The sequence below is a fragment of the Aestuariivivens sediminicola genome (genome assembly GCF_022662015.1).
GTDB lineage: Bacteria > Bacteroidota > Bacteroidia > Flavobacteriales > Flavobacteriaceae > Aestuariivivens > Aestuariivivens sediminicola.
Genome location: NZ_JAKMCM010000010.1, coordinates 1 through 49,284, shown reverse-complemented (window position 1 = coordinate 49,284; position 49,284 = coordinate 1). Strand labels below are relative to the sequence as shown.

The window sequence follows — 49,284 nt, the reverse complement described above, 5'->3', positions numbered from 1 at the left end:
GCATTGATACCACAGTTATCTGAGGTTGCTGGATTTACAAGAGCTACAGTAGCGAAGCACTCTCCGGGATCAACGTTAACAGCGACATCGGCAGCACAAGTTATTGTTGGGTCAATATTGTCAGTTAAAGTTACGCTTGCAGTGCAGGTGGAACTATCACTAGAATCTGTAACTGTTACTGTAATCGGTGAACCGATATCAGAACAATCAAAGCTACTAATATCGAGTGTATAATTTGGCCCTACGTTCAGTGGATCAATATCAGCAGGAGTAATGGATGCATTTCCTGTATTATCTAAAAAAACAGTAATGTTTTGACAACTGGGAGCTGCTAAAAGATTATTATTAGAAAATGTATAAATAGTGCTATTGTGAGGTTCAATCAACTGCGCATAATCCGAAAGAATACCATAATAAGGGGTATTGTTCTTTTCGGTAGACGCTATCTCTCTATTTATAAAGATGGAATTGGCCCAAAGCGAACTGCATAAAAGGAGGGCACTATACGTATATAGTAATTTACATAAGTAGCTTTTGTTCATAAACTGTTAATATTTTAGGGCGTTGCACAAACAAAATGTGTTCGCTTAAATAAAAATTTTTATAAACGAACATATTTATGGCTTAACGTGCTATTAACCAATTTTATGAGGGAAGCGGTAAAATTATTGTGATGCGTTGTAGGGGACAAAAAAAATCGTTGAAATACACTTATCCTCTACAGTTGGACGTAAATTTTACCCATGGATTAACTAACAGTTTTTTAATGGATAACAGGTCGTTTGAACCCCTACAAAAAAGTACGAATACAAAAAATACTGTTATACGGACACGAATATAGGATAATTAATTTAAAAAACATCTATGAAATGCAAATAAATTCGATAAAATGTAAATAAAAATATTGGTTCATCTGACTTAAGTAGTTGATAATAAATTAAATAAACTAAAATTTTAGGTATCAATACAGGTAAATCGATAACGTGTCAATTTAGAGGTCGATTTCGGGACTTTTATCGTTAGGATTCATGCTTTAATTTTCCATTAAGAAGCCCGTTTAGGGTCTTACAACGGCATTTAAAAAAAAAGGATTACTTCACTCAGCTATTCCGAGTGTTCCTCTATTTGGGCGTGAAGCAGCTGTTAAAATAGTTATGCCTGTGAATCCAAAATTTCATGCGGAAGAAATCAGAATTTCATGCCTATGAATTGGTAAAAACATAAGGATAAAATTGGATTTTATAAGCATCTTTCTTAAGCCTTATAAATACTGGGTGTTTCAGAGGATTATTAGAATTTTTTTCTTTCCTTATGTGCACTTCTCTCATCGGTCATAAGAAGTAACTTAATCTCTTTTTTTGATCATTCCTTTGTGATCGAGATGTATAGAATCTGCGTTTGGGGGCTGTGACAATAGAAAAGGTCCAAATGCTGACGCATTCTCCCTTTTTTATGCACTTATACCCGAAGCAAGCTTCAGTATCGGGCATAAAAAAAGTTCAGCACTTCGTACTGAACCTTTTCTGCTGTAGCGAGATCGAGATTTATAGTATCTGCGTTTAGGGGCCGTGACAATAGAAAAGGTTCAAATGCTGGCGCATTCTCCCTTTTTTATACCCTTATACCCGAAGCAAGCTTCAGTATCGGGCATAAAAAAAGTTCAGCACTTCGTACTGAACCTTTTCTGCTGTAGCGAGATCGAGATGTATAGAATCTGCGTTTGGGGGCTGTGACAATAGAAAAGGTCCAAATGCTGACGCATTCTCCCTTTTTTATGCACTTATACCCGAAGCAAGCTTCAGTATCGGGCATAAAAAAAGTTCAGCACTTCGTACTGAACCTTTTCTGCTGTAGCGAGATCGAGATTTGAACTCGAGACCTCCGGGTTATGAATCCGACGCTCTAACCACCTGAGCTACCTCGCCATTTTGAACTTAAAGCGCTAACCACCTGACCTGCCCGACTGACACCGTTCAGGCGGGGCTACCTCGCCTTTTTCAAGGCTGCAAAGATAAAAACAAAATCATTGCGCACAAACAGAACTTAAATAAAATATTATCACTTTTTTTTGTAAATCTCATGAATTAATGTATATATTGAGCAACATAAATTTAACAGCAACCTATGGACGATAAAATTAAGTTTGAACTCGAGTTTCCTATTCATGCATCTCCACAATTACTATTTCAATATATTTCCACCCCTTCTGGACTCTCCGAATGGTTTTCGGATAATGTCAATTCCCGAGGTGAAATATTCACCTTTATCTGGGACGGTAGTGAGGAAAAGGCGAAGTTGCTGAGTAAGAAAAGCGGGGAGCGGATCAAGTTCAGATGGGTGGTCGATGAAGAGGAGGATCTGAATTATTATTTCGAGATCCGTATTCAGGTGGATGAGATTACCAAAGACGTATCCCTGATGGTGACAGATTTTGCAGAGGAAGACGAAGTTGAGGAGGCTAAAATGCTATGGGACAACCAGATTTCTGATTTAAAACAGGTCCTGGGTTCGGTTTAGTTAGATCGTATTTTAATCTTATATTTGTCCCGATTTTTTCGGGATTTTTTTATGATCAATTTTAACGGAACTATTTTAGAAAACCAAACCGTTCTTTCCATGGAGAACAGAGGCTATGCCTATGGGGATGCGCTTTTTGAAACTGTAAAATCGGTACGGGGCAACCTGCTGTTCTGGGAAGACCACTATTTTCGATTAATGGCATCCATGCGTATTATGCGTATGGAAATCCCCATGAATTTCACCATGGAGTATCTTGAAAATCAGGTATTAAAAACCTTGGAGACCAATGCCTTATCAGATCAGACCGCCAGAGTGAAATTAACGGTGCATCGTGCAGAAGGGGGCCTGTATTTACCTGAAAATCACGATGTGGGCTTCGTGATTTCGGTAAAGCCTTTGGCAACTGACGCTTATCGGATGGATACCGATCCCTATGTGATCGATTTATTTAAAGATTATTATCTGTCACCGAGTTTGCTCTCCACTTTAAAGACCAATAACAAGGCCCTTAACGTTATTGGTAGTATATATGCGAGGGAAAACGGGTTGGCCAATTGTCTGCTGTTAAACACCAATAAAAATGTGGTGGAAGCCCTGAACGGTAACCTGTTCCTGGTAAAGGATCAGATCATAAAAACACCACCGCTTACTGAAGGCTGCCTGAATGGGATCATGCGTAAACAACTTCTGAGATTGTTAAAAAACCACCCTGCCTATGAGGTACGGGAAGCAACCATATCGGCATTCGAACTGCAAAAAGCGGATGAAATTTTTATAACCAATGTCATTGCGGGCATTCAACCCGTCACTAAATACCGCAAGAAACAATTTAGTATGGAAGTGTCGAAAGACATAACCCGGCATTTAAACGAGAGTCTCGGGCTGACTTAATTGTAATTCGGGTTTTCAGGCGCATTGGACCAGATGATATATTCACCGCCTAACTCCAACATTTTCTCTTTCCAAAAATGCTGATAGTCCTTTTCAATAATGGCCTTTTTGTAGATATTTTCAGAAACCACCCAGGAATTCAATTTTAACTCCTGCTCCAGTTGGTTGGCATCCCATCCGGAATACCCCAGGAAGAAGCGAATGTCCTTTTCTATTAAGGTTTCATTGGTAATGAGTTCAACCACCTTGTTGAAATCACCGCCCCAATAAATTCCAAAGGATATTTCTATACTGTTCGGAATAAGTTCGGGGACCTTATGGATAAAATAAAGATTATCCTGTTCCACCGGACCGCCGTTGTATACTCTGAAATAGGCCTCAACTTCAGGAAGGAGGTCGTTAATGGTGTATTCGAGCGGCTTGTTCAATATAAAACCAATAGACCCATCATGATTGTGATCGGCGAGCAAAACAATCGAGCGGTTAAATGATAAATCACCAATTATGGCAGGTTCGGCAATTAACAAATCGCCCTTTTTTGGTTTAATTGTGACCATATTTTTGTGAAATTTGTAACTAAATCTAATATTTATTTATTAAAAATGCAACTCTGACAAAAAGTCGAACAAAAAAAGCCTTCAAACAGATGAAGGCTTTTATTTAAATTTTTATGATGCAAGTTTAGTTAACTGCGCTTGATAAATCTGAACCAGCTTTAAACTTTACAACATTTTTGGCTTTAATTCTTATAGTCTCACCGGTTTGAGGGTTTCTGCCTTCTCTTGCTGATCTTTTAGAAACCGACCAAGAACCGAATCCAACTAGAGAAACACGGTTACCTTTTTGTAAAGCACCTTCAATTTCTATTAGAGCGCATTCTAAAGCTTTTTTTGCAGCAGCTTTCGTGATTCCTGCATGTTCTGCCATTGCATCGATTAAATCTGTTTTGTTCATAATATAAAATTTAAATAATTAAAATTGGTTAAACATCTTTTGTTAAATCCTCTACAAATTTATACGGATTATGCAACCACGCAAGTAATAGCAAGGGAAATGCATGGTTTTGTTGATAACTTCACGTATTTGTTAATAAAGGAGATGTATTTCGTCGAAGTTTTAATAATGGCAGTAATAATAAGGGTTTAGCGCATTTTGGCATTGGCATAAAAGGTATAACCATTTAATAGCGATTTGGTGTCCATTAATTTCTTTCCGGGAAGCTTAATTTTTTCAATTTTTATATAGCCATGGGGCACGGCTACCTTAAGTTCTTTTTTAGTGGCGACAATATGACCTGAAGCATAGCTATGGTCCTGATAGACCTTTTTACTTTCATAGATCTTAATATCCAATTCATCCTCCCCGTTACATAAGGTACACCAGGCACCCGGATACGGACTCAATCCGCGAATCTTATTATAGATGTCTTCTAAGGGAGCCTTCCAATCTAACTTACAGTTATCCCTGTTGAGTTTAAAAGCGGTTCTTAAGTTTTCCGTTTCTACCTGAGGGGTAGTTGTGACACTATCCGTTTCTATTTGCTTTACCGTTTTAATGACCAGATCACTGCCAATGGTCATGAGTTTGTCATGTAGGCTTCCGGCATTTTCATCGGGGTCTATGGCCACAGATTCCTGCAAGATCATTTCACCTGTGTCTATTTTTTCATCAATAAAGAATGTCGACACTCCCGTTTGGGTTTCCCCATTCATAATGGCCCAGTTTATAGGAGCGGCACCCCGATAATTCGGCAGCAGTGATGCATGCAAATTAAAGGTCCCGTATTCTGGCATTTGCCAAACTGCTTTTGGCAGCATTCTGAACGCCACTACGATCTGAAGATTTGCTTCCAGGGCCTTCAATGCACTTAAAAAGTCCTCATCCTTTAAATTTGTAGGTTGCAGCACCTTTAGGTTATTCAGTTTAGCATAGTGTTTTACCGCACTTTCACGGAGCTTTTGTCCACGACCCGCAGGTTTGTCCGGGGCGGTAATAACCCCCACAATAGTATAGTTGTTTTCGATTAAGGCCTTTAATGCCGGTACCGCGAAATCGGGAGTACCCATAAAAATGATTCGTAATTTCCTCATAGATGACTCAACTTATATGTATTCGTTTCTGTAATGGCGATGATGTCATGCTCCAGTAATGTATTCAACATCGACAGGGTTTCCTCTGCCGAGGAATCAATATGTGACATGATGTCTCGCGATGATTGATCGCCGTGTTCCAGTAGGGCAATGATCTTGTTCTTAAGAAGCCCCTGGGGCGTTGCTTCTTTTGGTTTCTTGTTTTTTAAACACACGTCACAAATACCACACGGTCTGGAATCGGATTCTCCAAAATAGGACAAAAGTTGCACGCTTCGGCAGACCTTGTCATTACCGATATAATCCAGTACCGCTTTTACCTGCTCTTGTCTAAGGGTGCGTTGCTGCTCTATGATGGAAGCAATGCGATTAATGGTTTTATCATCTTCACGAGGTTCGATAAACGTAATTTCGGCATCTGTCTTACGCATATCCAGATCGATGATACCGTCTTTATGCAGCTGTTTCAGCATCGCTATGATCTCGGTTTCGGTGGTCGAGGCCTTATCGGCAATCTTTAGCGTGTTCACCGGTGTCAGGTATTCAAAAATACCACCATAGATCCGCAGAATGGATTTCACAATCACTTCAAAATGGGAATGGCTGTCCAGATAATTAAAAAGGATATGTTGTGCAACCACAAATTGCAAGCTTACCTGAGTCCTGAAATGTCTCGACAGATTAATGATGCTGTTCCTGTCTAAGACCATCAGGGTGTTATAGCAAAGCAGCGCATTGAAATCGTAGGCTTTACAGAAGGCATTAAAATTAAAATTAAAGCTGCTGTAGGCGCCCTCACCATAGGATATTTGAAAATAATTACTGAGCTTTCGGTACACCATTTTTACAAACTGCACTGTGGGCAGACTGCTTAAAAACTGACTTTTTACAACATTTTCGTCACTGTCGTTCTTCAAAAGAATGGCATAGGCTTTATCATCATTGCGCCCGGCACGGCCGGCTTCCTGAAAATAGCTTTCAATACTATCGGGTAAATTCAAATGAATGACCGTTTTTACATTGGGCTTATCGATACCCATACCAAAGGCATTGGTCGCCACCATGACCTGTTTTTGTTCCTCTAACCAACGTGTCATGTTGTTGTTCTTTTCCTCTGCGGTAAGTCCACCGTGGTAAAAGGTGGCGCTAATTTTTTTTGATTCCAGAAACCCGCTGACCTCACTGCATAACCTTCTGTTTCGGACATAAATTATGGCCGGGGCCTTGTGTTTTTGTAAGATGGTTTCAAGCCTGTAATATTTGTCATTCTCATGCAGTACGATATAGGCCAGATGCGCCCTGAAAAAGGATTCTCGAAATACCTTGGGAGCTATGAAATCCAATGCACTAATAATGTCATCAACAACCTTTGGCCGGGCGGAGGCTGTAAGCGCGATGACATTTACGGACGGTTTTAGTTGTCTGAGTTGGACAATGTTCCTGTAGGCTGGTCTGAAATCATTTCCCCACTGTGAAATGCAATGGGCCTCATCGACTGCTATTAAAGAGACATTCATAAGTTTTATGCGTTCCTGTACCAATTCCTGCTGCAGTCGCTCCGGCGACACATACAAAAACTTATAATTCCCATAAATGGCATTGTCCAGAAGCGTATCCAGTTCCTGAAACGACAGACCACTGGTTAGCGCCATGGCTTTTATGCCTTTCTCATTTAGTGTTTTTACCTGGTCTTTCATTAAGGCAATCAAGGGAGAGACAACAATGCATATGCCGTCTTTCAGCAATGCAGGAATTTGGTAGCATATCGATTTACCGCCACCGGTAGGGAGCAGGGCAAAGGTGTCCTCCCCATCCAGAACCGATTGGATAATGGCTTCCTGCTGCGGTTTAAATGCCGTATAATTCCAGTAACGCTCTAATATGTTTATGGGGTGTTCCATAATTACATATGCACAATATTCAAAATAAAATCGGTTCTGTTTTCAACGGTTTCAAATGGGACATCTATTAACATGTAATTGTACTTCGTATAGGTATTCACCAGGTGGTCATGAATTTGAATGGCCTCATCGAAACTTTCATAGCGCTCATTGTCGCTGGTGTAAATAGCTTCCCAGGGTTTCAGAATAAACACCATATCATAGATCGAGTTTTTGCAGGCCTCGTTAAAGGCCTTCGGATAACGATTACCAATGAAATCCATGTAAGCCACAATATCCGGAATACCCCTGTCAAAAAATACCGTGTCGACAGCTAAGGTCTCCGCCTGTTGAAACTGTTCTTGCCGTCCTTTCAGCAATAGTTCGCTGAACAATAGGGGGTCACTTAGAAATAACTGGTCAATGCCCTGGTTTTTGGCCTCGAGAGTGACCTGTCGGGAAATCTCCTCAAGGCAGGTATGGCCTTTTTTTTTCAACTGATTTATGATACTGGATTTCCCTGTTCCCGGACCACCGGTTATGATTATTTTTTTTGATTTCAAATTGGACGCATTTTGGATGTAAAATTCGTAATTTAACTGTTATAAAAAAAATGGACTGACAGGGTCTTGAGTGCAGATCGAATTAAATTGGTGTTTGGCGGACAGATGGTCTTAAAACACCAGATTCATGTTGCAGAATATGATCTGGCCCAAACCAGCATGATTTGATTTATGATTTGGCTAATGGAAATCATGCTCTTCTTAAAAAAACATGTATTTTTGCAGCTCAAAAAAATAGTCTATGAACAGCAATTCGAATTCTGAGGCCTTCTATATGAAATTAAGGGCACAACTCTATGAGACCAACACTTGGCCGGCAGAGTATTTGTATAAATTTATCGTGAAATCTGAGGTCAGGAAGATCGCAGAGATAGAGGGTATTTTCAATAATATGGGCGCTGTGATCAACACCATAGAATCTAAAAATGGAAAGTATACCAGTGTGTCCATTAATGTGCTTTTAAGGGATCCTGATGCCGTTATCGAGAAATACAAAGAAGTCACAGAAAAAGTGGAAGGTGTTATAAGCCTTTAGAATTTTTTTGTATTTTGCGCATACATTACAACTACGTCCTAATATTAATTCTACACTGATAAATTTTGATAGACAATTTAGAATATAACACCGAGCGTGAACATTTAATCATTCCCGAATATGGTCGTCACATCCAAAAAATGATTAATTACGCAAAGACCAGGGAAAGTAAGGAGGAACGCGAAAAATTGTCCAAGGCCATTATAGCGGTTATGGGAAACCTGCAACCGCATTTGCGAGATGTACCTGATTTTCAGCATAAACTTTGGGATCAGCTTTTTATTATGTCTAACTTCGAACTGGATGTGGAATCACCTTTCCCAAAGCCTTCCAGGGAACTTTTTGAGGAGCGCCCTGAACCTTTAAAATACCCTCAAAACCATCCCAAATATCGATTTTATGGCAATAACATAAAAATAATGATCGACGTAGCCAACACCTGGGAGGAGGGCGAACTTAAGGAGGCCTTGATCTATACCATTGCGAATCACATGAAGAAGTGTTTTTTGAATTGGAATAAAGACACGGTTGAGGACGACGTCATTTATGATCACCTTTACGAGCTTTCAGGAGGAAAAATAAACCTGAAGAATTCGGATGAAGACCTGTCTGATGCTTCCAGCTTAATGCGATCCAAGAGCAAGTATTCAGGCAAAAAAGGACATAAGAAGGGATCAGGCCGTCAAAGAAAACGTTACTAAACATTTATGGGAGTATTTAAGATTGAAGGAGGGCACCGGCTCAAAGGGAGCATTCAGCCTCAGGGTGCGAAGAATGAAGCCTTACAGATTTTGTGTGCCGTGTTGCTCACCCCTGAAAAAGTAACCATAAATAACATTCCCGATATTGTTGATGTCAATAAATTGATTAGCCTGTTGCGGAAGCTGGGGGTTAAGGTAAAGAAGCTGTCAAAAGGCAGCTACAGCTTTCAGGCCGATGCCGTGGATCTGGATTATTTGGAGTCCGATGCCTTTAAAGTTGACGGCAGGGGTCTGAGAGGATCCATTATGATCGTTGGACCTTTATTGGCGCGGTTTGGCAGAGGCTATATTCCAAAGCCGGGAGGCGATAAAATAGGCCGCAGACGTTTGGATACCCACTTTGAAGGCCTGATAAAACTGGGCGCTAAATTCGGTTATAGCCGAGAGGATCAGTTCTATGGGGTTGAGGCTAAAAAATTAAAGGGGACCTATATGCTCCTGGAGGAGGCATCGGTCACCGGAACAGCCAATATTGTCATGGCTGCGGTATTGGCCGAAGGGCAAACGACAATCTACAATGCAGCCTGTGAACCCTACCTGCAACAGTTGTGCAGAATGCTGAACCGTATGGGAGCTAAAATTAGTGGGGTAGGATCCAACCTCTTAACCATAGAAGGGGTGAAGGCATTAGGCGGTACTGAGCACACCATGTTACCGGACATGATTGAAATTGGCAGTTGGATCGGTTTAGCCGCAATGACCCGAAGTGAGCTGACAATCACAAATGTGAGCTGGGACGATCTGGGGATCATGCCGAGCATTTTTCGAAAATTGGGTATCACGGTTGAAAGAGAGGGGGATAATATTCATATTCCCGCCCATACCGATGGTTATGAAATACAGAGTTTTATTGACGGGTCCATATTGACTATTGCCGATGCACCATGGCCGGGATTTACACCGGATTTGTTGAGCATCGTTTTGGTCGTTGCTACCCAGGCCAGGGGCAGTGTACTGGTGCATCAGAAAATGTTTGAAAGCCGGTTGTTCTTCGTGGATAAGTTGATCGATATGGGTGCCAAGATCATTTTATGCGATCCACACCGTGCCACCGTTATTGGTCACGATTTTAAATCGACACTGAAAGCCACCACCATGACCTCTCCGGATATTCGGGCTGGGGTATCACTGCTTATCGCCGCATTATCAGCCAAGGGGACGTCTACCATTCAAAATATTGAGCAGATCGACCGCGGTTATGAGCGTATCGATGAACGTTTGCGCGCTATAGGGGCGCATATTGAACGAATCGATTAATAGGGGTCGGATACCTCTTTTACATTCCTAATAACATTCAAATGAATCGATTAAAGGCCTTCATAGAAAACAACGTCCAGGGCTGGAAGGTCCTGTCACTGTTTGTACTGACCAATGTGGTCTATGGCCTTATGCTGGCCGTAACCATTCCAGAAACCATGGCCTTTGCCAATGGGATGAAGCTGTTGGACATGATGCCACTTGGGTACGATTTGGAATATGTTATCGAACTGTTTAGTGCGCTTGGCGTGCAGGGACGATCTACCTATTTGACCTGCCAGATCCCGGTGGATATGGTGTATCCTTTTCTCTTCGGATGCAGTTACAGCCTTCTTTTTGGATACCTGCTTAAAAAATTAAATCGACTGGATTCCTTACTTTTCTATGCCTGCGCATTGCCCATACTGGCCGGTACAGCTGATTATCTGGAGAACATTGGAATTATTGTGCTGTTGAATACCTATCCTGATGTAATGCCAATTGAAGTTCAGCTGACCATGCTGTGCTCCCTGACCAAAAGTCTTACAACGAGCCTGTATTTTATCCTATTGATTATGGTTTTAATCTGGCTCGGCCTGAACCTCCTTTTAAAGTCCAAGAAGACCTGATATGGGGTATAACTGTGGTTGTATCGCTTAATCCAATGCCGACTTATAGACCTCTAAACAGCGTTGCCTGGCAAATTTGTGTTCCACAATGGGTTCGGGATAGTTGCGCTCTTGAAAATCGGGACACCAGTGTTTAATGTATGCCCGGTCTTTGTCAAATTTTTCGATCTGAGTCGTAGGATTAAATATCCGGAAGTAAGGTGCCGCATCGACACCGCATCCGGCCACCCATTGCCAGTTACCCACGTTACTGGCCATCTCATAGTCGTGTAATTTCTCAGCAAAATACGCTTCTCCCCAACGCCAATCGATAAGGAGATGCTTGCATAAAAAGCTGCCAACCAACATGCGCACCCTGTTGTGCATGAAACCGGTTTCATTTAATTGTCGCATACCGGCATCGACAAGCGGATATCCGGTCTTTCCTTCACACCAGGCTTTAAATTCTGTTTCATTATTGCGCCATTGTATGCGATCGTACTTGGGTTTGAAGGATTGACTTGCCGTAAATGGAAAATGCCAAAGGATCTGCATAAAAAACTCGCGCCAGATCAATTCTTGCCAAAAGGTTTCATTCTCTTCAGCGATGGCCTTCGTCATGATTTTACGAATACTAACCGTCCCAAAACGCAGGTGCGGTCCAAGTCTGGAGGTCGCCTCCTTTGATGGAAAATTGCGATAGGCCTCGTAATTCTGAATAAGAGCCGCTGATGTGTTATAAGGTGCTATGACTTGCCGGGATCGGGTAAAGCCGATATCCGATAAGCCCAAATTGGGATAGTCGAACCGTTTAATAATTTGATCTAAATTGAGAGGATAGGTCTTTAAGGTATAGGTCTTGAATTTTTCCTTCCACGACTTCATGTATGGTGTGTAAACCACATAGGGATTTCCATCGGCCTTGACGACCTCATCTTTTTCAAAAATCACCTGATCTTTGAAGGATGTAAAGGCGATGTCCTTCTGTGTCAAAAATGTTTTTATTTCATCGTCGCGCAGTTTCGCATAGGGCTCGTAATCATGATTTGTAAATACCGTATGGATCTGATGGTGCTGTGCCAATTGTTTAAAAATCTCCAAAGGCTTGCCATGATATAGGGCGATACTGCCTCCCACGGTATCCTGAAGTTCAGCCTGCATGCGTTGCAGACTTTCGTGAATAAAAGTGACGCGTGCATCGTTCCTGGGTAGTTTGTCCAATATCTCGGTATCGAAAATAAATAGGGGCAGCACAGGATAGTCACTTTCCAAGGCATGATGCAAACCGGTATTGTCCTCTAACCTGAGATCCCGACGAAACCAGAATATGTTTATGGGGGATTTCATTTAGTACCTGCCAAATAGTTCTTCCAGCTTCTCCGTCCTGTAATTAAAAATTTCTTCAAGCTTGGGTTTGACCAAAATGGGATGGGCAAGCTGCCCTAAGACACCCAAAGGTAGTTTATAGTCCACGATATCTTCCATCTCGACGCCGCCTTCTATGGGTTTAATGAAATGTTTATGATGCCATAGACTGTAAGGACCGAACCGCTGTTCATCGATAAAGTACTGTTTGGGGACCACATGTGTTATCTCGGTGACCCACTTCGTTTTTATACCGAGGACAGGTGTCACAATATATTGAATGATTTGTCCGGCGTACATGGGCCGGTCCGCGCCGGACAGGATATGAAATCCCATGTAGTCCGGGGTTATGGTTTTCAGATTCCTGGGATCGGAAAGGAAATCCCAGGCCGTATCCATACTTATCGGTAAATTTTGTTTTTTATGTAATCTGTAAATCTTCATTTTTAGTTATTAAAAAAGATATAACCGTTCAGTGATGTTGCTACACATAACCAGATGAGGTACGGTAATATCAATATGGTTTTCGCCTTCAAAACTTCCTTATACGAAAACGTGAACAGGGCGACTACAATGGTGAGCAAAATAATGACCAATAATCCGATGCCTATAAAGTGCTGATTGAAGAATATATAATTCCAGATCACATTTAAAACAAATTGCACTGTAAACAATAACAGGACTTTATTACCTGGTTTCAAGTTATACAGATAGGCCATGTAAATTGAAAAACAGATCATTATGGATGTCCAAGCTACACCAAAAGCCCATCCCGGAGGTGTCCAGGGCGCTTGATTCAAGCTACGATACCATTCTGTTTGTGGCCCATTGTCCATGAGCCAGCCTCCAATGGCTAATGCGCCAAAATTGATGACTAAAAATACTGCTATGTATTTAAGCAGCTTCACTGTTCATTCGATTTAATATTCTAGCAATTTCTTGAGCCTCAGCGTATTTCTCATCACTGGCAGCCCTGTTTATCGATGATAATTGATGCCATTGCTGCATTAATTTTTTAAATTTTTCCTCTAATCGTTCTTTTTCTGATTTTCTTTTAAATAATCCAAACATAGCATTTTATTTTAAGTGTTTTGTAATTTTTGAACTTAAGGGCCCGGTGGCGGAAAAATAATAGTCAAGCCATTCGCCTTTTGGTGAGACCAGATATTTTTGAAAATTCCATTTAACGGACGAATCCTTAACACCGTTGTTCACCTTTTGGGTCAACCAGGTATAGAGTGGGTGCTGTTTGCTGCCCTTAACATGGATTTTTTCGGTAATCTTAAAACTCACACCATAATTCAGTTCACAGAATGATGAAATGTCCTGAGCATTACCGGGTTCCTGCCCGCCAAATTGATTGCATGGTACCCCAATGATCTGTAAGGTGTCTTTGTACGCATCCTGAAGGCTCTGTAAATCTTTGTATTGTGGTGTAAATCCGCATTTCGATGCCACATTTACAAAAAGAATGTACTTGCCTTTGTAATCGTTCAAGTTGATGGGTTGTCCTGACAGGTCGTTTATTTCAATGTCATAAATAGAATCAATTTCCGTTAATTTTTGTTGATCCTTTCCTGTTCCGAACTGAGCTATAGTTTTTAATAGGTTCATGATACTATCTAAATTTTAAATGATACAATACCGCAATCCATCTCGAATATCTGTCCTGAAATGGAAGATGCATTTTCCGATAATAGAAACTCCGCCATGGAAGCCACTTCTTCAGGAGAGAGGAATTTCTTCAGCGGATGTCTTTCCGTGATATTAGCCACCATTTTCTCGTTCCTGAGTAATTTCGATGCCAACTCGGTATCCGTTACAGTCGGTGCAATGGCGTTAATACGAAGGGTAGGCGCCAACTCAGCACCCAGCGATTTAACCAGGCCTTCAACCCCGGATTTGGCAACCGCGATACTGGCATGGAAAGGCATTCCCAATTTCGCAGCTACCGTACTGAAAAGAACAATAGCGGGATGCTTACCGTTTTTCAATACAGGGAGGAAATGTTGTATTACCTTTACGGCACCAAGAACGTTAATTTCAAAATCGTTCTTAAAGTCGTCTATTAGCAACCTCGAAATGGGCTTTAAATTGATACTTCCCGGACAATACACCAGCCCGTCAGCATGATCAATTTCAGGAAGTTTATCTGTAGTCACATCACATGAGAAGTGCCTCAGGTTCGGATGTGCTATTTCTGGAGTGGTTCTGCTTATGTTAACGACATTGCAATACTCTAAAAGCTTTGCAACTATGGCCTTGCCAATGCCCTTACTACCACCAATAACAATAACTGTCTTCATAGTGTTTAGGGCATTAAAATAAGTTATGGCCTGCCCTTTAGCCGCTTTTCAATTTTTTGTTTTATAACCGTTAAGCGTTTCATTAAATCCATAAGTTCAGGATCTTTATCTTTCTTATAGATTTCATTTATGCTCAAAATTAATTGCTTTACTTCTCTAGAGGATTCGATACGCTCACTTGTTGTTTTAAAGGTGTGTTTGCGCTGCTCGAACTCTAAAGCTTTGCCAATAATCTCCATAATTTTTTATACTATTGTTTTGTGTGAAGTGCCCAAAAATTTTTGGACGGTTTGCAATATAGTAAATTGTGGCAGATTATCGGTTTTTATTTAGATTTATTGAATAAAACACAATTAGTTATCCAATAAAGCTCATTTTTTTTTATAATTTTTTCTAATTAAAGTTTTCCCTTTAAACGCTTTTCCACCTTTCTTTTGATGGCCGTTAAGCGTTTCATTATATCCATAATCCTTTGATCTTTTTCTCTCTTGTAGATCTGATTTAAATCCAGGATCAGACTTTTGGCCTCTCTTGAAATCAAAACACGGTCGCTTCTTGAGAGGGATCTCATTTTTCTTTGTTCAAATTCTAATGCGCGTTCAATTAAGTCCATAACATTAATTATTTATATAATTTTGCAATTCTGTAATTTTTTCTGATGTATTAAACCTTCCGCCATAATAGGCAGTAACCGTCGATGAGGTATCATCTTTTATACCTCTTGAGGACACACACAAATGCTTCGCGTCGATAATAACCGCAACATCCTCTGTGTCTAAAATGGATTTTAACTCTTTGGCAATTTGATTTGTTAAGCGTTCCTGGACCTGTGGTCGCTTGGCGTAATAATTAACTATTCTATTAAGCTTAGAGAGCCCTATTACTTTTCCAGATGATATGTAGGCGACATGCGCTTTACCTATAATAGGTACAAAATGGTGTTCGCAGTTGGAATAGAAGGTAATATTCTTTTCGACCAACATCTGATTGTATTTGTACTTATTATCAAACAAGGCCACTTTTGGTTTGTTTGCAGGGTTTAGTCCTGAAAAAATCTCATCAATATACATTTTGGCCACACGTTCAGGCGTGCCTTTTAATGAATCGTCAGTTAAATCCAGACCCATAACATCCATTATTTCCTCAAAAAGAATGGCAATACGCCTTTTCTTTTCTACATCAGTCAGTTTAAAGGCATCATCTTTCATTGGAGTTTCCAAGCCCGTATAGAGGTGATCATCGCCAATATCTTCTATGGTATACCCATTTAATTTATGGCCGTTTCTTTTTGTTTTTTCTTTTTCTAATTGCATATGTTCTTTTTTATGTGCTGTTTTAATTCGTAATCAAACAAAGCACGTTAACGTTTTGAAATCCTGTTGTGGGTTATTTGCTTTTGTCTGCTGCATTTAAACCGTCCTGTTTTAAAACCTCTCAATTGTTCATGTTTCGTCTTTCTTCCCTGGACGCGCTCACGCCATCTCCTGAAGCTTTTCGGTTTCAATTGGGTTCTCATAAACGCAATGACCTCTTGCTCCCTTATCCCGAATTGAAATCTGATGGCCTCAAATGTGGTCCTGTCTTCCCAGGCCATTTCAATGATGCGATCCTTTTCCAATGCCGTAAAATTCATGCGAACTGAAAATTATATTGTTCGTCGGATTTTATCTTCTCGTCTAACATTTTTTGAAAGAATGGTTTATTCTCTTTGAAGGTCTTTGTATTTTTAAAGTGAATGAACTTGCCCTGGGCATGAATACTGATGCCATTGGTTTTGTACATGACCAATTGATAATAGGGTATGGCCCAGGTAAAGTTTTGAAGCCCTTTGTTTATAAAAATTAAAATGCCGTTTTTACGTAACTCAATATTGGCATAATTAATATCTGCTATTTTATTCAGGTACGATTTCATATTTGGACTTACTTCTCCAATGATCATACGTTTTGAACCTATTCCTTTCAGTCTGATCGCTTCGAAAAGCGTGAAAGAGCGCCCGACCAAATCCTCTATTAACGATTTGTGTTCTTTGTCTGAATGTGTTGTATTAAGAATCATATCTAACGGCTTATGGTCAAATATACAAAATGTTTAACAAAAAACATATAAAGTTAAACAAAAATAATTATGAAGTCATTACAAAAACTAATAGTCCTCCTGATTAGCAATGATATGCTGTGCTTTTTCCTTTATCGCATTCAATTCTGAAGCATCCTTTTTGTCTAGCAAGCTATACATCATCTTCATTCGCAAGTTATTTTCCAGTTGGTCTCGTTTTTCATCCAGAAAATTCCAATAAAGGCTGTTGAATGGGCAGGCTTCAGGACCTGTGACGGATTTCTTGTCATAATAGCAATCCTGACAGTAATTGCTCATTTTATGAATGTAGTTGGCGGAGGAGATGTAGGGTTTGGTTGCGATCAGCCCCCCGTCGGCATATTGGCTCATACCTCTGGTGTTAGGGAGTTGGACCCATTCAATCGCATCCATATACATGCCGAGATACCATGCATCCACCTCGTCCGGATGGGTCATGGTCAGGAGGGCATAATTCCCGGTGATCATTAAGCGCTGGATATGATGGGCATAGGCATTTTGTAATGAATTCGTTATGGCATTCTTTAGACAATTCATTTTGGTATTCCCGGTCCAGAAAAAGTTGGCCAGATGGTTGGTGCTTTTCAGCGCGTTCTTCTTTTTGTAGTCAATGCCAAGCATCCAATACATGCCACGCATGTATTCGCGCCAGCCGAGTAGCTGTCGAATAAAACCTTCTACCTGTGATATATGAATCTCTTCTTCGTGTGCCCTGTAATAGTCCAAAACACGGTTTACAACATGCTTTGGAGAAATCAGTTTGATATTGAGGGCAAAAGATAATCTGGAATGAAATAGGTAAACCTCGTGGGTATGCATGGCATCTTGAAAGTCACCGAAATGAATTAACAGGTGCTCACAGAAGTACTGTAACTGTGCTTCGGCCTGATGCAGTGAAATTGGATAGTCCAGGGTGCTGTTTTCAATGAATCCTACGGTTTTGATGTTGTCCTTTTCAATGGCTGTTAACACGGTTGATACGTCATTGTCGAATTGCTTGAATGGCGGGATATCAATATGTTCCTTCCAGGGTTTTCTATTGCTTTTATCGTAATTCCATTTGCCTCCTTCCGGATGCTTTCCAACCATGAGGATGTCATGTTTTTTTCGCATATATCGATAAAAGGTCTCCATTAAAAATTGGTTCTTTCCCTTGAAAAAGGACTGAAGTTCAAATCGCGATGTGTAAAAGTGTTCTGAACTGCACATTTTTGAGGGGATTTCAATGCTTTTACAGAATTCATGCAACTGTACATCCAATCGGTGTTCGTCGGGTTCCATATATTCAAACCGTTCAATCTGATGATCTGATATGAGTGTGGAGAGGTTTTCCTCTAAATTTTGTGTGTTGTTGGGAGCATCAATTTCAAAATATGCTACGCGATGTTTTTTAGTTTTCAGATCCTTGGCAAACTGACGCATGGCGGCAAAAAACCCAACCACTTTTAAAATGTGATGTTCGGTGTAGTCCGTTTCCTGACGCATTTCAAAAAGACAATAGATGACATGGTGTTGTGGTGTCTTGAACCAGGAATGGTTGATATTAAGCTGATCGCCGAGTATGAGTCTTAGGGTTTTCATTTAGAAAAGGGTTGGTTGAAGCCATAAATTTTGAAATTTTCCCGAGGGATCATATCGATTGGCCTGCCATTCTACATCGAATTTTCTGTCCCTTGGATCATTACCAACACCGGAAACGTACATCCAATTACCGTAATTACTGTGCACATCATAATCTATTAACAGCGATTCAAAATAGGATGCTCCAATTCTCCAGTCCAACCGCATGTCTTTAGAGAAGTAAGATGCCACATTTTGACGCCCGCGGTTACTCATCCATCCCGTTTGTTGAAGTTCCAGCATATTGGCATTTACAAAAGAAGACCCGGTTTTACCGTTAATCCAATTATTGATTTCGCGAACATCCCGTTCCCATTCATATTCCCTATTGCGAATGCCTCTAAGATGAAATATGCTGTTGCCGTATTTCAGTGAGACGTACTTAAAATAGTCTCTCCAAATCAGTTCAAAGATCAACCAATAGGTCGATTGGTTCTTTTCGTGTTCTTCTTCGAATCGTTTTACATTCCAATACACGGTTCTTACCGAAAGGCTCCCATTGGCCAACCATGGCGATAGTTTGGAACTATAATTTGTTCCTATCAGACCATTTCTGGTTTTTTTGTAAACACCGAGTTTTTTTGTTTCGAAGATATAATAATTTAATCTCTGGAATGCCGAACGCTCACCGCCAGTAAAAGGAAATGCAGATAGCGGATGCTGTTCAAAATCCTGAAATCCTAAATCGGCTAAGGTGGGTATTCGAGTTGTATTGGGAACAACCTTCGAAGACCTATACTGCGGTTCTGCCGTTAATGGTCTGACACGAGCGTATTTTTCAACATGCTTTCTAAAATCTGTAAAAACCATGGGAATTTCGGAGATCTTCATCTCGATCGTTTCGGGATGATAGAGAAATTGAGTGTAGGACTCATAAAACCGGATCGTAATGGAGACCCTGGATTTGACTTGATTCAGAACATGACCTTCTTCAGGCGTCCATTCCTTTTGCAAATAGACTTTAGAGATATCCCATTCTTCAAGTAATTTTGGGATGCTATTTTCCGGCTTATCAAGAAAAATGAATAATTCTATCCCCATCGCTTTTAAGCTGGTCTTCAGATCGCTTACCGAATCAATAAGGAATTTGGCCCTGAATTTTTCTGTCTTCTTGAATCCGAAGGTTCCGTTCTCAAAGTGTCGCGGATCGAAGCAATAGCAAGCAATAAGGATTTCATGATTGGAGGTGGCTAGATGAAGCACATCGTTATCTGAAACTCTCAAATCATTTCTGAACCAAACTAAGCCGATATTTTGCTTTTTCTGCATCGCTTACTGCAATATTTTACGTGTTCCCAGTTGCGTTCCCATTTTTTCCTCCAGGCGAATGGTCGATGACAAACCGGACATGTTTTATGAGGCAAAACCTGTTTATTGTGACTCAACTTTGACAAGATTTTTAATCATACCGGAAAAGATAATGCCATGAAACGGCAATACGCTGTACCAATAAAGTCTTCCCCAAAGACCTCGAGGACGGAACGTGGCCGTTTGCTTTAGGATATTGTCTTCAATTTTAAACTCGAGCCAGGCTTCACCTGGTAATCGCATTTCGGCATACATGAGAAGTTTCTGCTGTTTTTTGTCTGCAAAAATAACACGCCAAAAATCCAGTGCATCTCCGGCATTTAATTCATGTTGATTGGTTCGCCCTCTTCGCAGTCCGATACCGCCAAAAAGTTTGTCGATATAACCGCGAATGCGCCATAAAAAATTACCGTAATACCAACCATTTTCTCCTCCGATTTCCCATATTTTATCAAGTGTCTTTTGTTTGTCTATGACAGGGCGCTCCCTGTAATCCCTAAAACATCCAAACTTGGGTACATTGACGTATTTATGCAACTGTTTCCTCAAACGACCACTGCTGATCATGGAATCCTTCCAACTGGAAATGATACCGTTTTGCTCCGTCTTTTCAAATGCTAACTGAACCGCCTGTTTATAGGAAATGGGTTGAATATCTAAAATGTCATTAATGTTACTGGGCTGTCCAATAATTTGCACCCCCATACTGTCTACCAACGAAGACGCCAGCTTGTATGACGTTGAGGTTACAAAATATAACCAGTAGGACGATAATTTTGGCGTCATTACGGGTACTGTAAGGATGTGGCGTTTTAATCCGCGTACCTCAGCAAATTGCAGCAACATTTCCTTGTAGGTTAGAATTTCAGGCCCAAAAACATCAAAGCTCTTGTTGTAGAAGAATTCATTTCCTGCAACTTTAAAAAGATAATTCAAAACGTCTCTTACCGCTAAAGGTTGTGTTTTGGTATTGAGCCATTTCGGGGCAATCATCACAGGCAGTTTCTCGACAAGATCCCGAATGATCTCGAATGACGAACTTCCGGATCCGACAATAATTCCAGCCTTGAGAATGGTGAGGGCATACAGGTCTGAAGCGAGCTGTTCTTCCACATTTTTTCTAGATCGTAAGTGCTTAGAAAGTTTTTCTTCATTCGTAATGCCGCTTAAATAAATGACTTGCTTCGTTTGAGTGGTTTCAATATATGTTCTAAAATTATGGGCACATTGTTCTTCCAAGGATTCAAAATTTTTAGAAGAATTTGACATGGAATGAATCAGGTAATAGGCCACATCAATTTTTACGGGGAGATTTTCTAAGGTTTCAGGCTTTAAAAAATCGCCCTCAAAAACAAATACATTATCGTCTTCCGCGTAGCTCTTATCTGCTCGAAGTTTGTCTCTTACAACACATACCACCTTATGCCCTTCATTAAGAAGAAAGGGAATAAGCCGTTTCCCTATATAGCCGGTGGCTCCCGTTACAAGAATTGTCATGCCGGTGAAGTTAATGATTTTGGTCTTTGGTAACCAAATCTTACTTTATTCTTTGGGATAACGTAACCATCCAAGCCATTAATTGCTGCTACCTTTGCTTTCGATAAATTAATAAAACCATCGTCCTCAACGAGAGTATCATTGACATAAAGGCCAATGATTTTACCAACAACCAAGATGGTATTATTGGCTTTAATTGGATATTCCTCGACATATTTCATCGCGATCTGGATAGGGGCCTTTTCTACAAATGGTGCCTCAAAACCGTTTTTATATTCAGGTCTCAAGGTGGTCACATCGAACTCAGACACAGATGCTTCATACTTTGCTGAAGTATGATGTGCTTCTTTGATGATCGTCTCGTGGATGTGATTAAGCGTGTAATACCCTGTCGATCTAATGTTTTCATAGGTGTTTCGTATTACCGTTGTCGGTCTGAGAAAAAAACCGAGCAAGGCAGGTTGTGAACCCAAATGGGTTACCGAACTGAAAACTGCGACATTTTCAATACCTTCATGTGAAATCGACCCTATTAAGTTGGCGCTTTTATATCCAGAGCAACTATTGATGAGGTTGATTCGGAATATGTGATCCAGCTTTTGTATGTCGTTTTCGTCAAAATACATCAGGTAAGTTTCAGGTAATTATCAATTCGAATATGCCGGGCTTTTAAGTCGAACATTAAATTATACAACCCGAAGAAGGTACGATTAATATATATGAAATGCTTGGACCCTCGGTTACCATTCATTTTCTTCAGGTCCGTACTTTTGGAGTAGCGTTCACCCAGCTCAGCTATTTTTCCAAAAAATTCGGGATCAGAAAAATCGAAAACATCATTGTGAAACGGCTGTGTAAATAAACTGAGCATATCGTGAAACATTTGAGTAAAAAACGCTTTCTCTTCGTTGCTGTCCTCTTCTTTTAATATTTCGAGTGCATATAACCGGTCTTGAAAAAACTTTCGATTATTGAGATTTTCTTTTTTGGCGAGCTCGAAATAGGGGGTGTAGAATTCTTGTGGGATCTGTTTCATACAGCCAAAATCGAGAACAATCAATTCCCCTTTTTCAGAAACCATAAAATTTCCAGGATGTGGATCGGCATGTACTTTTTTCAAATGATGAATCTGATACATGTAAAAATCCCACAGTGCCTGCCCCAATTTATTTGCTTTTTCCTGATCGGAATTACGCACTGAGAATTCAGAGAGGTGAATGCCATCCATATAATCCATAGTGATGATGCGATCCGAGGATAATTCCTCATAATAATTCGGGAAGCTGATGTTTGAAATGTGAGCGCAAGCCTTGGAAATCTCTCTACTTTGTTCGATTTCGAGAATATAGTTGGTCTCTTCCAATAATTTATTTTCAACTTCCTTGAAGTATTTATCTGAATCTTTGCCCTTTATATTGAACATACTGATCGCCACAGGTTTCACCATGGCCAAATCTGAAGCGATACTTTCTGCAACTCCCGGATATTGGATTTTCACAGCAAGTTTTTTCCCATTCTTAGTTGCCATATGCACCTGACCGATGCTGGCAGCATTTACGGAAGTTGCGTTGAAAGTATCGAACAGATCGTTTGGGTGTTTCCCAAAATAGGTTTTAAACGTTTTTATCACCAGAGGAGGGGACAAGGGTGGTACGGAAAACTGCGCAAGAGAGAACTTTTCAACATAAGCCTGTGGCAGAATGCTCTTTTCCATGCTGAGCATCTGAGCCACCTTAAGAGCACTGCCCTTAAGTTGTTTCAGCCCGTCGTAAATATCGGAAGCATTATTTTTATTTAAACGTTCTTTTGCTTCCAGTTCGGTATTCACTAATCGATCACCGTAATATTTCAAGTAATTAACACCAACTTTGGCCCCTGTTGAAACCAGTTTTGTTGCTCTTTGAATCTTAGAAGTAGGTATGTTATCTATGGTCTTCATTCCCACTAGCCCATTTGTAATTTTTCCTTGAACAAAAACTTCCCTAAGTCCAAAACACTTTGAATTGGAGCTATGTTTAACACATCAAAGGTTGTATTCACAGATTTTTCGATAAAAATGTCCGTTTTTTCGAAAGAAGGACTTGTATCATCCAACCAGAATTTCATAGTCAGTACCAATTGGATCCAAGCCGACTCTTTAAGTGCCCTGTCCTGAATCTTTTCCAACTTTTCTTGCTTTAAGTCCAAGGTCTCGATCCCCAGTTGACTGATATAGTCACTGAAGTGACGTTTAAGATCTGAAAAGACTTTAAGTCCTTTAAAGTTGGTTTTATAACGGTCAAGCACCCATTTGACGTAACTTCTATTGGCCGTTAGATTTTCAAAAAAGGTGTAGTAAAAGCTCAGTAGCTTATTTCTGGCATCGAAGTTTTGATAATCTTCACTCTTTTCAAGTACCTTGAGCGTATTGGTGAAGAACGTGGTGAATATGTTCTTTTCAATCGATTCAAAAGACCCGAAATAATCATAGAATTTAGCCTCTTCAAAATTGTACATTTTAGCGAATGCAAAAACCGATTTAGGATGTTCACCATGCTCAAGCACAAAATCCATATACCAGCTTCTTAGGTCATTTTTAGATATAGTTTTTTTCCTTGCCATAACACTTGTAATTTTGGGTAAAGATACAAAATGTTTAACAAAATATTAAAATAATTAAACAATAATACTTATGGAAGGATCACTTTTTCTTATGCATCTTAGCAGCAGTTGTTGTCCTTGACTAGTGTGCAACTGGAAACGGCGAGCAGTTTACCCGTGATTGGAGCACAAATATAGAGCCTGAGCTCTTAAACGTTATCTGTAAATAGGGCAGGAATCAAAGTGCGTAGCGAATGCATTGAAGCTTTGGTTATCGGACCGACGAACCTTGCTTTCAACAGAATGACCGCACTGAAAGCGATGGCCACCATGGTTCCAATTCCTTTGCTTTCCGCAGATCCATTAATGCTGACGATTATTTAGTAGAGGTTCCAATTGATTCTGAATAAAATGTTTTCTCGATATTCAATTTTCCCGAAGATACAACACCTTATTTTAAGGTTTTGTTAACAATAAACACCTTTATAATTATTACATTTAGTCAATTTTAAAACTAATTTTAATCAGAAACACAATGAAAAAAATCATCTTTCTCTTTATGGCCTGTGCTACCTTATTTGCTGTTAATGCCCAGGTTGAAACCCCGGCACCCAGTCCATTTTCTAAATTAGAACAAAAAGTCGGTCTAACAGATGTTACCTTAGAATACTCCAGACCAGGAGTTAAAGGAAGAACCGTGTTTGGCGATCTGGTTCCTTTTGGAAAAATTTGGCGTACAGGGGCGAATGCACGTACTAAAATAACCTTTAGCACCGATGCCACTATTGATGGTCAGACGCTGGAGGCAGGATCATATTCGATTTTCACGATTCCAAATGCAGAATCATGGGAAGTCATATTCTACAATGATGGGAAGGAGTTTGGTACGCCAACTGAATTGGATCCTCAATACGTGGCTGCCAGAACAACGGTTAAAACCTATCCTATACCATTTAGTGTTGAAACCTTTACCCTTGATATCAATAATATCATGAACAGTAGTGCCACTGTTGACTTCATTTGGGAAAAAACATATGTGGGCGTACCCTTTACGGTACCAACGGATGCTGCAGTTACAGCGAGTATCAAAAATGTAATGAGTGGTCCGGGACCGAATGATTATTTCCAGGCGGCCGTCTATTATTTACAAGAAGGAAAGGACATTCAGCAGGCGAAAACCTGGATCGATAAAGCAGTGGAAATGAGTAAAGATAATCCGCGTTTTTGGGTCTTAAGACAACAGTCTTTAATTCACGCGAAAGCCGGAAGTAAAGCCTCGGCCATTGCGGCTGCCAAGGCCTCCTTGAAGTATGCCGAGGAAGCAGGCAATGATGACTATATAAAAATGAACAAGGAATCCCTAAAGGAATGGGGTGCGATTTAAATAACATGGTATCGCCTTGACGCATTAAAAGCGCAACTTAAAAAAGTTGCGCTTTTTCATTTTATCGTCATCTGGTAAAAAAAAGTGCGTAATGTTATTTTTTAATAGTGAAGATCAATCTTATTTCTCACCTGGTCCAGGAGTTTGATAAGGTTTCTGCTAAATTCAAAAGTCATGATATGACTTTCATTTTTACCCTGTCTGAGGAGTTGGTTAAAATGAATGATTTCATAATTATAGCCCAGTGTATCGCCCTTAAAATCTTTTATTAGTTCTTGCCCATTGGCAAAAATCGAAACCGTTGTAGGCATGAAAAACATGCGATTGATTTTTATGATCCCTTTTTCACAATGAAAAACTGCTTCTGTTGGCAGATCTTCTTTCACGGAACTTTTTAGAAGAGCTTTCACATTATTTTTATAATGAAATACCATAGCGCAGGACGCATCAACACCGTTGTCAAAAAATGTAGCTTGGGCGTCTATTCTATTCGGAATACCCAGGTTTGAAAGCGCCACAAAGATGGGGTAAATTCCAATATCCAATAAACTGCCACCACCTAAAGTTTTATTAAATAAACGCGTACTATCGTCGAAGGGTCGAGAAAATCCAAAATCAGCTTCAATCTTTTGCAGGTCACCGTAGGCTTTTGTTTTAATGAGCTCTGAGACATATTGATAATGGGGTAGAAAGTAGGTCCACAGCGCTTCCATTAACAAGGTGTCATTGGCTTGTGCACAGGCTATCATTTCTTCAACTTCGTGAAGATTCATAGCAAAAGGTTTTTCACATAACACAGCTTTTCCTTGGGTCAAACATTGCATGCTTTTTTCTTTGTGCAAGGCGTGTGGTGTAGCGATATATACGGCATCAACATCAGGGTCTTCAGCTAAATCAGTATAGTTATCGTACGCTATACTGGCACCATATTTTAACGCGAAAGTATCAGCTTTTGCCCGTGTTCTGGAAGCCACCGCATAGAGTTCGGCATCCGGAACAGTTAATAGATCTTGAGCAAATTTGTTAGCAATATTTCCGAGACCTAATATGCCCCATCGTATCTTTCTAGATTGTAATTCAGTTTTCATTTATATGCATTAATTGCATCAGGAATGCCAGGAAAATGACAACGATGCATCCCACAAAATTTAACCAAAGGAACGGTAAATTAATGAATTCAAATTCATTCAGGAAATACAAAATAATAACAATAATCTGAGTGATTATTGCGGCTATAAATACCGCATTACCTTTTACGAATTTAAAGAAAAATGCCAATAAAAAGATACCTAAAACATTCCCGTAGAAAATCGATCCTATAATGTTAACCAATTGAATTAAGTTTTCTGCCAAATCGGCAACACAAGCCACGGCAATAGCCATAATGCCCCAAGCAAATGTGAACCATTTTGAGGCCTTCACTTTTTCGGCTTCAGTTTTCTCACCTGTATTTCGAATGTATAAATCGATCGTCGTTGTAGATCCCAATGCATTTAACTCGCTCGAGGTACTGGACATGGCTGCACTGAGGATAACGGCCAGGAGCAAACCGATGAGGCCCCGTGGTAAATTGTTCAAAATAAAATGAATAAAAACATAATCTTTGTCATTACTTTCGACCTTCACGTCCTGTTCCTCCGCCACTTTTTCAATCAGTGAACGGGCTTCATTCTTGATATCGTTATCTTGTTGGTTAATCTTACCTAGTTCTTGTAATGCCAGATCCTTATCTTTATCTTTAGACGTGAAAAGCCCCTCAATAATTTCCTTTTTGTCATCGAAGAGACTTTCATGCTTATCCTGTAGGGCCTCGTAATCCGCTTTGTGTTCAGAACTTAAAACCAATTTAGTAGCTGTAGGATTGAAATTTACCGGAGCACTATTGAATTGATAAAAAACAAATACCATGACCCCGACCAGCAAAATGAAAAATTGCATCGGCACCTTCAACAGTGCGTTAAAAATGAGTCCCAACTGCATTTCCTTGATCGATTTACCGGACAAATAGCGCTGTACCTGACTCTGATCCGTTCCGAAATACGATAACATTAAAAAGGTACCGCCGATAATTCCGCTCCAAAACGTATAGCGATTATTTAAACTGAAGGAAAAGTCCAATATCTCCATTTTACCACTTGCGCCTGCAATCTCAAGTGCTCTTGAAAAGCTAATGTCTTCAGGGAGCTTACCAACTATAATAAAGAAAGCTACCCACATCCCGATAAAAATCACGATCATTTGATGTTTTTGTGTGACATTAACTGCTCGTGTCCCTCCGGAAACCGTGTAGATGATTACCAGTAATCCTATAATAATATTCAGGGTGAGCAAATCCCAGCCTAAGACCACCGACAGGATAATGGCCGGGGCAAAAATAGTTATACCAGCAGCCAATCCCCGCTGTATTAAAAATAAAACCGCAGCAAGTGTCCTGGTCTTTAGATCGAACCTGTTTTCGAGGAACTCGTAGGCGGTATATACATTTAATCTGTAGTACAACGGAATGAATACCATACAAATAACGATCATGGCAATGGGCAGGCCAAAGTAAAATTGTACAAACCCCATTCCGTCATTGAAGGCTTGACCCGGTGTAGACAGAAAGGTTATTGCACTGGCTTGTGTTGCCATGACAGAGAGTCCAATGGTCCACCACTTTGAAGAATTGCCACCTCTTAAATAGTCTTTAACGTTTTTGCTCCCTCTGGTTTGCCAGGTTCCATAAATGACAATGGCGAGCAAGGTAAGTATTAATATAATCCAATCTACCCAGTTTAATGCGTGCATATTAAAAGGCTTTGGTTATGATATAAAAGGCAATGATATAAAGTGCATTTGCTATAAGTATAATGGAATATAACTTAAGCCATTTGGGATGGTTTTTCTCTGTGTTACTCATGATCAATCATTTATTTTAGCTTCCAATTCAACTTTATCTTTTCCTATAGAAAGCATGTTCGCAAATAAACGATAGGCACCTGATACCCCCTCTGGAAATTCTCTGAAAAAACTCAATCCTGTGTAGATGTAATATCCTTTGCCATATTTTGCAACTAAAAGGCTACCGTCTTTAGGTGTCTCACCGGGATCGTTCATGGACAGAACAGGGGTGAATTCTTCAGACCATTCATCCGGAAAGTAAAGACCGCGTTCCTGGGCCCAACCCTGGAAGTCATTTTCTGTAATTTTATTGGGATAATTAAGGAGTTCATGTTCCGGAGCTAAGAAGCGCACTTCGGCATTTTCATTAGTGACCCGATCTCTGGAGATTTTTAAGTCGTAGGGGGCAAGCTCTTTTGAGTTTAAACCATAACCCGTATTGTATTGGACAATCATATTTCCGCCCTCTGCGACGAAATCAAACAACTGCTGCTGCTTATACTGTAAACTTTCAACGGTATTATAGGCTCTTATACCAACAACAACCGCATCAAACAGGCTGAGCGTTTCGGGTGTAATTTCCTCGGGGTCTATTATTCTAACCTGGTATCCAATCTGTTTCAGGCTCTCCGGTACGACATCACCAGCACCCTGGATGTAGGCAATGTTTTCACCTTTCTTTTTAATGTCCAGGCGTACTACCTTGCTCTCACTAGGCAATAGTACCGTCTGAAATGGGATATGAGCATAGTCTATTTCAATGAGCTCTTTTGTATGGACTTTATCATTGATATGAACCATGGGGCTTAGGTAACCTTCACTCTGACTGTCAGGTGGAAATACCGTAAACGTCAGCATCTGTTCTTCCCCTTTATTTACAATACTTATTTTTTGTTTTTCCGGATATACATTCCAGTTTTCCGGGTGGCAAATTTCAACATACCCCTCCAATAAATCGCGACCTGCTTTAACAACGACCGATATATCGCGCTGGCGATCATTTTCGAAAATGATGACCTTTTCAGTAATCTTAGCCGATACTTCAGGTATGATCTCGAATGGTCGGTAGAGTTCACCCTTATCCGGTTTGGAAAATCTGTATACGACCGGTTTTGTTATTGTAATAGGTACCTGGCCAAAGAGTAAATTAAAGTCCACTGTAAAGACGCGAGGTGTTTCAGGTATCCCGATCAAACTTTGCTCTGTCACCTTATACATTCCTAAACTTCCTTTTTCCATGAGCCAATAAGGAGCGGTGGGTTTTTGATTGACCTCAATTTTTAAGGGTTCGCTAAAAACATATTTGGTGTTTTCCTCTAGTGGCATATCTTTAGCGACAGCGATGCCATTTGAGGATCTGATACTTAACAACTGAACAGGTAGGTCAGACCGATTTAATACTTCAAGATTTAACTTTATGAATTCTCCTGGCGTGGCCCAATTGGATTCTGCAGATGCTTCTAAATACAAGCCCGTACACATTTCGATAATCCTTTTGAGTTCTTTTAACTTTAGGATTTTCCAGTGTTCATCCTGAATTTGTTGAACTAACTGATAGGCTTTTAATAATTGTGGTATATGTACAGCAGGATTTTTAAAATTGAAGTTTTTTTCTATTTCATATAAAATCTGACCTATGGCCTTTCCTCCCTTAATTCGACTCCATGACGTATCAATACCGGCAAATATATCCTTATCATCACTTAGCGCGTCTCCCTCTAAAAATTCGATATACTCGTTTTGACTTCCGCGTTGCGATAACCTGCCAAAACCCTGACACAAGTGCTGGCTGCTTGCCAGTGCGGCAACTTCATTATTAGACATGCCTTTCAGCGGGTAATACACTCCTATATCTAAACTTAGCATGTTGCTTTTATCTGCTTTTTCAAAATTTTCCCGACTGCCATAAAACCACCAACCCGTATTAAAAAACAATCGTTTAGGCTGCCAAGTACCATAATCTTTAGCCGTTTCCGGAAAGGCAGAGGGGTCATTGCATAAATTGAAAGCCTCCATGCTTAAAATAGCCGAACTTGTATGGTGGCCATGGGTAGCTCCCGGAGTTCTATGATCAAACCGATTAATGATAATATCCGGTTTAAATAATCTAATGGTACGAACAACATCGCTCAATACCTCGTCCTTATCCCATATTGATAGGGTCTCATCAGGGTGTTTGGAATAACCAAAGTCGTTCGCTCTGGAGAAAAATTGTTCACCGCCATCTATGCGTCTGGCAGCTAAGAGTTCCTGCGTTCTGATTACTCCCAAAAGTTCCCTGAGTTCAGGGCCAATGAGGTTTTGTCCGCCATCACCCCGTGTCAGGCTAAGGTAACCGGTTCTCGCTTTAATATGGTTTGATAAATAAGAGATAAGGCGCGTGTTTTCATCATCCGGATGCGCAGCAACATATAAGACGGAACCTAAAAAGTTTAGCTTCTGTAAGGATTCATAGATTTCTGTAGAGGACGGCGTTTTGGGTTTTTGGGCGCTGGTAAAAGATAGGAAGAAAATGGTTGCTAAAGCAACTAGGGTCGATCTAAGCATAACTTTTTTTAATTAGCTGGAATTCAAATATAACAAAGTTATGCTGACGATGTCTGCTTTTAATGTTTCTTTAACTTTAAATAGCTACAGCCATTTCTTGCGTTTAAAATAGAAGAGCATACCCAAGAAAATGATGATCATTACACCCCAAATTATAAAATAGCCATATTGGTATTTTAATTCCGGAATGTATTCGAAGTTCATGCCATAAATACCTGCTATGAAGGTCAGGGGAATGAAAATCGATGCCATAATGGTGAGTACCTTCATAACTTCGTTCATTTTGTTACTTATGGTGGTCATATACATGTCCATTAAACTCCAGATCATTTCTCGATATATATCGATGTTTTCGGATACTTGTATGATATGATCATAGATATCTCTGTAAAAGGTCAGGGTTTTTTTATGAATTAATGGGTTTTCATTTTTTTCAATGCGATTAATCACTTCACGAAGCGGGAAAATCGAACGTCGAACCCTAAGGATTTCACGTTTTAAATTTTGAATATTCTGAGTGGCATTGTCGCTTATATTTCCTGAAAAAATAGCGGTTTCAAAGTCCTCAATTTTATCGCCAAGCAGTTCAATAACGCTAAAATAATGATCTACAATTGCATCGATTAAGACATAGAGTAAATAATCGGCCTGCATGCTTCTAACACGACCTTTGGCCTGTCTGATGCGATCTCTTACACTATCGAAAACATCGCCTTCTGATTCCTGAAAGGTTAACACATAGTTTTTGCCTAAAATAAAACTGACCTGCTCGCAGACCATTTTTTCATTGGCATCGTAGTATAGCATTTTTACTACAATAAAAACATAATCATCAAACTCATCGATTTTCGGACGTTGGTTAATGTTAACTATGTCTTCAAGGACCAAGGGATGTAAATTGTAATTAGCACCTAATTTTTCAATGGAATCAACATAATTCAGGCCGTTTATATTGATCCATGTGATGGTCTCTGAGGATTGATATACAAAGCTGTCTTCGACGCTCTCAAGATCCTTTTCAATGCATTGCTCCTTGTTGTAATCAAAAACTTCAATGGAAAGCTTCTGTTTGGCTCGATTACCAGTGTAGATAACACTTCCGGGTATCTGACCTAGTTTTTTTTTGGAATGCTGTGTTCTCTTTTTTGCTAATTTAACCATCTAAAATCTTTACTAATTAAAACCCTGATTATACGGCGTCACCATCATCCTCAATAGCATCTTTTTCAACCAGGGTAACCGCCTTTTGAAGTATTAAATTGTTGGGATAGGTTACCAGATCGCCGTTCTCTAACCTGAGATGGAGGTGAAAGGCTCGGATATCCTCTATTATGGCCGTAATGGGAAAGTCTTTATCATGAATTTCAATTTTATCGCCCACCTTATACGGAAAATTAAAGAACATGATAATGCCCGATGTAATATTGCTCAATATGGACCAAATAGCAAATAAACCAATTCCAATTATTGCAAAAACCGAAGAAAAAATTAAGGTAATTTCTTTGGGGTTAGTTCCAAAAATATAGGCTTCAACAAATACTGCAATCAATAGGAAAAGCACGGTTAAATATCGACGGATTAATCGAATACGCGCATCGTTTATGCCATTTTTTTTGGCCACCTTGGTAATGGTAAAGTTGGTTATGGCTCGTATTAACAAGAGTGATAACAGAACAATACCGGAAGTGATGAGTTCGTATTTATATGCGCTTAAAAAATCAATCATTTTAATTTTAGTTTTAACAAAGATACATTACAAATGTTTTTAATCTTAATTTAGATGTAAAGTATCTCTGAGTACTTCATCATCGATACTGTTCTTTTTCCAATACGCCGATTTAATGGATTTCAGTCGGGTAGCTCTGGATGTTAATATCTTCTGGTTCGTGCCGAAACCACTTTTAAAGGTTTCCTCCCATGATATGATGTCATAAGGAAAATGAGGGTTGAAGTCAATAGCCAGGGTCCTGTTTAATTCCGGATATTGCAAGGTGTACCTGGTGGTATCTAAGGTGGCTAATGCTTTATAGGGTTTTATAGGGACATGTTGAAATCTGGAAAATTCCAATGACGGTATGACGTCAAGTTCGCCAGTTGGCAGTGATTTTGGATCGATACGCAGTTTTGTCCAGAGTTCATTTTCCATAATGGACTTTTCCAACGTATAGTCCTGATCCGCTTCATTTTCAAAATAAGAGTGAAGGGTAACTTCAATTTGCTCCCTGGTATTTAGCTGCGCGTAAACATGTCCGCACCATTCCTGCATGGAGCTGGTTACCTTTAGCGCATGACTGTTATTAGAAACAGGGTAAAAGGTACTTTGCATGGTCGCGTAAGGATAGATCCCTGTATTAAAGTTCTTAGTCGCATTTAATTTCAATACCGAGACACGGTTATCATGCAATTGCTCTGCCTTCACCTGCTTATCGGGTAAAAAATCTTCAGTGACAAAGATTAAAACAGCTTTACCCTGTCTTATTTCCCCATAACGTGCCTGTTCCAATCGATATGACGATATTTCTGCTTCTCCGCTGTACCAGTAGTCCTTAAATTCCTCGGATAATGGTGTCGCGCTATAGCCATTTTGATCGACATTTGACGGCATTGAATGATCTGTAATAATTGAACTTTTGCGTTCTCTTTGACACGAGTAAAGGGCCATTAATAACGCCGCAATACCCATGATTAATGAATGGGATACTGGAATTCTATTAAACATAACTGCATTTTTGTGTAAAATTACAAACTTATGTGGCCTCCGCAATGTCGTTTAACGTTTTGTAAACAAGGTGGGTTGGAAGGCCCATGACATTAAAATAGGAACCCTCTAATTTTGTGACACCAATTTGACCAATCCATTCTTGTATGCCATAAGCCCCGGCTTTATCAAATGGACTGCATTGGTTGATGTAATATTCAATTTCCTCATCGGATAAGGGTTTAAATGTCACTCTCGTAATGTCGTAAAGTAGTTTTTGAACGTTAACCGTCGTAAAGCATACTGATGTTACCACCTCATGTGTTGCATTACTTAGCGATCTTAAAATAGTGTATGCTTCTTTTTTATCTCTCGGTTTACCCAATGCCGATTCCTGATGCCAAACGATGGTATCACTTGTAATGAGAAGATCGTTTGGGTTTAATTCGGACTTAAATGGGGTGGCCTTTAATTTGGCCAGATAATTACTGATCTCAAAATATGTTAAGTGCTCTGGATAGTCTTCTCTTATGGGTTTCAATCGAATCTCAACATCCAATCCCAAATTTTTAAAAAAGGCTTGCCGACGTGGAGACCCTGAAGCCAATATGATATGATAATTCTTTAATTTTTCGCGTAACATTATTTTAACAGGATAAATTTGTACAATAGCAGTGAAAGCATACCGAATGCCAAGATGAGCTTTAAAACCTGGCTTATATGACTGAACATCTGTTTCGATTTCGGACCTAGTAATTGAATGCTGACATATATCAAAGGGCCAATAATAAAAAGTAAAAAGTAGCCTGAGGCATACATATTCTTGTACAACTTGGACTCCAGGTAATGCAACAGGCCAATAACCGTAAACCAGGTTAGCCCCGTTGCTATATATGCGGTTCGTTTTAGTCCTAATAGTATGGGTAGGGTGCGCATTCCCGTTAATGAGTCACCGCTAACATCCTCCATATCCTTAACTATTTCACGAATTAGGGTAATTATAAAAGCAAAAAAAGCGTAAAAAAAGATGATTTTAAAAACTGCAAGTTGAACGTTTTGATTATGCACGGTTATACCTGGAAGCAGTTCAAAAATACCAACAATTAAAATACTTGTGGCCACCAGAAGAGCAATGACAATATTACCAATAAGAAGCAGGCGTTTTAAATAGCTCGCATAGATATAGAGTAAAGCAGAAATAATAACGAATAAAGAAAATAAGGCATTGTTATCTATCTGATACGATACGAAAAAACCAATGGCAACACCGATACAGTTTAGGAGAATAAACAAATTGAACCCTAATTTTTCTGTAATTGCGGTGTTTATAACCACTTTGTCAGGTTTGTTGATGGTATCTGTTTCTACATCGTATATATCGTTAATTATGTATCCGGCTCCGGCAATGCATATACTAGCCAGTATGAGCATTGAGAATTCAAAGGAATTCAAACTTGTGTTCACTCCGAGTGGCTCTAATAGTGCATATTTTAATAATAATTGAGCCATTGTAATCATGAGCAGGTTTTTCCAACGTATCAGGGTTAAGATTTTCAATGGCTTCGTTTTCAAAAATTACAATTTGGAATTTAGTCCACCAAAAGGGGCAGAATAAGATAAGCGGTTATTGCAGTTGCCTTTAAAAAGACTATGTAAGTTGCCATTTCCCGGGTGAACGCGTTCGATCATAGGCCTTTTGCTTGTTTATTTAAAAGGAGATAATATTCTAATCACTAGTCATTTTTTGCATCATAAAGGTCATTCCAATTACCCTGAACTTTTAGTACCTGTTCAATAACATCTCGAGCTGCTCCATCGCCTCCTTTTTTATGGGACACGTACTTTGAAATGGCTTTTATTTCGGGAACCGCATCCTGTGGACAACAAGGTAGACCGATTGATTTCATAGCGGGTAAGTCAGGAACATCATCGCCCATAAAAAGGACATTTTCAGACTTTATCCCCTTTTTATTGAAATAATCATTCAGTTGATCCATTTTATTATGGGCGCCCAAATAAATATCTTTAACTCCTAAACCTTCCAATCGTAACCGGACCCCTTCATTGGTACCGCCTGAAATAACACCAATATTATAGCCTTTATTTACAGCCAATTTTAAGGCATAACCGTCTTTGATACTCATTTTCCTCAGCATCTCACCGTCCGTGGTAACGATCACAGATCCATCAGTTAAAACACCATCTACATCAAAAATGAAGGTAGTGATATGTTCCAAATACTCCTTATAACTCTTTTCTTCCATATGATTCTTTTTTGTCAAAATTATTTCCTGAGACGGACTTCTTAAACGGATGCCTCCCAGTTTCAGAGGAATATGTATTATGTGTGTCCTGTATTGCTGAGGTCAATAAGGTGTATATCTCTCGATGTTTTTTTTTATGAAGCAGTTTGATGTGCTTTTCAATAGTTTCCATATCACCTCGTTTTGCCGGACCGGTCTGTGCCGCATAGGGGGACATCGTTTGAACTTTTTTTGCAGTTTCTAGGATGAGCGGTTTTAAAAGATCGAATTCGGCGCCATACCTTTCGGTGATTTCATGACCAATTCGGAATAATTGATTGGTAAAATTATTAACGAAGACGGCAGCCAAATGGAGGGAACGCCGCTGATCGCTGTTTACCTTTTTGGTTGGACTACCTATTCCAATGGCCAATTGTTTCAGTAAATGATAATCTGGTTTATGAAGCGTCTCTATACATATAGGCACCTGCTGAAAATCCATTTCTTTGGTTTTACTGAAGGTTTGCAAGGGATAGAAGACACCGCGTCTGTTTTTTTTGTCCATATCATGAACATTCACACTACCTGAAGTGTGCACAACTAATCTGTTTTCAAAAGGAAGCTGTTCCGATAATCCCGCTATGGCATCATCACTTACCGCCAAAATATAAATGTCGGCTTCCTTCAAGGCCTTGAGATCATCAGTAATGGCAATGCTATGTTTAAAGCGTTTCAATGATTTTAAGTTCCGGTTGTACCATTGTTTTAACACTACGTTATCTGTCTTATTAAACGCGTTATACAAATGAGTGGCGACATTGCCAGCGCCAAGAAGGGTTACCGAAATCATTGTGCTAAAATAATTAATAAAACTGTATTTAAAAACAGACCATAACATCTTAAACCCGGGTTATGAAACTTTATTATTGGGTCTGAATATTCAGGTGATGTCATTATAGTACGGAATTACAAGGGCCTGAATAGTATGACATGTAACGTCCTGACGTTCTTGTGCCGTGAGCATCAGTTTAACTACTCACAATGCCCTGGGAAATTTGAATCAAAGTGTTAATTGTCAATTCGCATGGTCTTCTATTTTTTCTAAATAGTCGTTAGAAGACACGTTAAGTGTTATACCATATTCATGTTTATCGAACTTAATAAGGCCTAACTATAATCGAATTTTAACACAATTAACTAAATTGAAATATGTAAATTTGCACGATCTGAAAAACAGGTAATTGCCATGAAAGAAAAACTCTCTAAAATTCTTTTTTCCACCAAACTTACCGCTGTGTTATTCATTGTCTTTGCATCAGCTATGGCTTGCGGGACTTTTATGGACGCCGGACAGGAAACCTCGCCGACACCGTACACCAGAACTTTAATTTACAATGCCTGGTGGTTTGAGGCCATAATGGGACTGTTTGTAGTGAACTTTATTGGTAACATTTTTAAGTTTAAATTATTAAGGAAAGAAAAATGGGCCACTTTGACCTTGCATCTGGCATTTATATTTATTCTTCTAGGTGCATTTGTAACACGTTATTTTGGTTTTGAAGGGATGATGGCCATTCGTGAAGGTGCCACCGAAAGTAGATTTTTATCACAGAAAACTTATATAACAACTTATATTGATGGTGATTATGTCGTAGATGGTTTGGCGCAGCGTCGTGTGCTGGAACATGAGGTCGATTTTTCTCCACGTTTGGATAATCATTTTAAGGTAAGAACCGATTATAACAAACAGCCTGTAACGATTACCCTGGATAAATTTATTTCTGGTGCGGAAGAAGATATTATACCTGATGAAAATGGAGAATCCTATTTGAAAATTGTTGAAGCAACCGGTAATGGTCCACATAATCACTTTTTGAAAGTCGGTCAGGTAGCCAACATACACAATACAATTTTTGCATTAAATAAGTACACCGAAGGTGCTATTAATATTTTTTCCAGAGGGGATTCATTGGCTATAGAATCACCATATGATGGTGAATACATGATCATGGCGACCATGAAAAAGGGGAATTTGAAAAAGGACAGCTTGCAAACCCTGCACTTGCGTTCACGCTACGTTTTAGGGAACATGCAACTGGTATTTCCGAAACCAGTAATTAAAGGGGTATTTGAGGTCATTCCGAAATCCCAAATCCTTCAGAACGATGTCGATGGTGTGGTACTTAAAGTGACTTCAAATGGAGAGACCAAAAGTATTGGTTTATTAGGGGCGAAGGGAATTGATAATAAATTCAAGCAAATTCAGGTTGGTGGATTGGATTTTGCATTTAAATACGGTTCAAAGACTTTAGCATTGCCTTTCGAGATAAAGTTAAATGATTTTGTGGCTGATAAATTTCCTGGTTCCAATATCAATTCAGCCTATTCCAGTGATGTTACGGTTTTTGACAAGGAGCAGGGTAGCTTCGATTATAAGATCTTTATGAATAACATTTTGAACCATCGTGGGTATCGCTTTTTTCAGTCGAGTTTTGATCCTGATGAAAAGGGGACTATACTTTCGGTGAATCATGATTTTTGGGGAACACTCTTGACCTATATTGGTTATTTCATGCTGTACTTTGGACTGCTAGCCATATTATTTGCTAAAGGAACCCGTTTTAATGATTTACGAAATCAACTGAGAAAGGTAAAAACGAAGAAGGCTAAATTAACAGCCGTACTTGTATTGTGTATTGGAATGAATGGATTTTCCCAGGACATGAAGCAGGAGGATCACGATCACAACGCTACAATACCCGCTCAGTCCAAATTAAGCAAGATGCAGATCGATTCCATATTGGCCTCGAATATGACGTCGAAAGCGCATGCAGAAAAGTTTGCACACCTGGTAATTCAGGATTCTGATGGGCGAATGAAACCAGTGAGCACCTACGCCTCTGAAATGTTGCGAAAATTGAGTAAGCATGATACCTATGAGGAATTTGATGCGCATCAGGTGTTTTTGTCCATGCAAGAAAGTCCGAGATTATGGTATAATGTCCCTGTTATTTACTTGGCAAAGAAAAAGGCCGATACGGTGAGACATATTATCGGAACCAGTGTTGAAGATAAGTATGTGGCGCTTGCCGATTTCTTTACAGAGAAAGGCGCTTATAAATTACAGCCCTTTTTAAATGATGCGTTCAGTACAACCAATCCCAATGGCTATCAAAAAGAAATTCAGGAAGCTCATAAGCGTGTTAACCTGCTTTACAATACTATAGAAGGAGAATCTCTGCGGTTATTTCCGGTTCCTGATGATGAAAATAATACCTGGATATCAGCTAACAAGTATCGTTTCGATACTCATGGAATTCAGGATTCATTATATGGTAATTTCATTAAAAACGGCTTTAGGGCTTATTTGTTTACACTAAATGAAGCAAAACAAACTGGCGATTTTACCGAGGCGGAAAAACTGTTGAATGCATTTAAGAAAACGCAGCAGAAATATGGTGCTGAAGTCGTCCCAAGTGATGAGAAGGTACATGCCGAAGTCCTGTACAACAAATATGATATCTTCAAAAGGTTATTCAGCTGGTACATGTATGCGGGGTCTGTTATGTTTATTCTGTTGATTGTCCAGATTTTTAACGATAAGAGTTCGTTTGTCAATACGCTAATAGGCATCCTGAAGTGGATTATCGTTCTGGTTTTTATTTTGCATTTGGCTGGATTAATTGCCCGTTGGTACGTTTCCGGTCATGCCCCCTGGAGTAATGCCTATGAATCTATGATATACGTGGCTTTTGCAACCATGTTGTTTGGTTTAATATTTGGGTGGAAGAGCAGTCTGACATTGGCGTCTACAGCCTTTGTCACCTCCATGTTGTTGATGGTCGCACATTTCCAATGGATGGATCCTTCCATTGGAAACCTTCAGCCTGTTTTGAATAGTTATTGGTTAATGATACACGTCGCAATTATTGTGGCGAGTTACGGACCCTTTACTTTAGGCATGATTTTAGGTGTGGTGGCCTTGTTTCTTATGGCGATTACCACAAGTCAGAATAAGAAAAAAATGAATTTAAATATCAAAGAACTGACCATAATTAATGAAATGGCTCTGACGGTTGGTCTTGTTATGTTAACTATCGGTAATTTTCTTGGGGGAATGTGGGCCAACGAAAGCTGGGGACGCTATTGGGGCTGGGATCCAAAAGAGACCTGGGCGCTCATCAGTATCATGATTTATGCCTTTGTAATTCATATGCGATTGGTCCCAGGGTTACGCGGAAGATGGTTTTTTAACTTTATTTCTGTCATTGCTATTTCCTTTATCATCTTTACTTATTTCGGTGTTAATTTTTATTTGTCGGGATTACATTCCTATCAATCGGGTCAGCAATTAGCGAGTTTTAAAATTATTGGTATAGCACTTTCTGCAATAGCGATGCTCGGTTTCTTTGGTTATAGAGGGTACCTAAAATTTTATAAAAAATAGATTTATTACACTTATCTGAAAGCATTTGTTTCTTTAAATGTTTGAATGTAATCGGATTATAAATGTTAAGCTTCAAGAATATGCAATTATTCAAAGAATTTAAAGAGTTTGCGGTTAAGGGCAATATGATGGATATGGCTATCGGGATTATCATAGGTGCTGCCTTTAATAAAGTAATTGATGTTTTAGTCAAAAAAGTAATGTTACCGCCCCTTTCCTTGCTGACCAATGGCGTAAACTTCAGAGACAAACGTATCATTTTGAAAGAGGCAGTTATGAACATTGATGGCTCGGTTAAAACGGATGAGGTCGCTATCGGATATGGTGCCTTTGGAGAAGCGTTTTTAGATTTTTTGATTATTGGTTTTACGGTATTTGTAATCGTTAAGTTTTTGAACAGGCTTCGAAACAGGGCCCATGACACACAAGATGAAACCGTAGCAACACCCAAAGATATTGAACTACTCTCTAAACTTACGCAACTCACCGAAGAGCAGAACAACCTGCTTAAATCGAAAAAGAATCACAACTAAGTGGTACATTCAAAAAGAGGATGGATCCTGCTATAGTAAATACTTTTGAAATCTGAAATCACTTTATCAGCTTTCGAATAATCTTGATTTTTAGAGTGTTTGCTTTTATACCCAACACAAAAGATGTTGGCCGCCCTTGCGGCTTCCATACCATTTGTTGAGTCTTCAATTACCATGCATTCCTTAATTTTAAAACCGGTGGATTGTACGGCCTTTAAAAAGATTTCTGGATGTGGTTTAGAAGCTTTAAGATCGGCACCGCTAAACTTTGATTTAAAGTATGGATTTAGGTTAAAGCGTTCAAAAATGCGCTCAATATTCGACATGGATGCCGATGAACCCAATACCAATGTTAAACCGTTAGTATGGTAGTCCTTAATTAAATCCAAGACCCCATCAATAAGCTGAAAACGTTTATCATTATCAAACAGATAATTGTAGTGTTTACGCTTTATAGCGACTAATGTCTCCGGTTTTTCCTTTAGGTGAAAGTGATTACATAAGGTTTGGCAAATGGATAAAGTCGTTTTGCCTGTAAACGATTCATACAAGCAATCACTGACCTCTATGCTTAATTCTTCGAACAGGTGTTGATACGCTTTACGATGAATGGGTTCGCTATCCACAATAACACCATCCATATCAAAAATAACCCCTTTTAGCATGTGATGATTTTTCGGCGAAGATACACATTGCAGCGCACCACGAAAACAATTTTGTACTTTTAAAATATTTATTCATCTTTGTGACTTATGATTGTTTAATTCTACTTCCCACATTGCTTTCGAGATTCTCTCGAGCTAAAAAACGCTGAATACTCAGGTATTCTATTATGTCTATCTTTTTATTTTTTCAAGAATGCAATCAAATAAAATCACGTTAAAACAATTTCTTCATTATTTCAAAATTGCGGTAACTGGCAAAGCCAATGAATTTACCTCAGGAAGCATAAGAAAAGCGATATTCATGTTGTCCATTCCCATGATCTTGGAAATGCTCATGGAGTCTATATTCGCACTGGTCGATATTTTATATGTTTCGCAGGTCAGTGTTAATGCTGTTGCTACCATTGGTCTAACTGAATCGGTTTTAACATTGGTCTATGCCGTAGCCATAGGATTGAGCATGGCAGCAACGGCTGTAGTCGCAAGACGGGTCGGTGAAAAGGACATTGAGGGGGCCTCAAAAGCTGCGGTTCAGGTTATCTTTCTCGGTGTTGTAGTCGCTGCCATTATCAGTGCCATAGGTATAATATATCCGAAGCATATTTTATCACTTATGGGTGGAGAACCTGACCTTATTGCCGAAGGTTATGGATATACACAAATACTTTTAGGTGGAAATGTCACCGTCATGCTGCTATTTTTAATTAATGCGATTTTCAGAGGAGCTGGAGATGCTTCTGTAGCCATGTGGGCCTTAGTCCTTTCCAATGGCTTAAATATCATTCTGGATCCCATATTCATCTTTGGTTTCGGACCTGTTCCAGAGTTTGGCGTTCAAGGTGCTGCTATAGCAACCACAATCGGTCGTGGAACAGCTGTTTTGTTTCAGCTCGTTATTTTATTTGTTGGGTACAGCAAAATTAAAATTGGCATTAATGATTTGGTTTTACGGCTTAAAGTCATGTTTAATTTAATTAAAGTGTCTCTGGGCGGTATCGGACAGTTTTTAATAGGCACCTCATCCTGGGTATTTTTAATGCGGATTATGAGTGAATTTGGAAGTGAAGTACTGGCGGGTTATACGATAGCTATTAGAGTAATGATGTTTACCCTTATGCCGGCATGGGGAATGAGCAACGCTGCGGCTACTTTGGTAGGACAAAATTTGGGGGCACAAAAACCAGATCGAGCGGAACGATCGGTGTGGAAAACAGGAAAGTACAATGCTATTTTTATGGGTTTGGTGTCCATAGTATATTTGGTGTTCGCCCCTCAAATCATTACCCTATTTAATGCGACCGATGCCGTTGTAATAAGTGGTAGTAACTGTTTGCGTATTATTGCTGCCGGTTATATTTTCTATGGTTACGGAATGGTGGTTATTAATGCTTTTAATGGAGCTGGAGATACTAAAACACCCACTTACATCAATTTTGTTTGCTTTTGGTTGTTTCAGTTGCCATTTGCGTATGTCATGGCCCTGACACTCAATATTGGCCCTTCCGGTGTATTCTGGGCTATAACGGTTGCTGAAATTTTAATTGCCCTAATAGCCATAATATGGTTTAGAAGGGGGGATTGGAAAACGGTTCAGGTCTAAGGGAAAATTTGTACATTACTCCTATTTAACTTTTAAAATGACTATTTATGACCAGAGGAAGACTAGAGGCCTTTACAGATGGTGTATTAGCTATCATTATAACCATAATGGTATTGGAACTAAAAGTTCCGCAGGGAGGAGCGTTTGAAGATTTAACTCCTTTGCTTCCCGTATTTGGGAGTTATGTTCTTAGTTTTATTTATCTGGCCATTTATTGGAATAACCATCACCACATGATGCAGACCGTAAAGCAGGTTTCTGGAAGCATTTTATGGGCTAACATGCATTTGTTGTTTTGGTTATCTCTAATACCGTTTGTTACAGGCTGGATGGGTGAAAACCAGTTTACCACCGCATCTGTCTTCCTTTATGGTATTATTTTATTATGCGCAGCAATAGCCTATTTTATCCTCCAGACATTGATTATTAGGGATCATGGTAAAGATTCAATATTGGCCAAGGCATTGGGTAAGGATATCAAAGGGAAGTTGTCGCCCGTGCTCTATATTTTAGGTATTATTGGTGTTTTCGTCAATGTGTGGGTTGGTGGCCTTTTTTATATTCTTGTAGCTGTAATATGGCTTATTCCGGACAGCAGAATAGAAAGAACGTTGAAAGACGAGCTGTCAGAATAAATTTAAATCTTTGTTAAATCGGTTTTAAAAAATAATCCAATTTGGAGTCTATGTAATTGCTCCCTGTTGGAAGTGGTTCTGTTCATGTACCCTAACTGTACATTGTGAGATTTGGAAAGTTTGATTCCCAATCCGGTATAAAACCTGTTTTCGGGTGTGTTAGTTAGTTTTGGTGTAAACAATAACTCTTCGTCAATGCGAACAAAAAAGGTTTTGTTCAGATTAAATGTCGATCCGATTCGATATCTGAGGCGGGCTACATTTAGATTTGTATTGGATTTTTTAAAGAAACGATGTTCAATTCTAAATCTATGGTCTAAAGGGATTTTACCTAATTTATGGGTGTATAAAATCTGCTCGGTTATACGTCTTTCATAGTTATGCGGAACGCTCATATTTATGTTGCCGTCAAAATCGGAATAGGCCAAATAGACAGTAGCCTTTAATTTGGAGTTCAGGTTATAGTTGTACCCCATTTTTAATAAAAAAAAGTTGAATTTGTCATCAATCTCATATGTCCATAACTGAATATATGTGGTGATACTTGATGAATTAGAGATTCTATGATTACCTCCCAAGTCGTACCAAACGCCTAATTTATCCTCAGGTTTCAATTGTGCATTGCCCAGGAAAACAATCATTAGCAGACTCATTTGAATGATATAGTTTCTCATATGGGACCAAATATATGGGTTTGCGAATTATTTTAAATAGATTTTCAATAGAAAAGGAGCTCTTTCGAAGAGCTCCTTTTAAGGTAAATAAGAACCTAATTAAAAGTGTTCATGCAAGTGATGGTGTTCATCAATTAGCGGTCCACCTTCAATTATTTGTTCAGATGCCTGACGTTCGAACTTCTCAAAGTTTAAATGGAATGAATGGGCTAATTGTATCGCCTTGCCAACATAGGCCCCTTTTTGTAACCAGGTATTCATTGGATCTAAAATTTCAGAAGGTACACCAGGACAATATTTTGGCATGAATAATCCAAAAATAAAGTTTTGTTCGTAGTCAACACCGTCTAAATCACCGTTAAGAATAGCGGTAATCATTGCTCTTGTGTATTTAAGTTTTATACGCGATCCTACCCCATAAGGGCCACCACTCCAACCGGTATTTATAAGCCAGACATTAACCCCTGCTTCTTGCATTTTCTTGCTTAACATTTCACCGTAAACTGTTGGATTTAAGGGCATAAAAGGTTCGCCAAAACATGCCGAGAATGACGGTACAGGTTCTGTAATTCCAGCTTCGGTTCCGGCTACCTTTGCGGTATATCCGGAAATAAAGTGATACGCGGCCTGTCCAGGAGTTAATTTAGAAACCGGAGGAAGAACACCAAATGCATCACAGGTTAAGAAAAATATATTCTTTGGATTAGTGGCATAAAGTGTTTCCTGAATATTATCGATATGATAGATAGGGTAGCTCACACGTGTGTTTTGTGTAATGCTGCTATCTTCGTAATCAGGCTCACCATTTTCCTTGATCACAATATTTTCAAGTAAGGCACCGGGTTTTACTGCACGATAGATATCGGGTTCTTTTTCTTCAGTCAGGTCGATTACTTTTGCATAACACCCGCCTTCAAAATTAAATATCGTATTATCCGCTGTCCAACCATGTTCGTCATCACCAATTAATTTTCGATCTGGATCAGCAGATAGTGTTGTTTTTCCGGTACCTGAAAGTCCAAAAAATATGGCTGTGTCACCCTTTTTGCCCACGTTAGCGGAACAGTGCATAGGCAATACATTTTTTTCAGTGGGTAAAATAAGGTTCAATGCGGAGAAAATACCTTTTTTCATTTCACCGGTATATGCAGAACCACCTACGAGTGCAATTTTCTTTGTAAAGTTTAAAATCGAAAAATTACCTTGACGTATTCCATAAGCTTTGGGATCCGGGCATTCGTAACCAGGAGCACAAAGGATAAGCCAATCTTCTTTGAAGTTTTCTAATTCCTTGGCACCCGGTCTAAGGAACATATTGTAAACAAATAGATTGGACCATGGATACTCCGTTATCGTTCTAATATTAGTTCGGTATTCCGGCTCTGCACAAACATAACCATCTCTGGCATATATTTCTTTACCCGAAAGGTAGTTTACAATTTCATTTTGCAATTTGTCAAAATTTTCAGGAGATACCGCCTTGTTAGTTTTTCCCCACCACACCTTGTCAGCTGTATAGTCGTCTTTTACAAGAAAACGATCTTGAGGGGAACGTCCGGTAAATTTTCCTGTATTTATGGCTAAGGTACCATTGGCGGTTTCTTTACCCATACCTTTTTCGACAGTAATTCTTTGAAGTTCTTCCGGAGGTAAATTCCAGTTTACGATAACATTTTTTATACCGTATTGTTCTAAACTTGTGTCTTTTTCTAAAGTTTCTGAAGTTTTCATGTTTTATTGGTTTTAAGGTTCTTATTAAAAATTAAATATTAAAAAGGCCAAATTAATGGAACTAATAATAGCGATACAGTGAGGAAAATCAGCAATAAGGGTGCGCCTACTTTAAGGTAATTCATGAATTTGTATCCTCCCGCCGTCATGACCATGGCATTCGTTGTTGTTCCAATTGGGGTTAAAAAAGCAGTTGAGGCACTAATTGCTACCGCAATCATAAAGGGTTCCGGTGACAATTCTAAAGAACTTGCCGCTAAAATGGCAATGGGCGCCATAAGTACTGCAGTAGCCGAATTATTTATCACCTGACTAAATGTTGTGGTCAATAAGAAAACCCCTCCCAGTAAGACTATAGGATGTATCGATCCTAAATAACTCACCAACCCATTGGCTATGATCTGTGCCGTACCTGTTTTTTGAAGAGCGATGCCCATTGGTATCATTGCTGCGATCATAACCACACTGGTCCAACTAATACCTTTATAGGCTTTAGTTATCGGAACACAACCCGTTAATAAAATGATTCCAGCAGATATCAGGGCAGCAATGGCTCCCGGAACGATATTAAACACCATAAATACAATCATTAGCAAGAGGGCACTCAAGGCAATAAAGGATTTTACATTTAGTTTGTCAACGTTCTTGGCCATACCTTCAGGACTGCCTATAATGACCAGATTTTCATGTTGTTTTTTTAAGTTATCAATATCCTCCCAAGTTCCTCTTAATAAAAAGGCATCACCAGCTTTAACGGTTATTTCTCTATCCTCCAATGGTTTATTATTTCTTGAAGCTGCAAGTAGTTGTATCCCATAGCGATTAAAATAATCGCCGATTTTATAATGTCTTCCTACCAGGATCGAATTGGGATTCACAATGACCTCAGTCATACCTACCTCCTGATTAATGAGATTGTTTTTTAATTCATCGGTAATGGGTTCAAGGGGTAGGAGACCCAATCTGAATTTTATCATCAACTTATTTATAGCTTCAGTATCTCCTTTTACCGTCAGAATATCATGATATCTGAGCTCCGTATTCGTAGATGGGAACTCTTCAAAATTATGGATGCCCTTCAGGAGACTTGGATGCCTTCTTTTTAACCGGATGATGGACACGTTATACTCTTTTTCAAGATGCCAGTCTTCTATTCTGGTATTTATTAATGGTGACAGACTTCGGATTCGCAATCTGTAATAGTCGTTATCTATTTTGTAGGCCTCTATCCATTTGTGCAATGTGGTCTCAATATTAACGGGCTTATTGTTTGTTTTGTTTTTTGGTAACAACTTATATCCGATATATCTGAAATATAATAATGCAATTATAAGTAATGGCAATCCTATCAATCCAAATTCAAAGAATGAAAATCCTTCAAAACCACTTTCTACCAGAGCGTTACTCGCAATAATATTAGGAGGTGTGCCTGTTAAGGTTAAAAGGCCGCCTGTATTGGATCCAAAAGCCACGGGCATCAGCATTTTTGAAGGTAATGTGCCAATACTCCATGCCGAAGATATAGTTAAAGGCATTAAAGTGGCCACCGTCCCTGTATTACTTACGAAACCGGAGAGTATACCTGCTCCTAAGGTGACGATAACTAATAGTTTTGGGACGCTTTTACCTGCCCATTCAACAAATTTTTTACCTGCCATGGCAGTCCAGCCGGTTTGAGCAATGCCCTCTCCAATAATAAATAAGGCCGCAATCATTATAACCGTAGGGTTACTGAAGCCACTTAGGGTCTCGGTGGCATTAAGAATGCCAGTAAGATATAAACTAATCATAGATATGAGCGCTACGATATCGGGCGTAAATTTTCCCCAGACAAAAAGTCCGATGGTAATGATTAATATGGTAAGCATTAAGTAGATCATATCTCGTAATTGTTTGTTAGCTTTACGATTCTAAAGAACTCAATTATAAAATTAATTTTTCACATAGTAAAATTACATGGTATTAGGGCATACATAGTATGACGAAAGTCATACTTTGGTTAAACATGTAATTTTTAGCAAATTATAGAATTATGAGATATTTTAATAGTGAAATGAAATACGAAAACGTAATAGTAATAAGGCTTTTTTAAAGATTCTTAATATATTTAAAAAAAATAGATCTTCTATTTAAAAAAATAGTCTAAAATGCATGAAAATTTGATAAAAATTCTTCTAGTTTGGAACTATTTTGAGTCGCAAATAAATTAATTGATAATTGATTATGTTAAACCTGAAATTAATATTGATGTCTTTATGAAAATAGATATTTTGGCCATTGGAGCACATCCTGACGATGTGGAATTGGGTTGTAGTGCCACTATAGCGAAGGAGGTGTCCAGGGGGAAAAAGGTGGGAATAATAGATTTAACGCGTGGCGAACTTGGAACGAGAGGTAATCAGGAGACCAGGCTGGCCGAGTCGGAACTGGCTGCAGGAATACTGGGGGTTGCATTTAGAATGAATATGGAGTTTTCGGATGCCTTTTTTGTTAATGATAAACCACATCAACTCGAGTTAATCAAAATTATTCGACAGTATAGGCCTGAGATTGTCCTTTGTAATGCGGTGGACGATCGGCATATAGACCATGGTAAAGCGAGTAAACTGGTTAGTGATGCCTGCTTTTTAAGTGGGTTATTAAAAATTGACACCAAATTTGATAAGGATGATGCATGGCAGGAGCCTTGGCGACCAAAGCACGTGTACCATTATATTCAATGGAAAAATTTAGAACCCGATTTTGTTGTTGACGTGACCGGTTTTATGGAAAAGAAAATGCAGTCTGTTAAGGCTTATAAGACGCAATTCTATGATTCAAGCAGTAAGGAACCCGAAACACCAATATCGAGTAAAAACTTTACGGATAGTATTGAATACAGGGCGCGGGATCTGGGTCGTTTAATAGGAGTGGAACATGGCGAAGGATTCAATGTTGAACGGTTCGTGGCTGTGGATAGTTTATTTGATTTGAAATAGGATTGTATCCTTTAAATTAATCAAAAAAGGTTTTGTAGAGAATTTGAAATAATTTACATTTGCACCTGCCCATTTATGGGCTTTATTCACGAATGTGGTCCAAATTATACGGTGGTTGTAGCTCAGTTGGTTAGAGCGCCTGATTGTGGTTCAGGAGGTCGTCGGTTCGAGACCGATCTTCCACCCCTTACAAAGTCTCTTGCTTGTCAAGGGACTTTTTTCATTATAAAGTAATCGGTCGAGAAGTTTATGCTGAGCACCTCACTTAAGTGAGGTAGTCGAAGTGAGACCGATCTTCCACCCCTTACAAAGTCTCTTGCTTGTCAAGGGACTTTTTTCATTATAAAGTAATCGGTCGAGAAGTTTATGCTGAGCACCTCACTTAAGTGAGGTAGTCGAAGTGAGACCGATC

At 39.3% G+C, this 49,284-nt stretch carries 50 protein-coding genes and 2 tRNA genes; 13 read left to right on the top strand and 39 right to left on the bottom strand.

The annotated features are described in order from the left end of the window. On the bottom strand, positions 1 to 542 hold a 542-nt coding region (locus MR041_RS15105; RefSeq protein ID WP_242095090.1), incomplete at its 3' end, for a hypothetical protein. A gap of 1,309 nt (positions 543 to 1,851) precedes the next feature. Next, a tRNA-Met gene (locus MR041_RS15100) sits at positions 1,852 to 1,925 on the bottom strand. Positions 1,926 to 2,124: 199 nt separating this feature from the next. On the opposite strand from MR041_RS15100, the gene MR041_RS15095 reads away from it, so the two are divergent. Beyond that, entirely contained in the window at positions 2,125 to 2,517 is a 393-nt protein-coding gene (locus tag MR041_RS15095; protein ID WP_242095089.1) for an START-like domain-containing protein, read from the top strand. A gap of 51 nt (positions 2,518 to 2,568) precedes the next feature. Then, positions 2,569 to 3,411 (top strand): aminotransferase class IV, encoded by an 843-nt coding sequence (locus MR041_RS15090; RefSeq protein ID WP_242095088.1) that lies wholly within the window; start codon positions 2,569 to 2,571, stop codon positions 3,409 to 3,411. Here MR041_RS15090 and MR041_RS15085 read toward each other — a convergent pair. From MR041_RS15085 to MR041_RS15065, 5 genes are all read right to left on the bottom strand, one after another. Beyond that, the gene (locus tag MR041_RS15085) at positions 3,408 to 3,968 is read right to left on the bottom strand and encodes a YqgE/AlgH family protein (protein ID WP_242095087.1); all 561 of its coding nucleotides are present in this window, start codon (positions 3,966 to 3,968) and stop codon (positions 3,408 to 3,410) included. The two genes, MR041_RS15090 and MR041_RS15085, sit on opposite strands and share 4 nt — an antisense overlap. A gap of 124 nt (positions 3,969 to 4,092) precedes the next feature. Beyond that, entirely contained in the window at positions 4,093 to 4,365 is a 273-nt protein-coding gene (locus MR041_RS15080) for an HU family DNA-binding protein (protein WP_242095086.1), read from the bottom strand. 188 nt (positions 4,366 to 4,553) lie between these two features. Further along, complete coding sequence (fmt, locus tag MR041_RS15075; protein WP_242095085.1) at positions 4,554 to 5,501, bottom strand: methionyl-tRNA formyltransferase; 948 nt, start codon at positions 5,499 to 5,501, stop codon at positions 4,554 to 4,556. Beyond that, a complete protein-coding gene (locus tag MR041_RS15070) occupies positions 5,498 to 7,402 on the bottom strand; it encodes a RecQ family ATP-dependent DNA helicase (RefSeq protein ID WP_242095084.1) in 1,905 nt (634 codons plus the stop codon). Before MR041_RS15070 ends, fmt begins: the two co-directional genes overlap by 4 nt. Before the next feature lie 2 nt (positions 7,403 to 7,404). Next, entirely contained in the window at positions 7,405 to 7,944 is a 540-nt protein-coding gene (locus MR041_RS15065; protein WP_242095083.1) for an AAA family ATPase, read from the bottom strand. A gap of 241 nt (positions 7,945 to 8,185) precedes the next feature. Here MR041_RS15065 and MR041_RS15060 point away from each other — a divergent pair, with 241 nt between their 5' ends. The 4 genes from MR041_RS15060 to MR041_RS15045 all read left to right on the top strand — a co-directional run bounded on the left by MR041_RS15060 (position 8,186) and on the right by MR041_RS15045 (position 11,105). Continuing rightward, a complete protein-coding gene (locus MR041_RS15060; protein WP_242095082.1) occupies positions 8,186 to 8,479 on the top strand; it encodes a DUF493 family protein in 294 nt (97 codons plus the stop codon). A 65-nt stretch (positions 8,480 to 8,544) separates the two neighbouring features. Further along, a complete protein-coding gene (locus MR041_RS15055; RefSeq protein ID WP_242095081.1) occupies positions 8,545 to 9,180 on the top strand; it encodes a DUF4290 domain-containing protein in 636 nt (211 codons plus the stop codon). Between the two features lie 6 nt (positions 9,181 to 9,186). Next, positions 9,187 to 10,497 carry a UDP-N-acetylglucosamine 1-carboxyvinyltransferase gene (gene murA / locus MR041_RS15050; RefSeq protein ID WP_242095080.1) on the top strand — a complete coding sequence of 437 codons (1,311 nt, stop codon included), beginning with the start codon at positions 9,187 to 9,189 and terminating at the stop codon, positions 10,495 to 10,497. Between the two features lie 41 nt (positions 10,498 to 10,538). Then, the gene (locus tag MR041_RS15045; RefSeq protein ID WP_242095079.1) at positions 10,539 to 11,105 is read left to right on the top strand and encodes a hypothetical protein; all 567 of its coding nucleotides are present in this window, start codon (positions 10,539 to 10,541) and stop codon (positions 11,103 to 11,105) included. A gap of 27 nt (positions 11,106 to 11,132) precedes the next feature. Here MR041_RS15045 and MR041_RS15040 read toward each other — a convergent pair whose 3' ends face one another. The 18 genes from MR041_RS15040 to MR041_RS14955 form a co-directional block, all read right to left on the bottom strand. Continuing rightward, positions 11,133 to 12,431 (bottom strand): cryptochrome/photolyase family protein, encoded by a 1,299-nt coding sequence (locus tag MR041_RS15040; RefSeq protein WP_242095078.1) that lies wholly within the window; start codon positions 12,429 to 12,431, stop codon positions 11,133 to 11,135. Beyond that, on the bottom strand, positions 12,432 to 12,893 hold the full coding sequence (locus tag MR041_RS15035) for an SRPBCC family protein (protein WP_242095077.1): 462 nt from the start codon (positions 12,891 to 12,893) through the stop codon (positions 12,432 to 12,434). Positions 12,894 to 12,895: 2 nt separating this feature from the next. Further along, positions 12,896 to 13,357, bottom strand: coding sequence for a TspO/MBR family protein (locus tag MR041_RS15030; RefSeq protein ID WP_242095076.1), 462 nt, complete (start codon positions 13,355 to 13,357; stop codon positions 12,896 to 12,898). Then, positions 13,344 to 13,520, bottom strand: a complete 177-nt coding sequence (locus MR041_RS15025; protein WP_242095075.1) for a Lacal_2735 family protein — start codon at positions 13,518 to 13,520, stop codon at positions 13,344 to 13,346. The genes MR041_RS15030 and MR041_RS15025 overlap by 14 nt, the downstream gene beginning before the upstream one ends. Positions 13,521 to 13,526: 6 nt before the next feature. Continuing rightward, on the bottom strand, positions 13,527 to 14,063 hold the full coding sequence (locus MR041_RS15020; protein ID WP_242095074.1) for a glutathione peroxidase: 537 nt from the start codon (positions 14,061 to 14,063) through the stop codon (positions 13,527 to 13,529). 8 nt (positions 14,064 to 14,071) lie between these two features. Next, positions 14,072 to 14,755: an SDR family NAD(P)-dependent oxidoreductase gene (locus MR041_RS15015; protein WP_242095073.1), complete on the bottom strand. Its 684-nt coding sequence runs from the start codon at positions 14,753 to 14,755 to the stop codon at positions 14,072 to 14,074. Between the two features lie 23 nt (positions 14,756 to 14,778). Next, positions 14,779 to 14,994 (bottom strand): hypothetical protein, encoded by a 216-nt coding sequence (locus tag MR041_RS15010; RefSeq protein ID WP_242095072.1) that lies wholly within the window; start codon positions 14,992 to 14,994, stop codon positions 14,779 to 14,781. Positions 14,995 to 15,152: 158 nt separating this feature from the next. Beyond that, positions 15,153 to 15,368, bottom strand: coding sequence for a hypothetical protein (locus tag MR041_RS15005; RefSeq protein WP_242095071.1), 216 nt, complete (start codon positions 15,366 to 15,368; stop codon positions 15,153 to 15,155). 4 nt (positions 15,369 to 15,372) lie between these two features. Continuing rightward, entirely contained in the window at positions 15,373 to 16,068 is a 696-nt protein-coding gene (gene folE / locus MR041_RS15000) for a GTP cyclohydrolase I FolE (RefSeq protein WP_242095070.1), read from the bottom strand. A 47-nt stretch (positions 16,069 to 16,115) separates the two neighbouring features. Beyond that, positions 16,116 to 16,388: a TIGR03643 family protein gene (locus tag MR041_RS14995; RefSeq protein WP_242095069.1), complete on the bottom strand. Its 273-nt coding sequence runs from the start codon at positions 16,386 to 16,388 to the stop codon at positions 16,116 to 16,118. After that, positions 16,385 to 16,813 carry a hypothetical protein gene (locus tag MR041_RS14990; RefSeq protein ID WP_242095068.1) on the bottom strand — a complete coding sequence of 143 codons (429 nt, stop codon included), beginning with the start codon at positions 16,811 to 16,813 and terminating at the stop codon, positions 16,385 to 16,387. The genes MR041_RS14995 and MR041_RS14990 overlap by 4 nt, the downstream gene beginning before the upstream one ends. An 87-nt stretch (positions 16,814 to 16,900) precedes the next feature. Further along, positions 16,901 to 18,433 (bottom strand): cryptochrome/photolyase family protein, encoded by a 1,533-nt coding sequence (locus MR041_RS14985; RefSeq protein WP_242095067.1) that lies wholly within the window; start codon positions 18,431 to 18,433, stop codon positions 16,901 to 16,903. Continuing rightward, a complete protein-coding gene (locus tag MR041_RS14980) occupies positions 18,434 to 19,741 on the bottom strand; it encodes a DASH family cryptochrome (protein ID WP_242095066.1) in 1,308 nt (435 codons plus the stop codon). Further along, on the bottom strand, positions 19,714 to 19,857 hold the full coding sequence (locus MR041_RS14975; RefSeq protein ID WP_242095065.1) for a DUF2256 domain-containing protein: 144 nt from the start codon (positions 19,855 to 19,857) through the stop codon (positions 19,714 to 19,716). The genes MR041_RS14980 and MR041_RS14975 overlap by 28 nt, the downstream gene beginning before the upstream one ends. Next, positions 19,844 to 21,277, bottom strand: coding sequence for an SDR family oxidoreductase (locus tag MR041_RS14970; RefSeq protein ID WP_242095064.1), 1,434 nt, complete (start codon positions 21,275 to 21,277; stop codon positions 19,844 to 19,846). Before MR041_RS14970 ends, MR041_RS14975 begins: the two co-directional genes overlap by 14 nt. Continuing rightward, entirely contained in the window at positions 21,274 to 21,906 is a 633-nt protein-coding gene (locus MR041_RS14965) for a flavin reductase family protein (protein ID WP_422613580.1), read from the bottom strand. The genes MR041_RS14970 and MR041_RS14965 overlap by 4 nt, the downstream gene beginning before the upstream one ends. After that, on the bottom strand, positions 21,903 to 23,216 hold the full coding sequence (locus MR041_RS14960) for an ABC1 kinase family protein (protein ID WP_242095062.1): 1,314 nt from the start codon (positions 23,214 to 23,216) through the stop codon (positions 21,903 to 21,905). The genes MR041_RS14965 and MR041_RS14960 overlap by 4 nt, the downstream gene beginning before the upstream one ends. 5 nt (positions 23,217 to 23,221) lie before the next feature. Next, entirely contained in the window at positions 23,222 to 23,878 is a 657-nt protein-coding gene (locus MR041_RS14955) for a TetR family transcriptional regulator C-terminal domain-containing protein (protein WP_242095061.1), read from the bottom strand. Positions 23,879 to 24,392: 514 nt separating this feature from the next. Between MR041_RS14955 and MR041_RS14950 the strand changes: the two genes are divergently transcribed. Then, positions 24,393 to 25,241: a DUF2911 domain-containing protein gene (locus MR041_RS14950; protein ID WP_242095060.1), complete on the top strand. Its 849-nt coding sequence runs from the start codon at positions 24,393 to 24,395 to the stop codon at positions 25,239 to 25,241. 101 nt (positions 25,242 to 25,342) lie between these two features. On the opposite strand, the gene MR041_RS14945 is transcribed toward MR041_RS14950, so the two are convergent. The 10 genes from MR041_RS14945 to MR041_RS14900 all read right to left on the bottom strand — a co-directional run bounded on the left by MR041_RS14945 (position 25,343) and on the right by MR041_RS14900 (position 36,459). Continuing rightward, positions 25,343 to 26,329, bottom strand: a complete 987-nt coding sequence (locus MR041_RS14945; protein WP_242095059.1) for a Gfo/Idh/MocA family protein — start codon at positions 26,327 to 26,329, stop codon at positions 25,343 to 25,345. Beyond that, a complete protein-coding gene (locus tag MR041_RS14940; RefSeq protein ID WP_242095058.1) occupies positions 26,319 to 28,028 on the bottom strand; it encodes a sodium:solute symporter family protein in 1,710 nt (569 codons plus the stop codon). Before MR041_RS14940 ends, MR041_RS14945 begins: the two co-directional genes overlap by 11 nt. Positions 28,029 to 28,142: 114 nt before the next feature. Continuing rightward, entirely contained in the window at positions 28,143 to 30,668 is a 2,526-nt protein-coding gene (locus tag MR041_RS14935) for a PIG-L family deacetylase (RefSeq protein WP_242095057.1), read from the bottom strand. Between the two features lie 84 nt (positions 30,669 to 30,752). Beyond that, positions 30,753 to 31,829 carry a magnesium/cobalt transporter CorA gene (corA, locus tag MR041_RS14930; RefSeq protein WP_242095056.1) on the bottom strand — a complete coding sequence of 359 codons (1,077 nt, stop codon included), beginning with the start codon at positions 31,827 to 31,829 and terminating at the stop codon, positions 30,753 to 30,755. Between the two features lie 28 nt (positions 31,830 to 31,857). Further along, entirely contained in the window at positions 31,858 to 32,394 is a 537-nt protein-coding gene (locus tag MR041_RS14925) for a mechanosensitive ion channel domain-containing protein (RefSeq protein ID WP_242095055.1), read from the bottom strand. A 45-nt stretch (positions 32,395 to 32,439) separates the two neighbouring features. Next, positions 32,440 to 33,387, bottom strand: coding sequence for a septum formation inhibitor Maf (locus MR041_RS14920; RefSeq protein ID WP_242095054.1), 948 nt, complete (start codon positions 33,385 to 33,387; stop codon positions 32,440 to 32,442). Between the two features lie 28 nt (positions 33,388 to 33,415). Continuing rightward, positions 33,416 to 34,009 (bottom strand): Maf-like protein, encoded by a 594-nt coding sequence (locus MR041_RS14915; protein WP_242095053.1) that lies wholly within the window; start codon positions 34,007 to 34,009, stop codon positions 33,416 to 33,418. Further along, a complete protein-coding gene (locus MR041_RS14910) occupies positions 34,009 to 34,938 on the bottom strand; it encodes a geranylgeranylglycerol-phosphate geranylgeranyltransferase (RefSeq protein WP_242095052.1) in 930 nt (309 codons plus the stop codon). The genes MR041_RS14915 and MR041_RS14910 overlap by 1 nt, the downstream gene beginning before the upstream one ends. Positions 34,939 to 35,099: 161 nt before the next feature. Continuing rightward, complete coding sequence (locus MR041_RS14905; protein WP_242095051.1) at positions 35,100 to 35,630, bottom strand: KdsC family phosphatase; 531 nt, start codon at positions 35,628 to 35,630, stop codon at positions 35,100 to 35,102. After that, positions 35,611 to 36,459 (bottom strand): Rossmann-like and DUF2520 domain-containing protein, encoded by an 849-nt coding sequence (locus tag MR041_RS14900; protein WP_242095050.1) that lies wholly within the window; start codon positions 36,457 to 36,459, stop codon positions 35,611 to 35,613. The genes MR041_RS14905 and MR041_RS14900 overlap by 20 nt, the downstream gene beginning before the upstream one ends. A 396-nt stretch (positions 36,460 to 36,855) precedes the next feature. On the opposite strand from MR041_RS14900, the gene MR041_RS14895 reads away from it, so the two are divergent. Both MR041_RS14895 and mscL read left to right on the top strand, forming a co-directional pair. Further along, positions 36,856 to 40,056 (top strand): cytochrome c biogenesis protein CcsA, encoded by a 3,201-nt coding sequence (locus tag MR041_RS14895; RefSeq protein WP_242095049.1) that lies wholly within the window; start codon positions 36,856 to 36,858, stop codon positions 40,054 to 40,056. 80 nt (positions 40,057 to 40,136) lie between these two features. Continuing rightward, positions 40,137 to 40,589 carry a large conductance mechanosensitive channel protein MscL gene (gene mscL, locus MR041_RS14890; RefSeq protein WP_242095048.1) on the top strand — a complete coding sequence of 151 codons (453 nt, stop codon included), beginning with the start codon at positions 40,137 to 40,139 and terminating at the stop codon, positions 40,587 to 40,589. Here the strand turns inward: mscL and MR041_RS14885 are convergent. Further along, a complete protein-coding gene (locus tag MR041_RS14885) occupies positions 40,586 to 41,254 on the bottom strand; it encodes an HAD family hydrolase (RefSeq protein WP_242095047.1) in 669 nt (222 codons plus the stop codon). The genes mscL and MR041_RS14885 overlap by 4 nt on opposite strands. Positions 41,255 to 41,447: 193 nt before the next feature. On the opposite strand from MR041_RS14885, the gene MR041_RS14880 reads away from it, so the two are divergent. Continuing rightward, entirely contained in the window at positions 41,448 to 42,854 is a 1,407-nt protein-coding gene (locus MR041_RS14880; protein ID WP_242095046.1) for an MATE family efflux transporter, read from the top strand. A gap of 47 nt (positions 42,855 to 42,901) precedes the next feature. After that, on the top strand, positions 42,902 to 43,489 hold the full coding sequence (locus MR041_RS14875; protein WP_242095045.1) for a TMEM175 family protein: 588 nt from the start codon (positions 42,902 to 42,904) through the stop codon (positions 43,487 to 43,489). Between the two features lie 2 nt (positions 43,490 to 43,491). Here the strand turns inward: MR041_RS14875 and MR041_RS14870 are convergent, their stop codons facing one another. The 3 genes from MR041_RS14870 to MR041_RS14860 all read right to left on the bottom strand — a co-directional run bounded on the left by MR041_RS14870 (position 43,492) and on the right by MR041_RS14860 (position 47,774). Beyond that, positions 43,492 to 44,163, bottom strand: a complete 672-nt coding sequence (locus tag MR041_RS14870) for a DUF2490 domain-containing protein (protein ID WP_242095044.1) — start codon at positions 44,161 to 44,163, stop codon at positions 43,492 to 43,494. 99 nt (positions 44,164 to 44,262) lie between these two features. Further along, a complete protein-coding gene (pckA, locus tag MR041_RS14865; protein WP_242095043.1) occupies positions 44,263 to 45,894 on the bottom strand; it encodes a phosphoenolpyruvate carboxykinase (ATP) in 1,632 nt (543 codons plus the stop codon). A gap of 38 nt (positions 45,895 to 45,932) precedes the next feature. Next, entirely contained in the window at positions 45,933 to 47,774 is a 1,842-nt protein-coding gene (locus tag MR041_RS14860) for an SLC13 family permease (protein ID WP_242095042.1), read from the bottom strand. Between the two features lie 375 nt (positions 47,775 to 48,149). On the opposite strand from MR041_RS14860, the gene bshB1 reads away from it, so the two are divergent. Both bshB1 and MR041_RS14850 read left to right on the top strand, forming a co-directional pair. Then, entirely contained in the window at positions 48,150 to 48,872 is a 723-nt protein-coding gene (gene bshB1, locus MR041_RS14855; RefSeq protein ID WP_242095041.1) for a bacillithiol biosynthesis deacetylase BshB1, read from the top strand. Positions 48,873 to 48,982: 110 nt separating this feature from the next. Continuing rightward, positions 48,983 to 49,058 (top strand) — tRNA-His (locus MR041_RS14850). Positions 49,059 to 49,284: the final 226 nt, after the last annotated feature.

Excerpts from the sequence above, each read along its gene's own strand:
- MR041_RS14990 (WP_242095068.1), bottom strand. The coding sequence starts at position 16,813 with ATGATTCTTAATACAACACATTCAGACAAAGAACACAAATCGTTAATA.
- MR041_RS14935 (WP_242095057.1), bottom strand. The coding sequence starts at position 30,668 with ATGCTTAGATCGACCCTAGTTGCTTTAGCAACCATTTTCTTCCTATCT.
- mscL (WP_242095048.1), top strand. The coding sequence starts at position 40,137 with ATGCAATTATTCAAAGAATTTAAAGAGTTTGCGGTTAAGGGCAATATG.
- MR041_RS15080 (WP_242095086.1), bottom strand. The coding sequence starts at position 4,365 with ATGAACAAAACAGATTTAATCGATGCAATGGCAGAACATGCAGGAATC.
- MR041_RS14940 (WP_242095058.1), bottom strand. The coding sequence starts at position 28,028 with ATGCACGCATTAAACTGGGTAGATTGGATTATATTAATACTTACCTTG.
- MR041_RS14995 (WP_242095069.1), bottom strand. The coding sequence starts at position 16,388 with ATGAATTTTACGGCATTGGAAAAGGATCGCATCATTGAAATGGCCTGG.
- MR041_RS15005 (WP_242095071.1), bottom strand. The coding sequence starts at position 15,368 with ATGGACTTAATTGAACGCGCATTAGAATTTGAACAAAGAAAAATGAGA.
- MR041_RS15060 (WP_242095082.1), top strand. The coding sequence starts at position 8,186 with ATGAACAGCAATTCGAATTCTGAGGCCTTCTATATGAAATTAAGGGCA.
- MR041_RS14955 (WP_242095061.1), bottom strand. The coding sequence starts at position 23,878 with ATGGCAAGGAAAAAAACTATATCTAAAAATGACCTAAGAAGCTGGTAT.
- MR041_RS14905 (WP_242095051.1), bottom strand. The coding sequence starts at position 35,630 with ATGGAAGAAAAGAGTTATAAGGAGTATTTGGAACATATCACTACCTTC.
- MR041_RS14875 (WP_242095045.1), top strand. The coding sequence starts at position 42,902 with ATGACCAGAGGAAGACTAGAGGCCTTTACAGATGGTGTATTAGCTATC.
- bshB1 (WP_242095041.1), top strand. The coding sequence starts at position 48,150 with ATGAAAATAGATATTTTGGCCATTGGAGCACATCCTGACGATGTGGAA.
- MR041_RS15020 (WP_242095074.1), bottom strand. The coding sequence starts at position 14,063 with ATGAACCTATTAAAAACTATAGCTCAGTTCGGAACAGGAAAGGATCAA.
- MR041_RS14960 (WP_242095062.1), bottom strand. The coding sequence starts at position 23,216 with ATGAAGACCATAGATAACATACCTACTTCTAAGATTCAAAGAGCAACA.
- MR041_RS14915 (WP_242095053.1), bottom strand. The coding sequence starts at position 34,009 with ATGTTACGCGAAAAATTAAAGAATTATCATATCATATTGGCTTCAGGG.
- MR041_RS15070 (WP_242095084.1), bottom strand. The coding sequence starts at position 7,402 with ATGGAACACCCCATAAACATATTAGAGCGTTACTGGAATTATACGGCA.
- MR041_RS15015 (WP_242095073.1), bottom strand. The coding sequence starts at position 14,755 with ATGAAGACAGTTATTGTTATTGGTGGTAGTAAGGGCATTGGCAAGGCC.
- MR041_RS15085 (WP_242095087.1), bottom strand. The coding sequence starts at position 3,968 with ATGGTCACAATTAAACCAAAAAAGGGCGATTTGTTAATTGCCGAACCT.
- folE (WP_242095070.1), bottom strand. The coding sequence starts at position 16,068 with ATGCAATTAGAAAAAGAAAAAACAAAAAGAAACGGCCATAAATTAAAT.
- murA (WP_242095080.1), top strand. The coding sequence starts at position 9,187 with ATGGGAGTATTTAAGATTGAAGGAGGGCACCGGCTCAAAGGGAGCATT.
- fmt (WP_242095085.1), bottom strand. The coding sequence starts at position 5,501 with ATGAGGAAATTACGAATCATTTTTATGGGTACTCCCGATTTCGCGGTA.
- MR041_RS15040 (WP_242095078.1), bottom strand. The coding sequence starts at position 12,431 with ATGAAATCCCCCATAAACATATTCTGGTTTCGTCGGGATCTCAGGTTA.
- MR041_RS14860 (WP_242095042.1), bottom strand. The coding sequence starts at position 47,774 with ATGATCTACTTAATGCTTACCATATTAATCATTACCATCGGACTTTTT.
- MR041_RS14945 (WP_242095059.1), bottom strand. The coding sequence starts at position 26,329 with ATGAAAACTGAATTACAATCTAGAAAGATACGATGGGGCATATTAGGT.
- MR041_RS14880 (WP_242095046.1), top strand. The coding sequence starts at position 41,448 with ATGCAATCAAATAAAATCACGTTAAAACAATTTCTTCATTATTTCAAA.
- MR041_RS14925 (WP_242095055.1), bottom strand. The coding sequence starts at position 32,394 with ATGATTGATTTTTTAAGCGCATATAAATACGAACTCATCACTTCCGGT.
- MR041_RS15035 (WP_242095077.1), bottom strand. The coding sequence starts at position 12,893 with ATGAAGATTTACAGATTACATAAAAAACAAAATTTACCGATAAGTATG.
- pckA (WP_242095043.1), bottom strand. The coding sequence starts at position 45,894 with ATGAAAACTTCAGAAACTTTAGAAAAAGACACAAGTTTAGAACAATAC.
- MR041_RS14980 (WP_242095066.1), bottom strand. The coding sequence starts at position 19,741 with ATGCAGAAAAAGCAAAATATCGGCTTAGTTTGGTTCAGAAATGATTTG.
- MR041_RS14920 (WP_242095054.1), bottom strand. The coding sequence starts at position 33,387 with ATGTTTAATAGAATTCCAGTATCCCATTCATTAATCATGGGTATTGCG.
- MR041_RS15095 (WP_242095089.1), top strand. The coding sequence starts at position 2,125 with ATGGACGATAAAATTAAGTTTGAACTCGAGTTTCCTATTCATGCATCT.
- MR041_RS15090 (WP_242095088.1), top strand. The coding sequence starts at position 2,569 with ATGATCAATTTTAACGGAACTATTTTAGAAAACCAAACCGTTCTTTCC.
- MR041_RS14870 (WP_242095044.1), bottom strand. The coding sequence starts at position 44,163 with ATGAGAAACTATATCATTCAAATGAGTCTGCTAATGATTGTTTTCCTG.
- MR041_RS14885 (WP_242095047.1), bottom strand. The coding sequence starts at position 41,254 with ATGCTAAAAGGGGTTATTTTTGATATGGATGGTGTTATTGTGGATAGC.
- MR041_RS15010 (WP_242095072.1), bottom strand. The coding sequence starts at position 14,994 with ATGGAGATTATTGGCAAAGCTTTAGAGTTCGAGCAGCGCAAACACACC.
- MR041_RS15025 (WP_242095075.1), bottom strand. The coding sequence starts at position 13,520 with ATGTTTGGATTATTTAAAAGAAAATCAGAAAAAGAACGATTAGAGGAA.
- MR041_RS14900 (WP_242095050.1), bottom strand. The coding sequence starts at position 36,459 with ATGATTTCGGTAACCCTTCTTGGCGCTGGCAATGTCGCCACTCATTTG.
- MR041_RS15045 (WP_242095079.1), top strand. The coding sequence starts at position 10,539 with ATGAATCGATTAAAGGCCTTCATAGAAAACAACGTCCAGGGCTGGAAG.
- MR041_RS14985 (WP_242095067.1), bottom strand. The coding sequence starts at position 18,433 with ATGAAAACCCTAAGACTCATACTCGGCGATCAGCTTAATATCAACCAT.
- MR041_RS14970 (WP_242095064.1), bottom strand. The coding sequence starts at position 21,277 with ATGACAATTCTTGTAACGGGAGCCACCGGCTATATAGGGAAACGGCTT.
- corA (WP_242095056.1), bottom strand. The coding sequence starts at position 31,829 with ATGGTTAAATTAGCAAAAAAGAGAACACAGCATTCCAAAAAAAAACTA.
- MR041_RS14950 (WP_242095060.1), top strand. The coding sequence starts at position 24,393 with ATGAAAAAAATCATCTTTCTCTTTATGGCCTGTGCTACCTTATTTGCT.
- MR041_RS14895 (WP_242095049.1), top strand. The coding sequence starts at position 36,856 with ATGAAAGAAAAACTCTCTAAAATTCTTTTTTCCACCAAACTTACCGCT.